55 protein-coding genes (2 of these 55 only partly in view) are annotated in these 55,785 nt (G+C 67.3%); 32 read left to right on the top strand and 23 right to left on the bottom strand.

The features are described from left to right. The 8 genes from HTS88_RS10330 to HTS88_RS10295 all read right to left on the bottom strand — a co-directional run. Positions 1 to 463, bottom strand: the 5' portion of a protein-coding gene (locus tag HTS88_RS10330; protein WP_174178022.1) for a hypothetical protein. The gene continues 11 nt to the left of window position 1, outside the view; the window shows 463 of its 474 coding nt (coding positions 1-463); it begins with the start codon at positions 461 to 463; the stop codon falls past the left edge of the window. 57 nt (positions 464 to 520) lie between these two features. Continuing rightward, the gene (locus tag HTS88_RS10325) at positions 521 to 1,852 is read right to left on the bottom strand and encodes a DUF2254 family protein (protein WP_174178020.1); all 1,332 of its coding nucleotides are present in this window, start codon (positions 1,850 to 1,852) and stop codon (positions 521 to 523) included. Beyond that, on the bottom strand, positions 1,853 to 3,049 hold the full coding sequence (locus tag HTS88_RS10320) for an AI-2E family transporter (protein WP_174178018.1): 1,197 nt from the start codon (positions 3,047 to 3,049) through the stop codon (positions 1,853 to 1,855). A 186-nt stretch (positions 3,050 to 3,235) separates the two neighbouring features. Continuing rightward, entirely contained in the window at positions 3,236 to 3,412 is a 177-nt protein-coding gene (locus tag HTS88_RS10315) for a CsbD family protein (protein ID WP_174178016.1), read from the bottom strand. 129 nt (positions 3,413 to 3,541) lie between these two features. Continuing rightward, positions 3,542 to 3,919, bottom strand: a complete 378-nt coding sequence (locus HTS88_RS10310) for an ArsR/SmtB family transcription factor (RefSeq protein WP_251422904.1) — start codon at positions 3,917 to 3,919, stop codon at positions 3,542 to 3,544. After that, a complete protein-coding gene (locus tag HTS88_RS10305; RefSeq protein WP_174178014.1) occupies positions 3,879 to 5,162 on the bottom strand; it encodes an MFS transporter in 1,284 nt (427 codons plus the stop codon). Before HTS88_RS10305 ends, HTS88_RS10310 begins: the two co-directional genes overlap by 41 nt. A gap of 176 nt (positions 5,163 to 5,338) precedes the next feature. After that, positions 5,339 to 6,379 (bottom strand): hemolysin family protein, encoded by a 1,041-nt coding sequence (locus tag HTS88_RS10300; RefSeq protein WP_174178012.1) that lies wholly within the window; start codon positions 6,377 to 6,379, stop codon positions 5,339 to 5,341. Further along, the gene (locus HTS88_RS10295; protein ID WP_174178010.1) at positions 6,372 to 7,733 is read right to left on the bottom strand and encodes a hemolysin family protein; all 1,362 of its coding nucleotides are present in this window, start codon (positions 7,731 to 7,733) and stop codon (positions 6,372 to 6,374) included. The genes HTS88_RS10300 and HTS88_RS10295 overlap by 8 nt, the downstream gene beginning before the upstream one ends. Before the next feature lie 340 nt (positions 7,734 to 8,073). Here HTS88_RS10295 and HTS88_RS10290 point away from each other — a divergent pair, with 340 nt between their 5' ends. The 5 genes from HTS88_RS10290 (at position 8,074) to HTS88_RS10270 (ending at position 10,265) form a co-directional block, all read left to right on the top strand. Next, positions 8,074 to 8,331 carry a hypothetical protein gene (locus HTS88_RS10290; protein ID WP_174178008.1) on the top strand — a complete coding sequence of 86 codons (258 nt, stop codon included), beginning with the start codon at positions 8,074 to 8,076 and terminating at the stop codon, positions 8,329 to 8,331. A gap of 91 nt (positions 8,332 to 8,422) precedes the next feature. After that, on the top strand, positions 8,423 to 9,160 hold the full coding sequence (locus HTS88_RS10285; RefSeq protein ID WP_174178006.1) for a GAF and ANTAR domain-containing protein: 738 nt from the start codon (positions 8,423 to 8,425) through the stop codon (positions 9,158 to 9,160). A gap of 10 nt (positions 9,161 to 9,170) precedes the next feature. Then, positions 9,171 to 9,527 (top strand): hypothetical protein, encoded by a 357-nt coding sequence (locus HTS88_RS10280; RefSeq protein WP_343044924.1) that lies wholly within the window; start codon positions 9,171 to 9,173, stop codon positions 9,525 to 9,527. Between the two features lie 104 nt (positions 9,528 to 9,631). Next, positions 9,632 to 9,856, top strand: coding sequence for a hypothetical protein (locus HTS88_RS10275; protein WP_174178004.1), 225 nt, complete (start codon positions 9,632 to 9,634; stop codon positions 9,854 to 9,856). Positions 9,857 to 10,001: 145 nt separating this feature from the next. After that, entirely contained in the window at positions 10,002 to 10,265 is a 264-nt protein-coding gene (locus HTS88_RS10270) for a GlsB/YeaQ/YmgE family stress response membrane protein (protein WP_174178002.1), read from the top strand. A 92-nt stretch (positions 10,266 to 10,357) separates the two neighbouring features. Here the strand turns inward: HTS88_RS10270 and nhaA are convergent, their stop codons facing one another. Next, positions 10,358 to 11,710 carry a Na+/H+ antiporter NhaA gene (nhaA, locus tag HTS88_RS10265; RefSeq protein ID WP_174178000.1) on the bottom strand — a complete coding sequence of 451 codons (1,353 nt, stop codon included), beginning with the start codon at positions 11,708 to 11,710 and terminating at the stop codon, positions 10,358 to 10,360. A gap of 232 nt (positions 11,711 to 11,942) precedes the next feature. On the opposite strand from nhaA, the gene HTS88_RS10260 reads away from it, so the two are divergent. The 3 genes from HTS88_RS10260 (at position 11,943) to HTS88_RS10250 (ending at position 14,139) form a co-directional block, all read left to right on the top strand. Further along, complete coding sequence (locus tag HTS88_RS10260; protein WP_174177998.1) at positions 11,943 to 12,713, top strand: hypothetical protein; 771 nt, start codon at positions 11,943 to 11,945, stop codon at positions 12,711 to 12,713. 33 nt (positions 12,714 to 12,746) lie between these two features. Then, a complete protein-coding gene (locus HTS88_RS10255) occupies positions 12,747 to 13,427 on the top strand; it encodes a class F sortase (RefSeq protein WP_217432469.1) in 681 nt (226 codons plus the stop codon). A gap of 82 nt (positions 13,428 to 13,509) precedes the next feature. Beyond that, complete coding sequence (locus HTS88_RS10250) at positions 13,510 to 14,139, top strand: hypothetical protein (RefSeq protein WP_174177993.1); 630 nt, start codon at positions 13,510 to 13,512, stop codon at positions 14,137 to 14,139. A gap of 6 nt (positions 14,140 to 14,145) precedes the next feature. Here HTS88_RS10250 and HTS88_RS10245 read toward each other — a convergent pair whose 3' ends face one another. Further along, positions 14,146 to 14,817 carry a PAS and ANTAR domain-containing protein gene (locus HTS88_RS10245; RefSeq protein WP_174177991.1) on the bottom strand — a complete coding sequence of 224 codons (672 nt, stop codon included), beginning with the start codon at positions 14,815 to 14,817 and terminating at the stop codon, positions 14,146 to 14,148. Between the two features lie 288 nt (positions 14,818 to 15,105). On the opposite strand from HTS88_RS10245, the gene HTS88_RS10240 reads away from it, so the two are divergent. The 4 genes from HTS88_RS10240 (at position 15,106) to HTS88_RS10225 (ending at position 18,919) form a co-directional block, all read left to right on the top strand. Continuing rightward, positions 15,106 to 15,441: a heavy-metal-associated domain-containing protein gene (locus HTS88_RS10240; RefSeq protein WP_174177989.1), complete on the top strand. Its 336-nt coding sequence runs from the start codon at positions 15,106 to 15,108 to the stop codon at positions 15,439 to 15,441. A 54-nt stretch (positions 15,442 to 15,495) separates the two neighbouring features. Further along, positions 15,496 to 17,634 carry a heavy metal translocating P-type ATPase gene (locus tag HTS88_RS10235; RefSeq protein WP_174177987.1) on the top strand — a complete coding sequence of 713 codons (2,139 nt, stop codon included), beginning with the start codon at positions 15,496 to 15,498 and terminating at the stop codon, positions 17,632 to 17,634. Between the two features lie 78 nt (positions 17,635 to 17,712). After that, positions 17,713 to 18,225 (top strand): hypothetical protein, encoded by a 513-nt coding sequence (locus tag HTS88_RS10230; protein ID WP_174177985.1) that lies wholly within the window; start codon positions 17,713 to 17,715, stop codon positions 18,223 to 18,225. Positions 18,226 to 18,298: 73 nt separating this feature from the next. Next, positions 18,299 to 18,919, top strand: coding sequence for a DUF305 domain-containing protein (locus tag HTS88_RS10225; protein ID WP_174177984.1), 621 nt, complete (start codon positions 18,299 to 18,301; stop codon positions 18,917 to 18,919). 193 nt (positions 18,920 to 19,112) lie between these two features. Here HTS88_RS10225 and HTS88_RS10220 read toward each other — a convergent pair whose 3' ends face one another. Continuing rightward, positions 19,113 to 20,381, bottom strand: coding sequence for an FAD-dependent oxidoreductase (locus HTS88_RS10220; protein ID WP_174177982.1), 1,269 nt, complete (start codon positions 20,379 to 20,381; stop codon positions 19,113 to 19,115). A 237-nt stretch (positions 20,382 to 20,618) separates the two neighbouring features. On the opposite strand from HTS88_RS10220, the gene HTS88_RS10215 reads away from it, so the two are divergent. The 4 genes from HTS88_RS10215 (at position 20,619) to HTS88_RS10200 (ending at position 25,624) form a co-directional block, all read left to right on the top strand. Then, positions 20,619 to 21,257: an arsenate reductase/protein-tyrosine-phosphatase family protein gene (locus HTS88_RS10215; protein ID WP_174177980.1), complete on the top strand. Its 639-nt coding sequence runs from the start codon at positions 20,619 to 20,621 to the stop codon at positions 21,255 to 21,257. Positions 21,258 to 21,357: 100 nt separating this feature from the next. Further along, positions 21,358 to 22,512 carry an LCP family protein gene (locus tag HTS88_RS10210; protein WP_174177978.1) on the top strand — a complete coding sequence of 385 codons (1,155 nt, stop codon included), beginning with the start codon at positions 21,358 to 21,360 and terminating at the stop codon, positions 22,510 to 22,512. Between the two features lie 165 nt (positions 22,513 to 22,677). Then, positions 22,678 to 23,733, top strand: coding sequence for an LCP family protein (locus HTS88_RS10205; protein ID WP_343044923.1), 1,056 nt, complete (start codon positions 22,678 to 22,680; stop codon positions 23,731 to 23,733). A 187-nt stretch (positions 23,734 to 23,920) separates the two neighbouring features. After that, entirely contained in the window at positions 23,921 to 25,624 is a 1,704-nt protein-coding gene (locus tag HTS88_RS10200; protein ID WP_174177977.1) for an alkaline phosphatase D family protein, read from the top strand. Positions 25,625 to 25,664: 40 nt separating this feature from the next. Here HTS88_RS10200 and HTS88_RS10195 read toward each other — a convergent pair whose 3' ends face one another. Further along, complete coding sequence (locus HTS88_RS10195; RefSeq protein ID WP_174177975.1) at positions 25,665 to 26,051, bottom strand: HAAS signaling domain-containing protein; 387 nt, start codon at positions 26,049 to 26,051, stop codon at positions 25,665 to 25,667. Further along, positions 26,052 to 26,396, bottom strand: a complete 345-nt coding sequence (locus HTS88_RS10190) for a PadR family transcriptional regulator (RefSeq protein WP_174177973.1) — start codon at positions 26,394 to 26,396, stop codon at positions 26,052 to 26,054. Positions 26,397 to 26,562: 166 nt separating this feature from the next. Here HTS88_RS10190 and HTS88_RS10185 point away from each other — a divergent pair, with 166 nt between their 5' ends. Both HTS88_RS10185 and HTS88_RS10180 read left to right on the top strand, forming a co-directional pair. Beyond that, the gene (locus tag HTS88_RS10185) at positions 26,563 to 27,339 is read left to right on the top strand and encodes a histidine phosphatase family protein (protein ID WP_174177971.1); all 777 of its coding nucleotides are present in this window, start codon (positions 26,563 to 26,565) and stop codon (positions 27,337 to 27,339) included. Beyond that, positions 27,323 to 28,249, top strand: a complete 927-nt coding sequence (locus HTS88_RS10180) for an NAD(P)H-hydrate dehydratase (RefSeq protein ID WP_343044922.1) — start codon at positions 27,323 to 27,325, stop codon at positions 28,247 to 28,249. The genes HTS88_RS10185 and HTS88_RS10180 overlap by 17 nt, the downstream gene beginning before the upstream one ends. 165 nt (positions 28,250 to 28,414) lie before the next feature. Here HTS88_RS10180 and HTS88_RS10175 read toward each other — a convergent pair whose 3' ends face one another. Together HTS88_RS10175 and HTS88_RS10170 are read right to left on the bottom strand one after the other, a co-directional pair. Next, the gene (locus HTS88_RS10175; protein ID WP_174177967.1) at positions 28,415 to 28,837 is read right to left on the bottom strand and encodes an Hsp20/alpha crystallin family protein; all 423 of its coding nucleotides are present in this window, start codon (positions 28,835 to 28,837) and stop codon (positions 28,415 to 28,417) included. A gap of 242 nt (positions 28,838 to 29,079) precedes the next feature. Next, the gene (locus tag HTS88_RS10170) at positions 29,080 to 29,271 is read right to left on the bottom strand and encodes a hypothetical protein (protein WP_104184607.1); all 192 of its coding nucleotides are present in this window, start codon (positions 29,269 to 29,271) and stop codon (positions 29,080 to 29,082) included. A 246-nt stretch (positions 29,272 to 29,517) separates the two neighbouring features. Here HTS88_RS10170 and HTS88_RS10165 point away from each other — a divergent pair, with 246 nt between their 5' ends. Beyond that, entirely contained in the window at positions 29,518 to 31,749 is a 2,232-nt protein-coding gene (locus tag HTS88_RS10165) for a S9 family peptidase (protein WP_174177965.1), read from the top strand. A gap of 90 nt (positions 31,750 to 31,839) precedes the next feature. On the opposite strand, the gene HTS88_RS10160 is transcribed toward HTS88_RS10165, so the two are convergent. Continuing rightward, positions 31,840 to 32,292: an SRPBCC family protein gene (locus tag HTS88_RS10160; RefSeq protein WP_174177963.1), complete on the bottom strand. Its 453-nt coding sequence runs from the start codon at positions 32,290 to 32,292 to the stop codon at positions 31,840 to 31,842. A gap of 284 nt (positions 32,293 to 32,576) precedes the next feature. Here HTS88_RS10160 and HTS88_RS10155 point away from each other — a divergent pair, with 284 nt between their 5' ends. The 5 genes from HTS88_RS10155 to HTS88_RS10135 all read left to right on the top strand — a co-directional run bounded on the left by HTS88_RS10155 (position 32,577) and on the right by HTS88_RS10135 (position 39,967). Then, positions 32,577 to 33,311 (top strand): peptidoglycan-binding protein, encoded by a 735-nt coding sequence (locus tag HTS88_RS10155; protein ID WP_174178063.1) that lies wholly within the window; start codon positions 32,577 to 32,579, stop codon positions 33,309 to 33,311. A 6-nt stretch (positions 33,312 to 33,317) separates the two neighbouring features. Next, positions 33,318 to 35,729: a M50 family metallopeptidase gene (locus tag HTS88_RS10150; protein WP_174177961.1), complete on the top strand. Its 2,412-nt coding sequence runs from the start codon at positions 33,318 to 33,320 to the stop codon at positions 35,727 to 35,729. Positions 35,730 to 35,811: 82 nt separating this feature from the next. Next, on the top strand, positions 35,812 to 38,412 hold the full coding sequence (locus HTS88_RS10145; protein WP_174177959.1) for an AMP-binding protein: 2,601 nt from the start codon (positions 35,812 to 35,814) through the stop codon (positions 38,410 to 38,412). A gap of 146 nt (positions 38,413 to 38,558) precedes the next feature. Continuing rightward, the gene (locus HTS88_RS10140) at positions 38,559 to 38,765 is read left to right on the top strand and encodes a hypervirulence associated TUDOR domain-containing protein (RefSeq protein ID WP_104184611.1); all 207 of its coding nucleotides are present in this window, start codon (positions 38,559 to 38,561) and stop codon (positions 38,763 to 38,765) included. Between the two features lie 5 nt (positions 38,766 to 38,770). Continuing rightward, on the top strand, positions 38,771 to 39,967 hold the full coding sequence (locus HTS88_RS10135) for an FAD-dependent oxidoreductase (protein WP_174177957.1): 1,197 nt from the start codon (positions 38,771 to 38,773) through the stop codon (positions 39,965 to 39,967). A 68-nt stretch (positions 39,968 to 40,035) separates the two neighbouring features. On the opposite strand, the gene HTS88_RS10130 is transcribed toward HTS88_RS10135, so the two are convergent. Continuing rightward, on the bottom strand, positions 40,036 to 41,202 hold the full coding sequence (locus tag HTS88_RS10130; protein ID WP_174177955.1) for an acetate kinase: 1,167 nt from the start codon (positions 41,200 to 41,202) through the stop codon (positions 40,036 to 40,038). 135 nt (positions 41,203 to 41,337) lie between these two features. Between HTS88_RS10130 and HTS88_RS10125 the strand changes: the two genes are divergently transcribed. Beyond that, entirely contained in the window at positions 41,338 to 41,643 is a 306-nt protein-coding gene (locus HTS88_RS10125; protein WP_174177953.1) for a hypothetical protein, read from the top strand. Between the two features lie 100 nt (positions 41,644 to 41,743). Here HTS88_RS10125 and pta read toward each other — a convergent pair whose 3' ends face one another. Then, on the bottom strand, positions 41,744 to 43,822 hold the full coding sequence (gene pta / locus HTS88_RS10120; RefSeq protein ID WP_174177951.1) for a phosphate acetyltransferase: 2,079 nt from the start codon (positions 43,820 to 43,822) through the stop codon (positions 41,744 to 41,746). A gap of 353 nt (positions 43,823 to 44,175) precedes the next feature. Here pta and HTS88_RS10115 point away from each other — a divergent pair, with 353 nt between their 5' ends. The 5 genes from HTS88_RS10115 to HTS88_RS10095 all read left to right on the top strand — a co-directional run bounded on the left by HTS88_RS10115 (position 44,176) and on the right by HTS88_RS10095 (position 48,276). After that, entirely contained in the window at positions 44,176 to 44,706 is a 531-nt protein-coding gene (locus tag HTS88_RS10115; protein WP_174177949.1) for a hotdog fold thioesterase, read from the top strand. 6 nt (positions 44,707 to 44,712) lie between these two features. After that, positions 44,713 to 46,080, top strand: a complete 1,368-nt coding sequence (gene paaK, locus HTS88_RS10110; RefSeq protein WP_174177947.1) for a phenylacetate--CoA ligase PaaK — start codon at positions 44,713 to 44,715, stop codon at positions 46,078 to 46,080. A 67-nt stretch (positions 46,081 to 46,147) separates the two neighbouring features. Beyond that, positions 46,148 to 46,765 (top strand): TetR/AcrR family transcriptional regulator, encoded by a 618-nt coding sequence (locus HTS88_RS10105; protein ID WP_174177945.1) that lies wholly within the window; start codon positions 46,148 to 46,150, stop codon positions 46,763 to 46,765. A gap of 83 nt (positions 46,766 to 46,848) precedes the next feature. Continuing rightward, positions 46,849 to 47,958 carry a S1C family serine protease gene (locus HTS88_RS10100; RefSeq protein WP_174177943.1) on the top strand — a complete coding sequence of 370 codons (1,110 nt, stop codon included), beginning with the start codon at positions 46,849 to 46,851 and terminating at the stop codon, positions 47,956 to 47,958. Positions 47,959 to 47,970: 12 nt separating this feature from the next. Then, positions 47,971 to 48,276: a hypothetical protein gene (locus HTS88_RS10095; RefSeq protein WP_174177942.1), complete on the top strand. Its 306-nt coding sequence runs from the start codon at positions 47,971 to 47,973 to the stop codon at positions 48,274 to 48,276. Between the two features lie 107 nt (positions 48,277 to 48,383). Here HTS88_RS10095 and HTS88_RS10090 read toward each other — a convergent pair whose 3' ends face one another. Together HTS88_RS10090 and paaZ are read right to left on the bottom strand one after the other, a co-directional pair. Continuing rightward, positions 48,384 to 48,779, bottom strand: a complete 396-nt coding sequence (locus HTS88_RS10090) for a VOC family protein (RefSeq protein ID WP_229675165.1) — start codon at positions 48,777 to 48,779, stop codon at positions 48,384 to 48,386. Positions 48,780 to 49,063: 284 nt separating this feature from the next. Further along, positions 49,064 to 51,175 (bottom strand): phenylacetic acid degradation bifunctional protein PaaZ, encoded by a 2,112-nt coding sequence (gene paaZ, locus HTS88_RS10085; protein WP_174177937.1) that lies wholly within the window; start codon positions 51,173 to 51,175, stop codon positions 49,064 to 49,066. 145 nt (positions 51,176 to 51,320) lie between these two features. Here paaZ and HTS88_RS10080 point away from each other — a divergent pair, with 145 nt between their 5' ends. Beyond that, complete coding sequence (locus HTS88_RS10080; RefSeq protein ID WP_246256158.1) at positions 51,321 to 51,782, top strand: PaaI family thioesterase; 462 nt, start codon at positions 51,321 to 51,323, stop codon at positions 51,780 to 51,782. Between the two features lie 8 nt (positions 51,783 to 51,790). On the opposite strand, the gene HTS88_RS10075 is transcribed toward HTS88_RS10080, so the two are convergent. Beyond that, entirely contained in the window at positions 51,791 to 53,848 is a 2,058-nt protein-coding gene (locus tag HTS88_RS10075; RefSeq protein ID WP_174177934.1) for a S1 family peptidase, read from the bottom strand. Next, positions 53,845 to 54,564, bottom strand: a complete 720-nt coding sequence (locus HTS88_RS10070) for a tyrosine-protein phosphatase (RefSeq protein ID WP_246256156.1) — start codon at positions 54,562 to 54,564, stop codon at positions 53,845 to 53,847. Before HTS88_RS10070 ends, HTS88_RS10075 begins: the two co-directional genes overlap by 4 nt. Before the next feature lie 97 nt (positions 54,565 to 54,661). On the opposite strand from HTS88_RS10070, the gene HTS88_RS10065 reads away from it, so the two are divergent. After that, positions 54,662 to 55,492, top strand: a complete 831-nt coding sequence (locus tag HTS88_RS10065; protein ID WP_174177932.1) for an SGNH/GDSL hydrolase family protein — start codon at positions 54,662 to 54,664, stop codon at positions 55,490 to 55,492. Between the two features lie 10 nt (positions 55,493 to 55,502). Here HTS88_RS10065 and HTS88_RS10060 read toward each other — a convergent pair whose 3' ends face one another. Then, a protein-coding gene (locus tag HTS88_RS10060) for a GNAT family N-acetyltransferase (protein ID WP_174177930.1) crosses the window boundary here: on the bottom strand, positions 55,503 to 55,785 show its end. The gene runs 326 nt beyond the window's last position; the window shows 283 of its 609 coding nt (coding positions 327-609); its start codon lies beyond the right edge, outside the window; its stop codon occupies positions 55,503 to 55,505.

Here is a 55,785-nt window from a genome sequence, read left to right as displayed (position 1 = left end):
TGATGGAAAGCTCCACCACCGTGAGTGCCGGCAGTTCCGGCTCAGGCGGTACGTCATGGGAGTGGAGGCTGCCGCCGGGCAGCCGCTGGATTAATGACGGCGGATCCACCGCACCGGTCCGCACCGGGACGGGTTCACCGCGGGGCGCCTTGATCCGCTCGCCCTCGTTCTCGAGTCCCGCAGGCTCAGCGGACGGGCCGGCCTCGGGGACAACGCGGACGGACTGCGCCGCGGAGGCTGAAGGCGCTGCCGGATCGGCGTCTGCTATTGCCTGAAGCGGCACGTCGCCAGCGGCTTGTCCGCCCTGCACCGGGCTGTGCCCGGGAACCAGGGCGTACCGGCTGCCGGACGTATAGGAAGCAGCACCGGCAATCAGCAGGACCAGGAGCAGCCATACGAAAACGCCCCGCAGCGCGACAAGGCAGCGAAGCAGTCCAAGCGCAGGCGAACCCAGTGTGGCCATCACCACTTCCTGTAGAGGGCTTTTACTAAGCCTAGCTTCGTATTCCTGTTCCGCAGATCACATGAGTATTACTTTTGCGATGGAATCAGCCAGGTCCATCAGGTCCTTACGCTCCGGCGCCGAATAGTGTGCGGAGCCGATGGCGTTGCGCATCCGGCCAAGGTGGTCCACGATCTCCGCCCGGTACTGGCCCTTCCGGTCGCACCACGCAAGCTCATGGAGGAGCCGGAGGAGGCGGGCCGCAACGGCAGGGTCCGACGCGCCGTACTGCCGGGGCTGGTCCATCGCCAGGCTGAGGAAGTCCTGCAGTCCGGGAAGGGACAGCACCACCCTGACCCGCCCGTCGTCGTCGACCGAACTCTCGGGCCCGGGGTTACGCTCCGCCAGCGTGCAGAGAAGCGCGGAGAGGTGCCCGATGACGTGCACCGCCGTGGTGGGATCGTTGATACCCGGGGAGAGCGCCCGCGCGGCAACATCCACCAGCTGGCGGAACCCGAATCCGACGTCCTGGACGTTGGTGCGTTCATACCCGGTTGCCACGGCGGCGTTGATGTCTTTTGTGAGCTTCTCCCGGACGTCCGCAGTGAACGTCGCTCCCGGCGCCACGGGCCAGGCGGTGGCAAACGGGACGCCTTGGACCAGCGAGCTGCCGGGTTCCCGGTCTATGCGGAGAACGGCGCCGGCATCTTTCGCCGCCTGCAGGAGTGCGCCCTGGTCATATGAAGTCAGGAAGCCGGAGGAACTGGAGCGGATAGGGAAGCTCCCCTCTGCCGGAAACGGCTGGGGCGGGGGCGCGGGCCGGTCCCGCGGAAAAACGCGGTCGATCGTTTCCTGGGTTTCCACGTTGACCCTGCGCATCATGGTTTCCACCCGGATTTCCCGCGTGAGGTGCGCGAGGAAGAGCACCAGTCCGACGACGCTGGCCATGGCGAGCGCATAGGCCACGGTGACGGAAATTTCAGGTACGAAGGCGGTATTGCCGTTACCCTCGTCCCGCACACTGCGGAGGACTGTGAGTGAGAAGGCGAAGGCGGCCAGGAAGAGCGCCAGCGTTCCGTGCACAAACCGGTCCGAGGTGAAGGTCCTCAGCAGCCGGGGAGAGAACTGGCTGCTGGCCAACTGCAGGGTTACCACTGTGAGTGAGAAGGTCAGCGAGGTCACCGTGATGAGCGAACCTGAGATGGCCTGCAGGACGGCCCGGGCAGCCTCCGGCCCTCCGCTGAAGAGGAAAACCGTGACGCTGTCCGGCAGCTCGCCGTCGACGGCCGAGTCCAGCGCGGGCAGTGCCATGCCCAGGACGACCGCCAAGGCAACAGCCAGGGCCGGAAGCGGCCAGAGCCGGGTGCGCAGGGCATCGAGCCAGTGTGCGCTGCGTGTAGTGGTGTTCACTTATTCCTCGCTTCCCTGTCCCGCGCCGCCGTGGGATGCCGGTTCCCGCGAAGGGTGGTCCGTTGCCGCAGCGGCGGACAGCCGGCCGTGTGCGTCCCGGGAGGTCTCCTGCTCGGCTATTGAAACATCCTCCGCCGTGATTTGGGCGTCTGTTTTTTCGTTCCATGCTTTGATTGCGGCCCAGATGACGGCCGCCAGGGGAACGGAGAGGATGGCGCCGATGATGCCCGCCAGGATGGTTCCGGCTGTGAGTGCCAGCAGGATGACGAGGGCGTGCACGCTGAGAGTGCGCCCCATGACCACCGGCTGCAGGAAGTTGCCTTCGAGCTGGTTGACAACAATGACGACGATGATCACGATCAGGGCCGTGACAGGCCCGTTGGCCACCAGGGCCACGAGGGCTGCCAGCACGCCGGCGAGGGTGGCTCCCACCAGGGGGATAAAGGCGCCGATGAACACGATGGCAGCCAGCGGCAGGGCGAGCGGAACTCCGAGGACAACCAGGGCCAACCCGATGAAGAACGCGTCAACGATGGCCACGATGGCCGTTCCCCGGACGTACCCGCCAAGTACCGCGAGGCTGTCCTGCCCCACGCGCCTTGCCTTCACCAGCCGCGTGCCCTTGAAGGCGCGCAGGATGAACGCCCAGATGCGCTCTCCGTCCTTGAGGAAGAAGAAGAGGATTACGGCCATGAGCAGGGCGCCGGTGATGAAGGTCCCTGCCGCGCTGAGGCCGGTGACAACACCGGCGCCCGCGGTGCTGCTGGTGACGAAGTCCAGCACGGCGTCACGTGCCTGCTGGATCTGTTGGTCATCGACCGGAATGGGGCCGGTCCGGACAAAGGCGTAGACCTGGTCGAATCCCGCCGTGGCGCTGCGGGCAAGTTCGCCCGACTGGCCGATCACGGCGAAAACAATGGCCGTGACCAGTCCACCCAGGGCCAGCAGGAGCAGCAGGAAGGAGAAGCCGGTGGCCGCCGCACTGGGCCAGCCTTTCCTTCTGAGCCAGTTCACCAGCGGTGCGATGGCAGCGGCCAGGATCAGCGCCAGCAGCAGGGGAATGACCACCAGCCGCACCTGGATGAGCCCGTAGATGAGGACGGCGGTAAGGGCCAGGAGCATCAGCAGCTGGCCTGCCCTGATGCTCACCCGGCCAAGACCGTCCTGCCACGGGTTTGCCCGGTTTTGAGTCTGCATTCAGTTGTCTCCCTGGTTCAGCAAGCGCTGGTGCTGCGAAAAGTGGCATCGGCGACGCCGCGCAGGCTACCTAAACCTCTCACGGACTGTCCTGGCTGAAACAACGGACGGCAGCTGCCCGGCCCTTCAGTTAAAAGCAAGGGGTGCGGCTCCAGCGGAACCGCACCCCTTGCTGGTAGACCGGAATCAGTCCTTCTTGAAAGCGTCCTTGACCTTTTCGCCGGCCTGCTTCAGGTCGCCCTTGGCCTGGTCGGTCTGGCCTTCGGCCTTCAGGCGGTCGTCACCGGTTGCTTCTCCGGCGGCCTCTTTACCCTTGCCGCCAAGCTTCTCGGCTGCGTTACCAATCTTGTCGTCCAAACCCATGGTGTTTCTCCCTACGGTCGGCTCCCGCCGGCGTCCTGCCAGCGGCTTACGTTCCCATCGTAACCACAAATCACTAAGGGTGCTGATCAATTTGCGCGGTGAGCTGCGGCACACCCCCTTTTCAAAGCGTCAGCCGTGGGTGGGTTCGCCGGTGATGCGGTGGTCCGCGTGGTTGATGGTTTCGCGGATGAGCCGCACCAGGTGCCCGTCGCGCAGGGAATAGATCACGTGGCGGCCGTCCTTGCGCGTGTCCACCAACCCGCTGAAACGGAGTTTTGCCAGGTGCTGGCTTGCCACCGTGCGGGGCACCCCGACGGCGGCCGTCAGCTCGGTCACGGTCTTGGGGCCCTGCGACAACTGCCAGAGCAGGTGGAGGCGCGTGGGCTCGGCCAGCATCCGGAGGGTGGCGGACGCCGCCTCCAGCAGCTCCGGACCCGGGGTTACCTGGTGGACCAGGGACGGGACGTCAGCGGCGGGCGCGGCTTCGCTGCGGGGCTGGCTGGCCACTGTCCTGCTCCTCCCCTGCACGGTCCCCGGTCCCTGCGGCATCATGCCGGGGCCAGGACAGGAATGCTCCTGCACTGCCTATCATCGCAACAATTGTCAGCCCCGCCGCAGCCCAGCCCAAACCGGCCACTGCTCCCACCCAGCCGGCCAGCGGATAGGCCAGGATGTAGCAGGCGTGCGAGAGCGAGAACTGCGCCGTGAAGACATACGCCCGGGTGTCCTCGGTGGAGGCTTCCCGCAGCAGTCTCGACGACGGCGTGAGGATGGTGGAGTTGGCCGCGCCCATGATGAACCACACGGTGAGCAGCAGCCACCATCCGCTGCGGGGTGCGGTCCAGGAAATGGCGACGGCGCCGGCCAGGACAAGGGGAACGACGGCGGCCCCGGTGAGCATCACCGTCCGGTCACCCAGGCGTTCCAGCAGCGGCGGGGCGGACAATGCAACGGCCATGGAGCCCACGCCGAAGCAGGCCAGGGCAAGGGCAAGGTCCGTGTCCGGCCGCTGCAGGACATCGCGGACATAGACCACCGTGTTCACCAGCACCAGGGTTGTGGGGGCCGCGACCACCAGGTTCAGTGCCAGCAGCGACCTGAGCCGCCGGCTCCGCCAGAAGATCCTGGCGCCGAGCGTGGTCCTGTGCCAGAGCGAGGCCTGCGGCGCCTCCGCGGCGGAGACCCGTGGCAGGACGGACATGGCCACCATGGCGGCGGAGAACAGGAACCCTGCCACGGTGCCCAGGAACAGGTTGTTGTAGCTCATGACGGTGAGCAGCACCGCGGCCAGCGCCGGGCTGGCCAGCGCCTCCATGTCGTAGGCCAGCCGGGACAGCGACAACGCCCGCGTATAGTCCCGCTCGTCCGGAAGGACGGTGGGGATCAGCGACTGGAAGGCCGGGGTGAACGTGGCAGAGGCAGACTGCAGCAGGAAAATCACCACGTAGATCTGCCAGGCTTCGGTGATGAACGGCAGGGACAGGGCCATTGCGGCGCGCACTAGGTCGGCGCCGACCAGGACCGGTTTCTTCGGCCAGCGGGCCAGCAGCGCATTGATCACCGGCGCCAGGCCCACGTATGCAAGCATCTTGATGGTCAGTGCTGTACCGAGCACCGCGCCGGCATTGCCCCCAGCCAGGTCGTAGGCCAGCAGCCCCAGCGCGACCGTCAGCAGGCCCGTGCCGATCAGCGCCACGATTTGGGCGGCGAAAAGCCTCCGGTACGTTGCGTTCCGCAGAACCGAAAACATCCAGCCCACTCCTTGAGTGCATATGTGCACGTATATGCACTCATCATAAGCCTGGCCTGCCATTGTGTCCTGCGCCGTTGGCCGGCCCTGTTAACGATGGAAGACGCCGCTCCGTGACGGAGCGGCGCCTTCGTGGCTGTGGTGCTGCGGTGCTGCGGCCGTGACGCCTCGGCGACTCAGGCGCTGGTGGCGTCCTGGACCTCGCCCACCAGTTCCTCGATGATGTCCTCCAGGAACAGGACACCGGTGGTGTTGCCCTTCGCATCGAAGACCCGTGCAACGTGGGCACCGGTACGGCGCATGGTGGCCAGCGCGTCCTCAAGCTCGCTGCCGCTGAAGGCGGACGCCAGGCGCCGTATGCGCTTGGCCGGCACACGCTGGGTGAACTTCTCCTGCGTGGTCAGGTCCATGACGTCCTTGAGGTGCAGGTACCCGGAGGGCTCGCCGTCGTCATTGGTGAGGATATACCGGGAGAATCCGTGCCCGGCCACGGCGCGCTGGATGTCAGCGGGCGTGGCGGACTCCGGCAGCAGCACCATCTCGGAGATGGGAACCTCCACGTCCGCCACAGTCTTGGCCGTGAATTCGAACGCGGCACTCAGCGTTCCGGTGGTGTCCGTCAGCATGCCGTCGCGGGTGGACTGCTCCACGATGTTCGCCACCTCATCCAGCGTGTAGGCGCTGGTGGCCTCGTCCTTCGGCTCCACCTTGAACAGGCGCAGGATGGAGTTGGCGATGCCGTTCAGCGTCCAGATCACCGGCTTGAAGATGCGCGCCACCATCACCAGCGGCGGGGCCAGGATCAGGGCTGCCCTTGTTGGAACGGAGAAGGAGATGTTTTTGGGGACCATCTCTCCGAGCACCACGTGCAGGAAGGTGACCAGCAACAGAGCGGTGACGAAGGCAATGATGCTGATTGCCTCGTAAGACAGGGACGTCAGGCCCAGCGGGATTTCCAGCAGGTGGTGGATGGCAGGTTCGGAGACGTTGAGGATCACCAGGGAACAGACAGTAATACCCAGCTGGCTGGTGGCCAGCATCAGCGTGGCATGCTCCATGGCCCACAGCGTGGTCTTGGCGGCCTTGCTGCCGGCTTCTGCCTTGGGCTCGATCTGCGAGCGGCGTGCCGATATGACGGCAAACTCAGCCCCGACGAAGAACGCGTTGACCACAAGGAGCACCACCAGCCAGATAATGCCGGGAAGGTATTCACTCATGGGTCAGCTCCTGCGTGAGGTCATCAATGATGCGGTCGTGGGCGCTCCGGGGCGCGTCCTGTGAGGCGTCAGGGGTGAAGCGGATCCGCTCCACGTGCGTACCCAGGACGCGCTCCACCCGGAGGGTCCCGCCGTCGATCTCTACTTCATCACCCAGTTCCGGAATCCGGTCCAGCTGGTCCGTGACAAACCCGGCCAGGGTGTCGTATTCCTCCCCGTCAGGGACGGTAATCCCCGTCCGGTCCAAGAGTTCGTCAGGCCGCAGGGACGCGTCAAAGGTGATGGACCGTCCCGTCCGCACCACGCCGGTGCGGGCGCGGTCGTGCTCGTCTTCAAGCTCCCCGACAATCTCTTCCACCAGGTCCTCCAGCGTCACGATGCCGGCGGTTCCGCCGTGTTCATCGGAGACGATGGCCACCTGCAGGCCCTGCCGGCGCAGCAGGACCAGGAGCGTATCCACGCCCATGGATTCCGGCACCCGCAGCGGCTCGATCATCAGTTCAGACGCGATCACGCGGGACCGGTCCGCGAGGTCCACGGCGAACGCCTGCTTCACGTGGAGCACGCCCTGCACGTCGTCGCGGTCCTCTCCGATGACCGGGAAGCGGGAGTAGCCGGTGGTCGTGGCAAGGGCGACGATGTCCTCTGCGGTGTCATCGGCGTTGACTGCTGTCATCCGGACGCGGGGGGTCATGACGTCCGCGGCGGAGTGCTCGGAGAACCGGAGCGTCCGGTGCAGCAGTACCGCATGGTCCTGGTCAAGCACGCCTTCCATGGCGGACCGGCGCACCAGCGAGCTCAGCTCCTCGGCGCTCCGGGCACCGGACAGCTCTTCCTTTGGCTCGATTCCGAAGGACCGGATGATTTTGTTGGCGGTGTTGTTGAACAGCAGGATCACGGGCTTGAACACCGCGGTGAAGACGGCTTGGAAAGGGACCACCACTTTGGCTGTGGCCAGCGGGAGGGCCAAGGCGAAGTTCTTGGGAACCAGTTCGCCGATCACCATGGAGAAAACCGTGGCAATGAAGATACCTATCACCGCTCCAACGCCGGGAACCACGGCCTCCGGAATACCGGCGGACTGCAGGGGGCCGCTGAGCATGGAGCTGATCGCGGGCTCGAACGTGTAACCGGTAAGGAGCGTGGTCAGGGTGATGCCCAGCTGCGCGCCGGAAAGGTGCGTCGAGGTGATCTTGAGGGCATTGATGGTGGTGCCCAGCCGCTTTTCCCCGCGGGCCTGGCGGGCTTCGAGGTCATTGCGGTCCAGATTGACCAGCGCGAACTCGGAGGCAACAAAGAAACCGGTACCGACCGTCAGGACGAGGCCGATACCGAGCATGATCCATTCATACATTCAGGCGCCCCTCTCCCGTGGTGGCCGGCGAACCGGTCAGAAGGCGGAGGGGCTTGGGCATATGTGAAGGAGGGTCATCCATAATGCACTCCATCCTACCGGCACGGCTCCTCCGGACCGGGCCTGTATGCCCACAGCAGAGAAGCCCTGCACCCGCTCCGTACCGGCATGGGCACCTGCGCAGGTGGTCCGGCCCCTGTACTTACCCCGTAGGCGCGCGTACATTCGGAGGTGTGACGGTAATCATTTCCCGTCCCCTCCCGGGCCTCCTGCACAGGCCCCGGAGAAGCTGCTGTAGCCACGCGGCGGCGCAGGATGCAGAACCTGAAAAGGCCACACAATGGCAATCTCGCACTTCCAGCAGTTCCTTGACCAGGCAACGGTTTTCGATCCTTCCAACGACGGCGGCCTCGGGCCCGACTGCCTCTACGGCCTCTACGTCAGCTGGGCCGTGCTCAGGGGGCTGGAGCCCAAGCCAGACCAGGCCTTCCGGGCGGGGATGCACCGCTGCGGCATTGACCTGACTAACAGCAAACTTCGGATGACCGGCCCGGCCGCGGCTGACTACATTCTCTACAGCTATCCGGCTGTGGCTTGATGCCCCTCTCTCCGGAGATCACCGGTGCTGCGCGCGAGGCCGCCATGGTCCTGTATGGCTGCGAATCCGTACTGGAAGGTCCGGCGAGGGTATGAACTACACGGCCGGGGGACCCAGCAAACTGCCCGTGGACGAGCTGGCCCTCGCCGTAGCCCGCATCAAAGGCATGCTGCTGACCCGGGACAAGGCGGGCAACGCCGTCCACCTGCTGGCCCGCGGCATCAAGGACTCAACACCCGGTGCCGGGGGAACCGGCGTTTCCCTGATCAGCCAAGGCGGCGAGGGAACCAGCAGCGGTTTCACCGACCCTGTGGTGGAGCAGGCGGACGCCGCCCAGTACGGCCTCCGCGAGGGCCCGTGCTTCACCGCCTGGGCCAGTGAACGGGTGGTGATTGTCGACGACATCGGGACAGACGGACGATGGCCAGCCTGGCAGTCCGCGGTAGCCGACCTGCCGATCCGATCCGTGGTCAGCGCCCCGCTGCTGTTTGGAAACGAAGGGATCGGAACCTTGAAAATCTATGCGGCCCTTCCGGCGCAGTTTGACGAGGACAGCGGCCGGGTCCTGTCCCTGTTCGCCGGAACCGCCGCCACGCTGCTGGCGCACATCCAGGGTGATGACACCCTGCTGAGGATCAACGGAAATCTCCAGGCGGCCTTGGCCAGCCGGGACACCATCAACCGTGCCTGCGGGGCGCTCATGGAACGCGAGGGCCTCAGCAAGGACGACGCGATGAAGCAACTTGTCAGAAAAGCCCGGGAATCCGGTCTCCCCTTGATTGAGGTCAGTGAAGAGCTGCTCGCCAAGGTGCCTCCGGAAGCACGCTGAGAGGTGAGACGTGGGCTTCGATCCTCATGAACCGGAACAACGCAATCAGCTTAATGATGCACTGAAGGCCGCCGACATCAGCATGGGGGAACTCTGGCTGAGGTACTTCAGTATTTGCGGCTCCGCGGGCGAGTACGAGGTTCAGGCCTACTCGCAGGGCCTCATCTCCTTACCCGTCTTCCAGCGCGACCTCCTGGCCATGGCCGCAAATGAGCTTATCGACGAGAGGCCACCGCTCCATGCCCCCTACTCGGACCAGCTCAACGGATCCGGAACCAACGGCGCCGGCAACGGTTCCGGCCCAACCGGAACCGCGGGGACGCTGGACCGCCACCTTGGTGACATCGGCAAAGACACCTCACGCTGAGCCGGCGCCAGCATAGTCACAGAAAAAACACCGCATTGAAACATTTCAGCAACGTGGCCACGGCATGCTGTCTCTTACGGGGATACAACTGCAGGAGGCGCATCATGGAGGCACAGGGAGTTCTCACCGGCCAGCTCAGGGTCGGCGACGAAATCGAGGCATGGCATAACGGCAAACTTTTCCACCGGGGGCGGGTGATGGACGTGGTGCCGGCCCTGGAACTGTTCTGGATCCTGGACGCGAGGACCGGCACGCGGAAGCTGCTGGACCCTGAGGCGCTGGAGATCCGGCATGTGGAGGAACAGGCCAAGCCCCTGGCCACGGCCTGATTCCCGCCGGCACGGGGACCATCACCTGCAGGGGCCCTTTGCGCACAGCGGGGGCAGCCCGGGGCGTGCATAGAATGAATCCATTGCGGCACCGCTGCGGCAGTACGGGCGTTTTCCGCCCGCAACCACCACTAAGGAGCACACCGTGATTGGATTCATCGTTGCCGGCCTGGTCATTGGCGCACTTGCCCGCCTCATCAAGCCGGGCAAGCAGAACCTGGGCCTGCTGGCCACCCTCCTGCTGGGCCTTGTTGGCTCGGTCATCGGCGGGGTGGTCGCATCATTGCTGGGCACCGGAGACATCTTCGAGCTGAACTTCCTGGGCTTCATCGTGGCTGTCATCGCCGCGGTGCTGCTGGTAGGAACAGCCGAGGCCGTTGTGGGACGCCGGAGGTCGGTGAACCGCTAGGCACGAGCTACACCAAACGCGGGGCCGCTCCGCGCCCATTCCGGGGATTCCGGAAGGGTGCGCAGCGGCCCCGCGTTGCTGTTGTAGGAGCGTCAGTTCCGTTCCTGGTAGACGTCCGGGATCCCGTCCTGGTCCGCGTCCACCTTCTCCAGCGCCTCGGCTTCCCGGTACTGCCGGTTCCTGGTCTTCAGCACGGCGGTGGCCAGCAGCGCAGCAAGCACTGAGGCGCCCAGGATGCCCACCTTGGCGTGGTCATCGTGCAGGCTCCCCTGCCCGAAGCTGAGCTCGGCCACCAGCAGGGACACCGTGAACCCGATGCCGGCCAGGAGGGCCACGCCGAACACGTCGATCCACTTGAAGGACTTGTCCAGCTCCGCCCGGGTGGCCTTGGTCAGCAGCCAGGTGACACCCAGGATGCCGATCGGCTTGCCCACCACCAGGCCCACGATGATGCCCAGTGCCACCGGGTCCGCAAGGGCTGAACCCAGCCCCTCCCAGCCGCCGACGGCCACTCCGGCGGAGAAGAACGCGAAGATGGGAACTGCTATGCCCGCGGAGATGGGCCGGAAGCGGTGTTCGAAGATTTCCGCCAGGCCGGGCCCGGCGTCCGGACCGCCGGCGGCCTGGGAGCGGATGACGGGGACGGCGAAGCCCAGCAGCACGCCGGCCACCGTGGCGTGGATGCCGGACGCGTGGACAAGGGCCCAGGTGACGACGCCGAGCGGCAGCAGGATGACCCAGGCAGCAGAGGCTTTCATGCCGAAGAAGTGGCGGTACTTGTGGGCCAGGAAGGCGTAGATCCCCAGCGGAATGAGGGCCAGGAGCAGCGGCGTGACGTCAAGGTCGCTGGTGTAGAAGAACGCGATAATGGTGATCGCGATGAGGTCGTCCACCACGGCGAGCGTCAGCAGGAAGATCCGCAGGGCGCTGGGAAGGTGGGATCCAATGATGGCCAGGACTGCCACGGCGAAGGCGATGTCCGTGGCAGTGGGGATGGCCCAGCCGCGCAGGGTCTCGGGGCTGGTGAGGTTGATCGCAACGTAGATCAGCGCCGGCACCACCACGCCGCCCGCGGCGGCGGCCACGGGCACGATCGATTTGCTGATCTGGCGAAGGTCCCCTGCGACGAACTCGCGTTTGAGTTCCAGGCCTACCAGGAAGAAGAAGATGGCCAGCAGCCCGTCTGCCGCCCAGGCGCCAAGGCTGAGCTCAAGGTGCCAGGGCTCGTAGCCGATCTTGAAGTCCCGGAGGGCAAAGTAGCTGTCCGACGCCGGGGAGTTGGCCCAGATAAGGGCGATGACCGCAGCCGCCACCAGCAGGGCGCCGCCCACGGTTTCCTTGCGGAGAATTTCCCCGATCCGCAGGGCCTCGGCATAACTGCCCCTGGAGAGAACGGTGGATTTTCCCTTCCCGGGCGGGGGTGTTGAGGGCGTGGTCTGGTTCATGGAGTCTCCTGGCATCTGGGGTCTACAAAACTATTGCCGACCAGACTTCCCGGCGCACCTTCGTTCCATCCTACAGGGGCTGACTCCCTTCTTTCCTGCGGGTTGCGGTGTCGCTGTCATCAAAGCTGTGGCTTATTTCACTTTTTTCCCATCCGTAACAGCAGCGGCGCCGAAGTACCTTTGTCCCTCATCTGGGACGACCACGTCACTTGTATGAGGAGACTGCTTTCCGATGAACAAGACACTCCGCTTTTTAGCTGTACCAACCCTTGCACTGGGCGCCCTTGCGCTCTCCGGCAGCCCCGCGATGGCCGCTGACCAGTCCTACCAGTCCACGTTGGGCCAGATCAACGGCAGCTCGGCCTCCGGCACCATCACTGTGGATGTCACGGGCAACCAGGCCCACGCCGTCCTCAAGGTCTCCGGCCTGGCCGCGACCTTCATGGACGCTCCCTACCCCCACGTCCAGCACATCCACGGCGGCGCCCAGGGTGTATGCCCGGCACCGTCCGCTGACAAGGACGGTGACCAGGTTGTGTCCACCACCGAGGGCGCACCGGGCTACGGCGGCATTGTCACCACCCTGTCCACCAGCGGCGATACCAGCCCTGCCGCCGGGCTGGACCTCAAGGTCGCCGGCCAGGGTGCCAGCTACACCGTGGACCGCACCTTTGAACTGAACGCAGAAACGAAGGCCGCCCTGGAAGCAGGAACCGCCGTGGTTGTTGTCCACGGCCTTGACCCGGCAACGTTGAGCGCAGCGGGCCAGGCAGCCAAGAGCGACCTTGTTCCCGAACTCCCGCTGGCCGCCACCTCCCCCGCCCTGTGTGGGACCTTGACCGCCGGACAGATGAAGATGCCCGCAGGCGGTGCTGACACCGGCGTTAGCCAGGAAACCGGAACCGACACCGGCGCCCTGGCTCTGGGTGGCGGCCTTGCCCTGGCTGCCCTCGCCGGCGGCGCCTACGTTGTTCGCCGCCGCAGCGCGGGATCCGCGGCCTAAGCCTGGGCTGACTGGATCATCACTGTGACAACCATGAATTCCGGCCGCCGCGGGGGCCTCCGGGCCACCACGGCGGCCGGGCTTCTGCTCCTGCTGGCTTTGGGCGGCTGCGGCACCGCAGAGACCGGAACGCCCGACGCCGGTGCCCCACCTTCCGCTTCGGCCGCGGCTTCCTCGGCGCCCGCCCCGGCTGCGGCCAGTCCTGCGATGCCGGCACCGGCCGCTCCCGCGCCTGCGGCGCCAGGGCCTGCAGCCCTGCCCCGGTCCGAGCCGGTGGTCCTTGAAATTCCCGCCATCGGCGTGCGGACCGATCTCCTCAAGCTCGGCCTGCGGGAGAACGGATCGCTCGAAGTGCCGCAGGACACCGGCAGTGGTGCGCCGGCCAGCTGGTACAACGGATCCCCAACCCCCGGTGAACGCGGACCGTCCGTCATGCTGGGCCACGTCAACTCTCCCAGCGGCCGCGGCGGTGTGTTCGCGGACCTCCGCCAGCTCACCCCGGGAACCGAAATCAACGTCTCACGAACCGACGGCAGCATCGCCGTGTTCACCGTCGACCGCGGAGCCCTCTACAGCAAGAACGACTTCCCCACCCTGGAGGTCTACGGGAACACGGCAGGCCCCGAACTCCGGCTGATCACCTGTGACGGCTATGACCCCGACACAGGGCTCTTTGATGACAACTACGTCATCTACGCCAAGCTCAAAGCCTGACCTGGCGCACCGCCAAGCCCAACCCCGCAGGAACCGAACAAACGGCGCAACCCGGAGAGGGTGCGGCAAGGACGGAAGAGACATGACATACCGCACGCCACTGCTTGCCTCGCTGGCTGTTTCCGCCGTGCTGCTCTCCGGCTGCGCCGCGGCGGCGGGGTCCGTGGGAGCTGCCCAGGCGCCGTCGTCGGATGCCTCCGCTGCGGCACCCTCAGCGCAGGGCGGCCACGCGGGACATCACGGCGGCGGCTCACCTTCCCAGCGCACTGCCGTCAGTGAACCCAGCGAAGCAGCGAAGATGGTGTGCGGTGACCAGCCGATGGACAGGCTCACGGCGATCCTTGACCTGGACCAGGACCCTCACACCGTCAACAGCTGGGCGGACAGCACCTTCACCTGCACGTACCACCTGGACGAGGGTGCGCTTGATATCTCCGTCCGGGAAGCACCGGACAAGGCTGCAGCGCTGACGTACTTTGACGCCATGCAGGCGCTGGCTGAGGACGCGACGCCGATCGAGGGACTCGCCAGCCTCGGCTTTCCCGCCTACGAAACCGCGGACGGATCGGCAGTGTTCCAGAAGGACAGCTTTGTGCTGCAGGTTGACGCCTCGGGTTTGCCGGAGACCTTGGGCCCGGATGGCATCACCCGCAATGCGCTGGCCTACCAGTTGTCCACCACCATCCTGGCGTGCTGGGTGGAGCACCACTAACTGGCCCTAGACAGCCCGCTTCCGCTGCGCCGCGTTCCCCCGGCCATCCATCTCGATGGCCTTGACAGCAGCTTCCAGGTACTTGCGCGACTCCGCCGAGTTGGCCAGCTGCACCAGTTCGGCGGCCACCACCACCAGCTTGACATTGCGGTGGCTGCTGGTGCTCACCAGCATCTGGAAGGCATCGTCAGACCCCATTTTCAGCTGGCCCATGAGGATGCCGCGGGCCTGGTCGATGACGGTCCTGGTGGAGGTGGCCCCGATGACCGCGTCACGGGCGGTTTGCTCGGTTTCACGCTGGAGCGTTGAGGTGAGATCGAGCATGATGCCCTCCAGCGCGGTGACGCGGCCGCCGTCCACGATGGCGTCACCGGTTGTCAGGACGCGCCGGGTCCTCCCCTGGGCATCGATGATCCGGTGGTACATGCAGAAATAGCCGCCGGTCCGGACAACCTGCGCCACAATTTCCTCGCATTTGGGCCGGTCCTCCGGATGCTTGTGCGAGAAGAGCAAGTCCAGGGTGGGCACAACCTCGCCCCGCCGGTATCCGTGCAGCTGGAACATGGCATCCGACCAGTGGATCTTCCATGTTTCGATGTCCACGCGGAACGTCCCGGCCACGCACTGGTTGTCCCCCAGCGCGCTGGAATAGGTATAAGGGCCGGTCAGCTCTGACACAGGGCCACCTCCATGTAGCGTCCAACACGTCCCCGGCCGTTGGCACAGTCCGCACTCCTCCCATTATGGCCGGGCAAGACCCCCGGGGTAAGGGCTTACGGCCACTTCCGCAGCAATCCGGAATTTGGATGACGGGGAAGCCTTGACGCTCATACCCCCTGGGGGTATATTCAAGGTGTTGTCAGTGAAGTGGTATGTCCAGGCCGGTGCCCCGCACCGCCGTCACAGCCGTTCAACCCCAGCACCTGCCCAGCAAGGAATTGTCCTTCACCAAGGAATGGAACTGACATGTTTGATAGCGCGAACCGCACCGAGCTTCCCCTGGCCTCCAGCACCGGCTGCAGCTGCTGCTCTCCCGCAGGCCACGCGCAGAAGGCGCCCGCCGCCGTCGTAAATTCCGACGCCGCTGCCCCCTCCCGGCGCACCTTCTCCGTCGAGGGCCTCACCTGCGGGCACTGCGTCCGGACGGTGGAGAAGGCCGTCTCCGCCCTTGACGGCGTCGAGTCGGCCTCCGTGGACCTGGTGGCCGGCGGCCGTTCCGGCCTGACCGTTGCCGGCTCCGTTTCAGACGCGGCGGTCCGCCAGGCCGTCACCTCGGCCGGGTACTCCCTGGCTGCCAACTGATTTTCCGCACCGGGGCTGCTGCCCCGGGTTGCGGTGCCCTCCAAGGAGGAACCGATGCAGGACCACCAGCACCACCATCACGACGACGACCGCCCCTTAGGCGGCACCCTCACCGAACCGTCGGCTGCTTCAGGCAGCGGGCACGGGCACCAGAACCACGGCCACACCGCGGGGCGGGATGACGACCATGCCGTCCACACGCACGGGCAGCACGCCGGACACAGCACGGCCATGTTCAAGAACAGGTTCTGGCTGACGCTGGCGCTCTCCATCCCCGTGGTCTATTTCAGCCCCATGGTGGGGCACATCCTGGGCTACATGGCCCCCATGTTTCCCGGCTCAACCTGGATCCCGCCCGTCCTGGGCACGGTGATCTTCCTCTACGGCGGCCAGCCATTCCTCAAGGGCGGCCTGCAGGAGCTGAAGGACCGCCGGCCGGGCATGATGCTGCTGATCGCTATGGCCATCACCGTGGCGTTCGCCGCGTCCTGGGTCACCAGCCTTGGCCTGGGAGGCTTCGACCTAGACTTCTGGTGGGAGCTCGCGCTGCTGGTGGCCATCATGCTGCTGGGCCACTGGATCGAAATGCGGGCCCTCGGTTCAGCACAGGGCGCCCTGGATGCCCTCGCGGCACTGCTGCCTGATGAGGCCGAACGCATTACGGACACCGGCACGGAAACCGTTCCCGTCTCCGAACTCCGGCCAGACGACCTGGTCCTGGTCCGTTCCGGCGCCCGGATGCCTGCGGACGGAACGGTGGTGGAGGGGCAGGCGGAAGTCGACGAGTCGATGATCACGGGAGAATCCAAAACCGTGCCGCGCGGCCCGGGCGACACCGTGGTGGCCGGAACCGTGGCCACGGACACCAGCGTCCGCGTCCGCGTGACGGCAGTGGGCGACGACACCGCCCTGGCCGGCATCCAGCGGCTGGTGGCCGAGGCACAGTCGTCCTCCTCCCGGGCCCAGGCCCTGGCCGACCGCGCCGCGGCCTTCCTGTTCTACTTCGCCGCAGGGGCGGGTGTCCTCACCTTCATCGCCTGGACCCTGCTGGGCAGTATCCCGGAAGCCGTCACCCGCACCGTGACCGTCCTGGTCATCGCCTGCCCCCACGCCCTGGGCCTGGCCATCCCGCTGGTCATCGCCATCTCCACCGAACAGGCCGCCCGGGCCGGGGTGCTGATCAAGAACCGGATGGCGCTGGAACGCATGCGCACCATCGATGTGGTCCTCTTCGACAAGACCGGCACGCTCACCACGGGCGCACCCGAACTGAAGGACGTGGCCGCCGCCGAGGGCGTGGACGCCGACGAGCTGCTGGCCCTTGCCGCCGCGGTTGAATCGGACAGCGAGCACCCCGTGGCCCGGGCCATCGTCCGCGCGGCACGGGAACGCAACCTCACCCTTCCTGCCGTCACGGATTTCGGCTCCCTGACCGGCCGGGGCGTGCGGGCCTCCGTGGACGGACGAACCGTGCACGTGGGCGGGCCCGCGCTCCTGCGCGAGCTGGGCGCCGTCGAACCTTCCGCCCTGGCCCGGTCCACCCGGGCGTGGATGGACCGCGGCGCTGCCGTCCTGCACGTGATTGACGACGACGGCCGCGTGCTGGGGGCGGTCAGCCTGGAGGACGCGGTGCGGGCGGAGTCGCGCCAGGCCGTCGCGGCCCTGCAGAACCGCGGCGTGAAGGTGGGCATGATCACCGGCGATGCCCGGCAGGTGGCACAGGCCGTGGCGAAGGACCTGAACATTGATGAAGTGTTCGCCGAGGTGCTGCCTGCGGACAAGGACAAGAAGGTTGCCGAACTGCAGGCGCGCGGCCTGAAGGTGGCCATGGTGGGCGACGGCGTCAACGATTCGCCGGCGCTGGCCCGCGCTGAGGTGGGCATCGCCATCGGGGCCGGCACGGACGTGGCCATGGAGTCCGCCGGGGTGGTGCTCGCCGGAAATGATCCGCGCGCGGTGCTGTCCATGGTGGACCTCTCCCGGGCGAGCTACCGGAAGATGTGGCAGAACCTGGTGTGGGCCACCGGCTACAACATCCTGTCCGTTCCGTTGGCCGCCGGTGTCCTGGCGTTCGCCGGGGTGGCGCTCTCCCCCGCAGCCGCGGCGGTCCTGATGTCCGCGTCCACTATTGTGGTGGCCCTGAACGCCCAGCTGCTGCGGCGGGTGAAACTCAGCCCGTCCGAGGTACGTTGAAGGTACTGAACCCGGCCCGTCCCGCCCAGTCCGATCCAATCCAGTCCCGCCCCGTCCACTGAAGGAGGAGGAACCAGCATGACCGCACGCGCCAGCGTCCTGCCGGCAGCCCTCCTCCGCGCGGGGCTGCTGGCTGCGGTTATGGCCATCGTGGCCGGAATCTTCGGCATGCACGTCATGACCGCGGACCATTACTCGCACGCAGCCCACGCGGGCGCCGCCGTCGCGGCCGGGGACGCCGCCGTCGGGCACGCTCCCGCTGGGCACACCGCGGCGGAACATGCCGCCGTGGACCATTCAGCCGGGCACACCGCCGTCGAACATTCCGATGCCGGGCACGCAGCGGTCCTGGCGGACGCTGTGGGCGCGGCCTTTACCGCCTCCGAATCATGCAGCGCAGGCTGCCCGGACGTGCGGGAAGGCGGCGCGTCCTGCACCCCGCTGGCCAAGACCGGATCGCTCGCAGCCGTCCCGCCCCCGGCCAACCCCACTGCGCTTTTGGCCCCGGCGTCAGGCGCTCACGGAAGCACCGGCTACTCCTTCGTCCCGCCCAGCAAAACGCCCTGCGAACTGTCCATCAGCCGAACGTAAACGGACTGCGCTGCGTGGCCATCCACGCCTCCACAGGCCCAGTTCACCTACGTTCCTGAAGGACCAACACACAATGAACAGCAAGATCAAAGCCCTGTCCGTCGCCGCTGCGCTGGCAGCCTCACTTGGCCTGGCCGGGTGCGCTGCCGACTCCGAAAGCTCCGGCGGAAGCACCATGCCCATGAACCACGGCAGCTCCGGCCCCGCGTCCACCATGATGCCCGATGCCAGTGCCGGCCATAACCCTGCGGACATCGCCTTTTCCCAGATGATGATCCCGCACCACGCGCAGGCCGTGGAGATGAGCGACATGATCCTGGCCAAACCGGACATGCCCGCGGACGTCACCGCCCTGGCCACCAAGATCAAGGACGCGCAGGCGCCGGAGATCGACACCATGACCGGGTGGCTCAAGGACTGGAACGTGCCCACCATGATGTCGGACCACTCCGGGCACGGCATGACCGGCATGGTTGATTCTGAGGGCATGGAGAAGCTCAAGGACGCCCAGGGAACGGACGCCGTCCGGCTCTTCCTGGAGCACATGATCGGACACCATGAAGGCGCGATCGACATGGCGCAGCAGGAAATCGCCGCAGGCAAGCACCCCGAAAGCATCCAGCTGGCCCGCGACATCGCCACGTCCCAGGAAGCCGAGATCGCCGAGATGAAGGAGATGCTCGCCGGGCTCTAACCCTCCCTCACGACGCTCTCTCACTTAATGCCCCAAATAGGCCAACGCTCTATCACCTACCTCGCGAGCATGAACGAGCGTCCGTCCGGGGACTGCGTCAAGTGAGAGAGCGTCTGTCCGGGGACTGCGTCAAGTGAGAGAGCGTCCGTCCGGGAACCGCGTTAAGTGAGAGAGCGTCCGTCCGGGGACTGCGTCAAGTGAGAGAGCGTCCGCCCGGCTGGCGGCGCCTGGATCGCCTGGATCCAGCCGCCGCCGGTTTCACATGCTCGGGGCGGATTCCGACGCCTATAAACCGTGCGGTGAAGCGGCGCAGCAGCGGTGAGGCGATACGGATTACCGCGACCACCCAGCGCGGCGCGAAGCGGCGGCCCGTGGCTGCCCTGGAGATGGCCTTGTGCCCGTTGCGCTGGATCAGCTGCATGACTTTCACCGGCATCTCGCGGCGCCGCTGCACAGCCGCGAGCTTCTCCACCGGGGCCGTTCCGGCAGCCAGGTCCCCCGAAATGGCGTTGAACAGCGCCACGGCGTCCTGGATGGCGAAGTTCACGCCGACGCCGAACACCGGGGACATTGCGTGGGCGGCATCGCCGATAGCCATGAAGCCCGGCCGGTACCAGCGCCGGAGCCGGTTGATCTGGACGGAGAGGAGTTTGACCTGCTCCCAGTCCTGCAGGGTGCCAACCACCGGCTGCAGCACAGGAGCCGCGCGAGTGAGCCGTTCACGGAGTGCGCCCAGACCTGCAGCCCGGAGCTCATCGAGTCCGCCTTTCTGGATGGCCATGCCCGACTGGTACCTGTCGCCCCGGTCAAGGGTGAGGACCATCCCGCGGGAGGAGATATACCCGAGGGTCACTGGCGGCGGCGAGGGCGGTTTGGGAAGGTTGAACCACAGCACGTCGATGGGCACGCCGAACTCATCCGGTACCAGCCCCGCCGCCGAGCGCAGCACGGACGCCCGCCCGTCCGCGGCCACGGTCAGCGTCGCACGGATCTCGCGTCCGCCGTCGGGCGTTTCAACCCGCACGCCACGCACCTGGTCCTGCTCCATGATCAGTCCGCCGGCCTCCGTGTTCATCAGCAGCTCGAAGGTGGGGAAAGCTGCCGCCTCGCGGGCCAGGAAGTTCAGGAAGTCCCACTGCGGGGCCAGGACCAGGAAGTTGTCGGGGCCCCGGAGGGTGCGGAAGTCGGCCATGGTGATGCGCTGCCCTTCCACAACGGCATCCAGGGTGGGCAGCCGGGTGAGGGGCAGCTGGAGGAATTTCTCCCGCAGCCCGAGCTCGCCGAGCAGGGTGACGGTGGAAGGATGCACGGTGTCGCCACGGAAGTCACGCAGGAAGTCCGCATGCTTCTCCAGCACCGTGACTTTCAGGCCGGCGCCCGCGAGCAGGTAGCCGAGCACCATGCCGGCCGGGCCACCGCCAGCGATCACGCAGTCGCGTTCCGGCTGGTCCTGTGGACTCATCGTGCCCCTCCTCCGCATCGGTGCCTGCATCCATGGTGGGCGCAGAGCCGCCGGATTGGTAGTGACGCGTGGCGGTGCCGTTGGGTCAGGTGAGAGAGCGTGCGGCCAAAAGCTGCGTCAAGTGAGAGAGCGTGCGGCCAAAAGCTGCATCAAGTGAGAGAGCGTGCGGGTGTTGCGTGTTAAGTTGAAACGTGCGGGCCGGACGGTCCGCGCACCGGCTGGAAAGAGAAAATCCCCTTGGACACATCCGCACCAGTACGAATCCTCACCGTCTGCACCGGCAACATCTGCCGCTCTCCGGTGGCCGAGCGGCTGCTGCAGGCAGGCCTCAACCAGGCGGTGCCGGGCGGTTTCGTGGTCACCAGCGCGGGGACGCGCGCCATGGTGGGCGAGCCCATGCAGCCCATCTCCGCGGACATCGTGCGCACCTTCGGCGGGGACCCGGACAACTTCGCGGCCCGCCAGCTGACCCCGGCGATCCTGCGCGGCGTGGACCTGGTTCTCACCATGACCACCGGGCACCGCGGCGAAGTGCTCCAGCTGGACGCCTCGCTCCTCAAACGCACCTTCACCATCCGCGAATTCGCCCGCATGCTCGACGTCCTGGACCAGCGCGCGGCAGCATCGGGCGGGGGCACGCCTCCTGCAGGAACGGCCGACGACGGCGACCGGCTGGCTGCCAACACCGCCTTCTGGAAGAGCCTGGCAGCGAGGGCAGCGGGGGTCCGGCATTTGTCCCTGCCGCCGAATGCAGGGGACAACGACATCATCGACCCGTACCGGCGCTCGCCCGAGGTTTACCGGCAGATGGAGGACGAGCTGGCTCCGGCCATCGTCTCCATCCTCCGCCACGCACGCCTGAACGTTCCCGCCTGAGCCGGCCTCCGCCGTCGTCGTTTCAACCTGTGGTTATCTCTGCGGTTTTTCTGCGGATTCCCCCGATGTAATGGATTTTTGCCGGTGCTAATTTTCCCAAATGGGCATCCAGCTGCACGATCCAAGCACCCAGCCAACAGACGCACCCGAGCCGGCCAAACGCCGCAGGCGCCGCCCGTTGCGGACCATCCTGCTGGTACTCCTTGCCGTGGCAATCATCGTTCCTGCCTCCCTCGGGGCCTACCTGTACAGCCTGGGACAGATCTACGAGTCCGAGATCACCACCATCGACTCTCCCTGGCCGGCGGAATCCCTCCGGCCCCAGCGCCAGCAGGCGGGCGCTGCCGCGGGAGAGCCGGCACCCGGTGAAGCCGCCGGGCCGGACGGAAACCAGCCCGGCGCCGGAACAGCGGAAGGCTCCCAGAACGCCGTGGCCGACGGCATGCTGAACATCCTGGTGATGGGCAGCGACAGCCGCGGCGCCACCACGGAAGAGGCCCTGTCCGGCGGCAACTCCAACCAGCGCGCCGACACCCTGATGCTGGTGCACGTCCCCGCGGACAGGTCCAAGATCTTCACCGTCTCCCTGATGCGGGACACGTGGGTCGACATTCCGGGCCACGGCCAGGCGAAGATCAACGCAGCCCTCGCCTACGGCGGCGTCCCGCTGATGGTGCAGACGGTCGAATCCCTGTTCAACCAGCGGATCGACCATGTGGCCATGATCGACTTCGAAGGGTTCGTGGGCATGACCGACGCCCTGGGCGGGGTGGAAGTGAACGTCACCCAGCCGTTCGTCTCGCCGCACAGCAGCAAGAAGTACGCCAAGGGGCCCACGGTCCTGGACGGCAAGGGAGCCCTGGACTTCGTCCGCGAACGGTATGCCTATGCCGACGGCGACTACCAGCGGGTGCGCAACCAGCAGGCCTTCCTGCAGGCGCTGCTGGCGAAGAACCTCAGCCGGGACACGCTCCTCAACCCCGTGAAGATCCACAACGTCATCAGCGCCATGGCACCCTTTGTCAGCGCGGACAGCGGCCTCAACGCCGGTACGCTGGCGCGGCTGGGGCTGGAGCTCCGGAACGTCCGCTCCGACGACATGGACATGTTCACCCTCCCAACGCTCGGAACGGGAACGTCGGCAGACGGCCAGTCCATCGTGATCCCGGACCGCAACGCCATTGCGGGGCTCTCAAGGGCCCTGGCAGATGACAGTTTGGACAAGTTTGTAGCCAGCAGGGGCCTCGCGGGCTGACACTGATCCCACCTACCCACAATGAGGTGAGACATCGTGAGCATGCCTGGCGGTCCTGATTCATCCGGTCCCTCTGGTCCTGGTTCGTCCGGGCCCGGTTCATCCGGGCCCGGAGGCAACGGGCCAACCGATCCATCCGGGCCCGGCCCGCACGGCGGCAGCTGGGTGGCACACGGCCGCCGGCGGTGGATCGCGGCGCTGCTGGCGCTTGCGCTGGTGGCTGTGGCCGTCGTCGCCGTCATCAGCCTCAACCGTCCCGCCCCCGAGGCCCAGCCCGCGGCGACGCAGAGCGAGTCGCCGTCGCCGTCGCCATCCGAGACACCGTCCCCCTCGGAAACCCCTTCTGAGGCACCTCCGCCTGCCCCTGCTCCCCCGCCGCCTCCGGAACCCATCCCGGACCTGCCGGCCGTGCCCATGAATGTGCTGGTGATCGGCAGTGACATGCGCGGCGTTGCCAAGGACGCGGCGGCACACACGGCGGCGACCGGCGAAGCGATGGACCACCGTTCGGATACCCTGATGCTCGTCCACGTCCCGGCCGACCGCAGGACCCTGTACATCGTGTCCATCAACCGGGATACCTGGGTGGACATCCCGGGCTTCGGCGGGGCGAAGATCAACGCCGGGCTGCAGTACGGCGGCATCGACATGACCACACAGACGGTGCAGCAACTGCTCGGAATCACCATCGACCACACCCTGATGCTGGACTTTGGCGGCCTCAAGGTCCTCGTGGACGGGCTGGGCGGCATCGACGTCAACGTCCCCATTCCCTTCCAGTCCACGCACGACACCGGGCACGTCTTCGGCCCCGGAGTCAACCACCTGGACGGCCAGGCGGCGCTCGAGTTTTCCCGCGAGCGGTACGCCTTCTCAGACGGCGACTTCCAGCGGGTCCGCAACCAGCAGATCCTGCTCAAGGCCATCCTGTCCCGGCTGACCGCGGGTGGCGTCCTCAACGATGTCAACGCCGTCCGCAGCTTGGTGGGCTTCGCTTCCTGCTGCCTCACCGTGGACAAGGGCTTCGACCCGGTCCAGGCCGCCATCCTCGCCTACAGCCTGCGGAACCTGGACGTCAACGCCATCGGCACCATGACCCTGCCCACGGCCGGAGCCGGGTTCGTGGCCGGCCAGTCCGTGCTGTTTCCCGATTACGGCGCCATCAATGGCGTGGGGGCAGCGCTGCGGGAGGGCCGGATCGGCGAATTCGCCGTTCCATAGGGGATGTGGGGCCGGGGCAGTGCCGCCCGCCCGATGAACGGCCCGGCCCCGCACGGTGCTGGGCAGCACCGCGCGGGCGGCCCAAGGCCGTTCCTGCCGGAGGGTGTTCCCGGCTGTTCAAGCACCCGGCACCCCGCGTTCATCCGAGGGCCAGAGTCCGTGCGCCCGGCGGCGGCAGCGTGGGGGCATGACTTCGATTTCACCGGCCGCCGTGCCACGCCGCACCATCGTCAAGGGATCCGTCCTCGCCGCCGCGCTGGCCGCCGTGCCTGCGTCCGCCCACGCCGGCACCGTCCGGGCCGCCCCGCGCCAGAGTCCCGCCGGCATCGCACTGGTGCGGAAACGGCTCACGCTGCCCAGCGGCATTGCCACCGGAGATGTTACGTCGGACTCGGCAGTGCTGTGGTCGCGGGCGTCGGGGCCAGGGCGGATGACGGCTGTCCTGCGGGCCGTTGACGACGGCGGCGAGGTACTGCGCGGCCGGGGCGCCTTCGAGCGCGTCATGAGGGGGCCCCGGGCCACCCAGGCGTGCGACTTCACCGCCAAGATCCACGCCGGCAACCTGCCGTCCAACACCCGCTTCGCGCTGGACATCAGTTTCGAGGACGACGGCGGCGCGGCCGGTGAGAGCGTGCGCGGCACCTTCCGCACGGCTCCGGACGCCGGGACGTACAACGGCCGGGGCCGCAACGGCGACTCGAACAACGGAGGCGACGCACCGTCGTCGTCCGCCCAAAGCTTTGTGTGGACCGGCGACACTGCCGGCCAGGGCTGGGGCATCAACGAGGAGATCGGCGGCATGCGCGGCTACCGGGCCATGCACCAGACCCGGCCGGACTTCTTTATCCACTCCGGCGACACCGTGTACGCGGACGGGCCGCTGGCCGAAACCGTGGTGGAGAAGGACGGGCAGGTATGGCGGAACCTGGTCACCGAGGAGGTGTCCAAAGTAGCTGAAACCCTCACCGAGTTCCGCGGCCGGCACCGGTACAACTCCATGGATGCCAATATGCGCGCCATGTTCGCCGACGTCCCGGTGATCGCCAACTGGGACGACCACGAGACCACGAACAACTGGTACCCCGGCGAGATCCTGGACGATCCCCGCTACACCGTCCGCGACGTCAACACCCTTGCCGCCCGCGGCCGCCAGGCATGGCAGGAGAACATGCCCATCGCCGATTCCGCAGCGCTCTGGCGGCCGGGAACGTTCGACGACGCCGGCCAGTACCAGCCCGCCCGCATTTACCGGAAAATCAGCCGCGGCCCGCAGCTGGACATCTTCTGCCTGGACATGCGCACCTTCAAGTCCCCCAACACGGACGGCAAGGAAGCCTACGCAACGTCCATCCTGGGCCAGGAGCAGGTGGACTGGCTGATCCGGGAGGTCTCGAAGTCGAAGGCGACCTGGAAGGTGATCGCCGCGGACCTGCCGCTGGGGATTATCGTGCCCGACGGCGCCGTGAACCAGGAGAGCCTGGCCAACCGTGATCCCGGCGCACCTTTGGGCCGCGAGCTGGAGATCGCCGGGGTGCTGGGCGCCTTCAAGCGGAACCGGGTGAAGAACATCGTCTGGCTGACCGCCGACGTGCACTACTGCGCCGCGCACCACTACTCCCCGGAGCGTGCCGCGTTCACCGACTTCGATCCATTCTGGGAGTTCGTGGCCGGCCCCATCGCCGCAGGCTCGTTCGGCCCGAACGCCATGGACGGCACGTTCGGGCCCGAGGTGGTGTTCTCCAAGGCGGGCAAATTCGCCGGGGAGTCACCGCGCGACGGCGAGAACCAGTTCTTCGGGCACGTCCAGCTGGACTCCGACACCTTCACGGTGAGCCTGCGGAACGCCAACGGCGCCACGGTGTTCTCGAAGGTGCTGACGCCGCAGCGGTAGGGCGGTGCGGTGTGATGCAACTGCCATGGCAGGCCCGGCGTTACCGCGGGTCCGGGAGGTGCCGATCCATCCGCTGGCCGGCCACGATCAGGGCAGCCGTGACAGCCACCACCGCACTAAAATACGCGAGCGTGCCGGAGATGCCGAAGCTGACGTCGAGCGTCCCCCGCAGCACCAGGTACGCAGCGAGCGTCGCGATCACAACCAGCCCGGCAAGGTTTCCCACCCGCGCGCCCCTCGAGGTGGTTGTGCCTGCGGGGAATGAAGCCGCGTAGTCTTTTGGCTGCCCGAAGGCTGCTTCGCCGCTTTCGCCGCTCTCGGCCAAGTGGCTGCTGACCTCCTGCAGCCTGCTGCTGACCATGTCTTCGTTGAGTTTCCGCTGGCGCAGTTCATAAGCCAGGGCCTTCAGGTATTCCTGTGACGACATTTAGTGTGCCTTCTTTTCCTCTAGCAGGTCCTTGATGAGCGCAGAAAACCGATTCCAGTCCCGGGCCGACTCCTCAAGCCGCTGCCGGCCTTTAGGGGTCAGGGAGTAAAACTTCTTTCCCGGGCCAGCGTCCCCCTGACGCCATTCGGAGCTGACAAAACCGTCCGTCTCCAGCCGGTTCAGCGCCGGGTAGAGCGTCCCGCCGCTGAGCCCGTCAAACCCGGCAGCCTTCAGCGCCTGGATGATCTGGTATCCGTAGGCCTCGCTCCCGGCGACGGCCTGCAAGATGCAGGTGGGGAGCACAGCCCGCACCCAGTCACTGGGCCATCGCTTGTCGGGGGTCATGGCTAGATAGTGTCACAGACTAGGTTGTTACACAACCCAATGCGGTGCCGGGAGTGACCCCGCACTGCCCGGCCGGCCGCCGTCGTCCGTTATTTTCCCGGCGCCGTGGGTACGCCGCTGGTAGTGTTCCTGCATTCGGCAGGGCACGCGGACGGGGTGATTCTTTGTGAAGGACGACGGACTGACAGAGGCTGTGCAGGAAGCCGGGGCGGTGGAGCTTCTGCTGATCCGCCACGGCGAAAGCGAAGGCAACGTGGCCGCCACCGATGCCCGGATGGCAGGGGCGGAAGTCATTGCTGTGCCTGCCCGGGACGCAGACGTGAACCTCTCGGGCACCGGCCAGGAACAGGCCAAGGCACTCGGCGCGGCGCTGGCCCGCATCGCCGAGGAATTCCGGCCGGACGCCGTGGTCTCCTCCCCCTACGCGCGGGCCTTCCAGACGGCCGAAATCGCAGTGGAGGCTGCGGGCTGGCCGGTGAAGGTCCAGCTGGATGAGCGGCTGCGGGACCGCGAACTGGGCATCCTGGACAGGCTGACCCGGCTCGGCGTGGAGAAGCGCTACCCGGAGGAGGCCGAACGCCGCGAGTGGCTGGGGAAGATGTACTACCGGCCGCCGGGCGGTGAATCCTGGGCGGACGTGGCGCTCCGGCTGCGCTCCGTCCTGGACGAACTGAACAACCTCGGCAGCGGGCACCGGGTAATGCTCGTCTGCCACGACGCCCTGATCATGCTGTTCCGCTACGTGCTGGAGGGAATGACGGAGAAGGAACTCCTGGACCTGGCGGCCAGCACCTCGGTACTGAATGCCTCCATCACCCGGTTTGTGCGGCCTGCAGGCGAGGGCCCCTGGACGCTGGAGAGCTTCAACGTTGCTGACCACCTGACCGAACATGGCGTCACCGTCACCGAACACGCAGGGGATTCCAGTGTCCACCCACAGTGATACCGCCCCGCCAACCCTCGTCACGCCGTCGCTGCTCCGCGACTGGCCGCTGCCGGCGCCGGGAGAGGACAAGTATTCGCGCGGCTCCGTCCTGGTGATCGGAGGCGCGCGGGCAACGCCGGGGGCGGCGCTGCTCGCCGGCGCGGCCGCACTGCGTGCCGGTGCTGGGAAGCTCACCCTGGCCGTGGCGGAATCCGTGGCCGTCCAGGTGGGCGTGGCGCTGCCTGAGTGCGGGGCCACGGGGCTGCCCGAAACCGCCAGCGGGTCCGTCACGGGTGAGGGACTGGACCTGATTTCGTCATACCTTGACAGCGCTGACGCCATCCTGGTCGGCCCGGGCCTGGACGATCCGGACCTCGCCGAGGACCTGCTCCGGGCCCTCCTGGAGCGGGAGGCCGCCGCCGGGGACAAGAACGACGGCGGAGGGCCCGCCGTCGTTCTCGATGCCTTCGCTTTGGGTGCTTTGGTGAACGTTCAGGACCGGTGTGACCCGTGGAAGGGCCGGCTGATCCTGACGCCCAACCCCAAGGAGGCGGAGATCCTGCTGGAGCGGGACCTGAAGGACCTGCCGGCGGATGTTGCGGAAATCGCCGACAGGTACCAGGCCGTAGTGAGCTGCCAGGGGCTCATTGCCCGCCCGTCCGGCCCGGACGCCCCGGAGGAGTCGGAGCTGTGGAAGATCACCACCGGTTACGGCGGGCTGGGCACATCCGGCAGCGGCGACGTCCTGGCTGGAGCCATCGCCGGCCTCCGCGCCCGGGGAACCACGGGACCGCAGGCCGCCTGCTGGGGAACACACCTCCACGCGGCCGCCGCGGACCGGCTGGCCAGCAGGCTCGGCCCCCTGGGATTCCTGGCCCGCGAACTGGCCGACGAACTGCCCGCCCTGATGCTGGAGCTCAACACCTGAGTCCGGGCATGGGACGACCCCCGGCCGAAACCGGGGGCCACCGTATCGGGAAGTTCAGGCGCAACCTGCCGATGCGCTGGAAGCGCTGTGGCGTGCTCAGAATGGCCATCCGCCCTGAAGAGGCAGTACACAATCAGTGCCCGACGTCCCGATCCTGTGTTGAAACTAGGCGGCGATTTCCTGCTTTGCCCCCTTCGTCTCAATTTCGATCTTCCGCGGCTTGGCCTTTTCGGTGACAGGAATCCGCAGTGTCAGGACACCGGCGTCGTACGTAGCCTTCACATTTTCAGCATCCAGGGTGTCCCCGAGGATCAGCTGGCGGCTGAACACGCCGCGCGGCCGCTCGGAGGCGATCAGCTCGGTGTCCTTGCCCGCAGGATCAGGCCGCTCGGCCTTGACCGTGAGGACATTCCGTTCCACATCCAGATCCACTGAATCCACATCGACGCCGGGCAGATCAAAGGCGACTACAAATTCCTGGTCCTCACGCCATGCGTCCATCGGCATGGCTGCCGGACGCGCTGCGGTGCCGAGGACCTGCTGGGCCAGCCTGTCCAGCTCGCGGAACGGATCGGTTCGCATCAACATGGCTTCCCTCCTCGTAAGAGACGGTCCAACACTTTTGGTATCAGCCGATCTGTATTGGCTGATATAGATTTTTTATCACTGGCGAGGCAGGTCCGCAAGCGTCACGCCAAAGATTTTTAGGACTTTTTTTGGGTGCCGGAATCCGCGTCGGAAGGCGGAAAAAGGGGCCTTCCGCATGGTGCGGAAGGCCCCTTTTCCGGCTGCTCCTGGGTTGGGATGTGGCGGTGTTCGCCGGTGCCGGCTCAGTCCCGGGTGGGGTCCGGCCGCAGTGGTGCGGGACCGGGGTCCGGTACGGGCAGCGGCCCTGGCGGCTCGGGTGCAGGGAAGGGATTGGGGGCCGGCGGGCCGGGATGCCCGGGGTGTGCCGGATCCGGCTGGGTGGGGCCCGGTTCCGGCGGGAACGGCTCGGGCTCGTGCACTGGCGGGATGGTCATAAACTTCCCCTCTCACGCTGGGCGGATGTGCCTTGGCGTGAACAGGATACGCCTGCCACCTCAAGCCGACCAGCGTCCTCGGGTGAGAGAGCGTCCGGGGAAAACCGGCGTCAAGTGAGAGAGCGTTTGGGGAAAACGAGCGTCAAGTGAGAGAGCGTCCGGGGTGGGAGGAGAGGGGTTTGGCGGTGTTATCCCCCGGTAGCGAACGGCGGCAAAATTGTCGGGGCGGCTCTATATATTGAAGGCATGACCCAGACTCCGCTGCAGGACTCCTCCGCCACCGCCGTTCCCACCCCGCCGGCAGCCAAGAAAATTCCGTCCGAACGCCTCCACCACGGGGACACCTTCGTGGACAACTACGAGTGGCTGCGGGACAAGGAATCCGCCGAGGTTGTGGAGCACCTGAAGGCCGAGAATGCCTACCAGGAAGCAGTCACCGCCCACCAGGAGCCGCTGCGGGAGGCCATCTTCCAGGAAATCAAGGGCCGCACCCAGGAAACGGACCTTTCCGTGCCGCACCGGAAGGACGGCTGGTGGTATTTCAGCCGCTCGGCCGAGGGCAAGGAGTACGGCATCCAGTGCCGAGTCCGGGCCGCGGACACCGATGACAAGATTGCCGACTGGACACCGCCCGCTGTCCAGCCGGGCGTCGAAATCCCCGGCGAGGAAGTCCTGCTTGACGGCAACGTGGAGGCGGAGGGCAAGCCGTTCTTCTCGGTGGGAGGTTCGGCCGTAACGGTCGACGGCAACCTCTACGCCTATGCGGTGGACAACTCGGGGGATGAACGTTTCACCCTCCGCATCAAGGACCTCCGCACCGGAGAACTGCTGCCTGACGTCATCGAGAACATCTTCTACGGCGTCGCCTTCTCGCCGGACGGCACCCAAATTTTCTACACCGTGGTGGACGACTCCTGGCGCCCCTACCAGGTGAAGGCGCACACCCTGGGAACGCCCGTGGCCGAGGACGTCGTCATCTACCAGGAGGACGACGCCGCCATGTGGCTGGGCTTCGAGCTGTCCTCCGACCGCCGGTACCTGGTGCTGGGCATCGGATGCTCGGAGTACAGCGAGACCCGCCTGCTCCGTTTTGACGACCCCGCCCAGGAACTGACCACCGTTATCTCCCGCAACGAGCGGGTGCTCTACGAGGCGGAGCCGTTCCTCCTCACCGGCCCGGACGGCAACGCCAGCGAACGCATCTTGCTCACGCACAACCGCGGCGCGATCAACTCCATGGTGTCCCTGGCGGACCCGGCCGAGCTCGCCAGGCCGCTGTCCGGGCAGGACTGGGTCACCGTCGTCGGGCATTCGGACGACGTCCGCGTCAACGGGGCCGGCGTCACCTCCACGCACCTCATCGTGTCCATCCGCAAGGACACCATTGAACGGGTACAGGTCATCGGGCTGGACGGGCTGGGTACTCCGGTGCAGGAGGCCCCGGTTGAGCCCGCTTTCGACGAAGAGCTGTACACCGCGGGAGTGGGCGGCTCCGACTACGAGGCACCCGTGATCCGGCTGGGCTACACGTCCTACTTCACGCCGTCGCGCATCTATGACTTTGTCCTGCCCACCCTTGAGATGCCGGCAGGCGAACTGCTCCTGCGGAAGGAAAGCCCGGTCCTGGGCGGCTATGACGGCAACGACTACGTGGCCACCCGCGAATGGGCCACCGCTGCCGACGGCACCCGGATCCCGCTGTCAGTGCTGCGGCACAAGGCCGTGAAACAGGATTCGACGGCGGCGGGCCTGGTGTACGGCTACGGCTCCTACGAGATGAGCATGGACCCGGGCTTCGGCATTGCGCGGCTCTCGCTGCTGGACCGCGGCGTGGTGTTCGTGATCGCCCACATCCGCGGCGGCGGGGAGCTTGGCCGGCACTGGTACGAGAACGGCAAGAAGCTCACCAAGAAAAACACGTTCACCGACTTCGTGGACGCCACCGACTGGCTGGCGGCCTCGGGCTGGGTGGACCCGTCACGGATCGCCGCCCTGGGCGGTTCGGCCGGAGGCCTGCTGATGGGTGCCGTGGCGAACATGGCACCCGAGAAGTACGCCGCCATCGTGGCCCAGGTGCCGTTCGTGGACCCGCTGACCAGCATCCTGGATCCGGAGCTGCCGCTGTCCGCCCTGGAGTGGGAGGAGTGGGGCAACCCCATCACGGATCCCGGTGTCTACGAGTACATGAAGTCCTACTCCCCCTACGAGAACGTGCGCCCGGCCGCCTACCCCAAGATTGCCGCCGTCACATCCTTCAACGACACCCGGGTCCTCTACGTTGAGCCGGCCAAGTGGGTGCAGGAGCTGCGGAACAAGACCACCGGTACCGAGCCGATCGTCATGAAGATCGAGATGGACGGCGGACACGGGGGCGCCTCCGGCCGGTACGTACAGTGGCGCGAGCGGGCCTGGGACTACGCGTTCATCGCCGATTCCCTCGGAGCCACGGAGCTGCTGCCGGGGGCCGGCCTGAAGTAGGCCGGGCGTACGCCATCGATTGCTCCGATACTGCCGTTGAGGGCCCCCAGAACGGCGTTTTCGGAGCAATCGATGGGGAAACCAGGCAGCTCAGGCCTCCGGGTGCGCTGCCAGCCACTCCGCCAGGGTTTCGAGGTTGGCGCGGACCGTGCGGCCCTGGGCCCGTTCAACGAGCGGGTCGGCCAGCTTGCCGAACACGCCGCCCAGTCCGGTGGCGGCGTCGATCCGCTGGGTAAGGCGGGTGCCGCCGTCGGCCGGTTCAAGGGTGAAGGTGATGGTGAAGTCCAGCTTGCCCTCGACGGAACGGGACACCATGCGCCGGGGCGGATCGAACTCGGTGACCTCGACGGTCCAGTCGAACTGCCTGCCCATCACTTTGCTGGTGCCGCGCCCGCGGGTGCCGACGCCCAGGGGGCCGTCCCCCACCTGTTCCGAGGACGTGACGGAGGAATCGAAGACCGCGACGTTCTGGAACTTCGACACGAAGTCAAAAACCTCCTGCGGCGGCCGGGCAACAACAACACTTTCTTCTACAACAGGCATGGGAGCCTCCTTCACAGGGCACCTGATGCCGGCTCGGCTCTGCCGGCACGATAGGCAGGCACAGCGCCAGAGTGGACCTTCGGCAGGCCGGTGTCAATGCCATGCCGGAAGGGCCGGCAACGCCGGCGAATGAAGCCACGCGCGTGCGGTCCCACAGGCCTGACCAGCGGTAACGTTCAGGACGCCCCCGGTACCCATAAATGCTAATCAGGCTTACTATTGTCTGGCTGGCTGCCCGCTGGGGGCAGGACAACCAGCGCCGCATGTGGAGGTTTTGCGTGAGCATGGAACAGGAAATGCGTCCCCTGACCGACGACGAACTGATGTCAGAGCAGGCAACGGCCCTGCCGGACAAGGAAGTCGCCTCTGTCCTGGACTTGAATGCCGACCTGGACCTGGGCATCGACGCGGCAGCGCCCATCGACCTTGCTGTGGCAGCGAACGCCAACGTCGCAGCACCGATTGACGCCGCAGCCTCCGCCAACATTCTTTCCTACGGCTCGGACGCCCAGGCACTGGCCGATCAGGGCGTCGTGATTGAGCAGGGCATCGTGGCGGATGCGAATGCCGAGTCCACCCAGGACAGCACCATCGACCAGGGCAATGACACGGTGGACGGCGGAACACCGGTTGCGGGAACCACCGCAGGAACGGCCGACGGCGGCGCCCTCCTCCCCGATGGCACGCTTCCGGACGGCACCCTGACCGACGGAACCCTGCCCGATGGATCCCTGCCCGATGTCGGCGCGGTGCCTGTGGATCCCGCAGCGGCTCTGGACGGCGACCTGCTCAACGTCAACGTGGACCTTGCTGCGGACGCGGACATCGCGGCGCCGATCAACGGTGCCGTGGCCGCCAATGCGAACGTCGCGGCCCCCATCGACGCGGCTGTGGCCGCGAACATCGGTTCCATCGACAGCCAGGCCTACGCCGTGGCCGAGCAGGATGCCATCATCAGCCAGCACATTGAGGGCCAGGCCAACGCCTCTGCCGACCAGCAGTCCAACCTCGAACAGTAAGCACAGATGACCCAAACCAGCGGCGGGCCGCGCCCCCAGGCGGGCCCGCCGTCGTCCTCTGCCCTGGAGACTGAGCCCCACCTGCGGGTTCCCCGCCTGGCCGACGGCGTCCAACTGATCGGCGAGTCAGAAGGATCAGGCTACCGGGAGCCGCCTTCCCTGGTCCGCCGCGCCGACGGACAAACCCTCCAGCTGACACCGCTGCTCTATTTTGTGCTGGAAGCCGTGAACGGTACCCGCAGCCTATCCGAGATTGCGGAGCATGCCAGCGCCGGCTCCGGCAGGCTCATCAGCACTGACAACGTGCGCACCCTGATTGATTCGCAACTGCTGCCGCTTGGCCTGCTCCGGCTGGCCGACGGGTCCCAGCCCGAAGTCAGGAAGGCAGATCCGCTGCTGGGCATGCGCTTCCGCTACACGGTGACGGATCCGGTGCGGACGGGCAAACTCACGGCCCCGTTCGCCGCACTTTTCAACCCCCTGATCGTCGCGGCGGTTACTGTGGCCTTCCTGGCGGCGTGCTGGTGGGTGCTGATGGTGAAGGGACTCGGATCAGCCACCCACGAAGCTTTCGAAAACCCCCTCCTGCTCCTGCTGATCTTCGCCATCACCATCCTGTCTGCAGGCTTCCACGAATTCGGTCACGCCGCCGCAGCACGGAAAGGAGGCGCCATCCCCGGCTCGATGGGCGCGGGCCTCTACCTGGTCTGGCCGGCATTCTTCACAGATGTGACCGACTCCTACAGGCTGGGCCGCGGCGGCCGGCTCCGGACGGACCTCGGCGGCCTCTACTTCAACGCCATCGTTGCCGTGGCAATCATGGGACTCTGGTGGGCCACCGGCTTCGACGCACTGCTGCTGGTTGTGGTGACGCAGATCCTGCAAATGGTCCGGCAGCTGCTGCCCCTGGTCAGGTTCGACGGCTACCACATCCTGGCGGACGCCACCGGCGTGCCCGACCTTTTCCAGCGCATCAAACCCGTCCTGCTGGGCATGCTTCCATGGCGCTGGGGGCGGCCTGAAAATAAGGTCCTCAAACCATGGGCGCGCGCCGTTGTGACGCTTTGGGTCCTGGTCACCGTGCCCCTGCTGCTGTTCAGCCTGGCCATGATGGTGATTTCGCTGCCACGGCTGCTGGCCACCGCATGGAGCAGGGCCGCCCGGCAGCAGGGCCTGCTGGCAGAAAGCCTTTCGGCCGGAGACCTGGCCGGGGCCGCGGTACGCTTCCTCGCCATTGTTGCCGTGGCACTGCCCATGCTGGGCATGCTGTACATCCTGCTGCGCCTGGTTCGCCAGCTGCTCACCGCGCTCTGGCAGAAGACCCGCGGCAACGCTGTGCAACGTACCGCTGCATTGACAGTGGTGGGTGCCCTTCTTGCCGGCCTCGCCTGGGCATGGTGGCCAGACGGCGCAACCTACCGGCCCGTCCAGCCCTACGAACGCGGCACCCTCGCGGATGCGACCACATCGATCCTCCCGGCCGGCGATACCGCCTTGAAAGAAGGGCGCGGCGGACGCACAGTGGCCCTCTGGCCTGCGGGCACCCCGACGCCCACGCGCGAGAATCCCCAACTGAGCATGGTGCTTGTTCCCGTTGCAGGCCCGTCCGGTACCGGGCCTGCCGCATCCACGGCCGCGGACGCTTCCGCCGCGCCGTCCTGGGTATTCCCGTTCGATCGGCCCGCCGCCCCGGAGCCGGACGGCAACCAGGCCCTTGCCATCAATACCAGCGACGGCTCAGTCACCTACAGCGTGGCATTCGCGCTGGTATGGGCTGAGGACGGCGAACCGGTGGACGCACGTAACGAGGCATACGCCTTGGCCAGCTGTACAGGCTGCGCGGCGGTGGCGGTCGGTTTCCAGGTGGTTCTTGTTGTGGGGCAGGCGGACGTCATCGTCCCCGAGAACCTGTCAGCTGCCGCAAACTACAACTGCCTGGACTGCCTTACCTATGCGCTGGCCAGCCAGCTCGTGCTCACCCTCGACGGTCCGCTTGAAGGGGACAGCATGGCCCGACTGACAGCCATGTGGGAAGAAATTGCCGCGTACGGCAGGAACATCCACAACGTCCCGCTTTCGGAGATCCAGGCCGCGCTCGCATCCTACAAGGAACAAATCGTAGCCATCATCAGGGCAGATCCCGGCGCCTCGGCAGGTCAGCCCGCCAGCCGGACGGCCTCGCCCAGCCCAACCTCGGCCACCGCACCGGCGGACCCGGCTTCGGCGGCCCCCGCCACCGAGCCACCTGCTCCTGCTCCGGCTCCGGCTCCTGCAGGATCCGGGGCAGCAACCGCGGCCCCGACCGGCGGAGCCAGCCCGGCGCCGTCGTCCACTCCGGTTCAGACCGCACAGCCGACGGCTGTCACGGGTCCCACTGCTCCAGCCGCGGAACCGCTCCCCACAACGGACGCAGGCTAGGACGGTAACCGATTATTTCTCCACCGGATGGTCTATAACAGTGGTTTTTACTTAGGTGAGGCTTAGCTAATACCATCGTCGGATGACCACGCAGCTTGATTTCGCGCGGGTACCTTTCGCTGCCGATCTTTCGAGCTACGGAAACAGGCCTGCCATCATCACCGACGGACTGACCCTCACCTACGGGGACCTTGCCGACCGGGTGGACAGCTTCGCCCGAAGGCTTGGCACCGAACGCCGCCTGATCGCGCTCGCTGCCTCCAACGACGTCGAATCCGTTGTTGCCTACCTGGCAGCCCTCGCCTCCGGCCACCCGCTGATCCTCCTTCCGGAGGACAAGCCGGCGGCCCTCGAGTCCCTGGTGGCCGCCTACGATCCCGACGTCGTGGTGCGCTCGGCCGACGGGCAGTGCGTCCTGGACGAACGCCGGCCCGGCACGCGGCACACCCTGCATCCGGACCTCGCCCTGCTCCTCAGCACCTCCGGGTCCACGGGCTCCCCCAAACTGGTGAGGCTTTCCCACGCCAACCTCCAGGCCAACGCCGAATCCATCGCCACCTACCTGCAGATCACCCGGGACGACCGCGCCGCCACCACGCTGCCCATGTCCTACTGCTACGGGCTCTCCGTCATCAACAGCCACCTCCTGCGCGGCGCAGGCCTGGTCCTCACCGGGCTGTCCGTGGTGGATCCGTGCTTCTGGGAGCTGTTCCGGCGGGAGGGCGCCACCGCCTTCGCCGCTGTTCCCTACACCTTCGAACTGCTGGAGCGCGTGGGCTTCGCGGACATGGACCTGCCCGCCCTGCGCTATGTCACCCAAGCCGGCGGCCGGCTTGCCCCGGACTCGGTGCGGCAGTATGCCGAACTGGGCCGGGAGCGGGGCTGGGACCTGTTCGTCATGTACGGCCAGACGGAGGCCACCGCACGCATGGCCTACCTGCCGCCGGACCTGGCAACCGACCATCCCGGCGCAATCGGTGTTCCCGTTCCCGGCGGAACCTTCCGGATCGAGCCCGTCCCGGGACTTGCCGACGGCGAACTCGTGTACAGCGGCCCGAACGTGATGCTGGGCTATGCAGAGAGCCCTGGCGACCTTGCGCTGGGCCGCACTGTCACCGAACTGCGCACCGGCGACCTCGCCCGGAAGAACAGCGCCGGCCTCTACGAGGTGTGCGGGCGCCGCAGCCGGTTCGTCAAGATCGTTGGGCTGCGGGTGGACCTGGGCCAGGTGGAACGCCTCCTGGCGGATCTCGGCGTGGTAGCGGCGAGCGCCGGGACGGACCAGCGGCTCGTCGTCGCCGTCGAAGGGGACCACGACACCCACCTGCTCACCAAGGTCCTGGCCCAGGGGCTGGGACTGCCGCGGGCCGCCGTCGACCTCCATGCCGTGGAGGAGCTCCCCCGCCTAGGGACGGGCAAAGTGGACTATCCGGCCGTGGCTGCCCTGCCGCCGGCACACCCCTCCCGTCCGGCCGCAGCCGCTGAGTCCGCGGGGGACGCATCCGGCGCCGCAGCCCGGCCCGGCAGCACCACGCAGCCGGACACGGTCAGGCGGATCTTCGAGGACACGCTGGAACTGACGGACATTTCCGACGACGACACGTTCGTTTCGCTCGGCGGCGACTCCCTGTCCTTCGTGGCCGCCTCAGTCCGGCTCGAGCAGGTGCTGGGGCACCTGCCGCCGGACTGGCACGTGACGCCGGTCCGGAACCTCAAACCGCGGCCGGACAGGAACAGGAACGGGCACCCGGACATGCCTGCGGACGGGCGCCAAGGTGAGAAGCCGGTACGCCCGTGGACCGCCCGCCTCCTGGCCCCGATGGACACCAGCCTCGTCCTCCGCGCCGTCGGGATTTTCCTGATTGCCAGTACCCACATCGGCCTCTTCAGCTGGCAGGGCATGGCTCACGTGCTGTTCGCCGCGGCGGGATTCAATTTCGCCCGCTTCCAGCTCTCCGGCGAGGGGCTTCCCCGCCTGCGGCGCCAGCTCACCAGCGTGGCCCGGATCGCGGTGCCCAGCATGGTGTTCATTGCCTTCGCCTACCTGGCCACGGACCGGTACGGCCTGGTGAACATCGTGCTCCTGAACGCCGTCCTCGGCCCCGAGCAGGTGACCACGCAGTGGCACTTCTGGTTCATCGAGGTGATGGTCTACATCCTGCTGGCGATGACGGCCCTGCTCGCCCTCCCCTGGCTCCACCGCGCCGAACGCCTGTTCCCGTTCGTCTTTCCGCTGGTCCTGTTCGGCGGCGGACTGCTCACCCGCTTTGAGCTCATAGAGCCCGGCGTGCCCCACACCGTCCCTGCCTTCTGGCTGTTCGCCCTGGGGTGGGTGGTGGCCCGCTCCCGCACCCTCGCCCAGCGCTGCACCGTCACCGCCCTGACGCTCCTCACCGTCCCGGGATTCTTCGAGAACCCTTACCGGGACCTCACCGTGATGGCCGGAATCCTCATGCTCGCCTGGCTGCCCACCCTCCCGGTGCCGCGCGCCCTGAGCCGGCTGGTAGTCCTGCTGGCCAGCGCCTCCATGCACATCTACCTTGTCCACTGGCTGGTCTACCCCCTGCTGACCGGCATCAGCGTGCCGCTGGCGGTAGCCGGCTCACTGGCCGCGGGAGTGGCCTACTGGGCCCTGTGCAACAGGGCGGCCGGGGCAGCAACCCGCTACCTGGCACGGCGGTGAGGTGACGACGGCGGCCGCCTCCCGCCGTCGTCACCCCACCTTCTAGCCGCGGCAGTACCCGGAGAAGCTAACCGTGCTTACTATTGTGGAGCACCCGTATTCCAACCGGAGACCGCCACGTCCCGGACCCCACCAAAGGAGCAGGCATGCCGCTACGCAAGGGAACGTCCGTCGAATGGAACACGTCGCAGGGCATGACCCACGGAAAGATCGTTGAGAAGAAGACCAGCGACTTTGAGCTGGACGGACACACGCACCGTGCCAGCGAGGACGAGCCGCAGTACGTGGTGGAATCCGCCAAGACCGGAGCCCGGGCCGCGCACAAGGCTTCTGCCCTGACCGAAAAGAAGTAGCGCCCGTGGCCACGCAGCATGAAGTGGTGATCATCGGCGGGGGCAACGCAGGCGTTTCCCTGGCAGCCCGCCTGGAACGCTACGGGGTCAGGGACGTGGCCGTCATCGAGCCCAAGGACCACCACCTTTACCAGCCGCTGTTCTCCCACATTGCCGGCGGCCGCGCCCAGGCCCAGGAGGCCGTCCGCTCCCAGGAATCGGTGATGCCCCAGGGCGTCACCTGGATCCGGGACGGCGCCGTGGGGGTGGACACGGACACCAATACCGTCAGCCTGGCCTCGGGCTCGACCGTGTCCTACGGGCAGCTGGTGGTGTGCCCCGGCCTGCAGTACGACTGGGACGAGGTGCCGGGCCTTGCCGAGGCCGTGCATTCACTGCACGGGGCGTCGCACTACGAGTTCGAGCTGGCACCAAAAGCCTGGACCCTGCTGAGCGGGCTCACGTCAGGAACGGCCGTCTTCACCATGCCGGCCGGGCCCATCAAATGCGGCGGCGCCAGCCAAAAGCCCATGTACCTTGCCTGCGACTACTGGCGGGAACAGGGCGTGCTGGACCAGATCCGCGTGGTGATGGTCCAGCCCTACCCCACAGTGTTCGGGGTACCCGAGATTGACCGGGAACTGGACCGCAAGATCGCGGAGTACGGCATTGAACTGCGGACCAACAGCGAACTGGTTTCCGTGGACCCGGCCGGCCGGAACGCCGTCATTCGGGACATCTCCACCGCGGCAGAGGAAAGCATCCACTACGACGTACTGAACGCCGTTCCGCCGCAGTCGGCACCGGACTGGCTCAAGGCCACGGACCTGCCTGCTGCCGGGGACACTGGCGGGTTCGTGGAGGTGGACCGCCAGACGCTCCGCCACATCCGGTTCCCGAACGTATGGTCCCTGGGGGACGCGGCCGCGACCACCAACTCAAAATCCGGCGGCGCCCTCCGGAAGCAGACCAAGGTGCTGGCCAAGAACCTGGTCGCCGCCAGGAAGGGGAAGCCGCTGCGCGCAAAGTACAACGGCTACTCCGTATGCCCGTTCACGGTGTCGCGGGACACGGTGGTGTTCGCGGAGTTCGACGACCGCTACCGGCCCATGCCCACCATTCCCCGGGTGCCCACCTGGAACGAGAGCAAGCTGTCCTGGGTGGTGGATCGGGACATCTTCCCCCAGGTCTACTGGAACCTGATCCTCAAGGGCCGGGCGTAGGGGACAGTGCGTCCCGGGAACCCCATCGAGTGCTCCAATAATGCCGTTTTGGGCGCCGCAAACGGCACTTACGGAGCACCCGATGAGGAGACGACGGCGGCCGTCGCCTCCGCGATGGCGCGCTCCTCGTCGGTGGGAACCACCAGGACGGGGATGGCGGACCCGGCCGTGGAAATGACGCGCGGATCCCTGGACCGCTCGGCGTTCAGGCCGGCGTCGAGCTCTACGCCCAGGGCGCCCAGCCGGTCTGCCACCAGCGCACGGAACTGGTGGGAGTTCTCGCCGATGCCGGCCGTGAACACCAGGGCTTTCGCCCCGCCCACGGCCACGTGGTACCCGCCGATGTACTTGGCCAGCCGGTAGGACGTGACGGCGAGCGCCGTGGCAGCCTTGGCATCGCCGGACTCGGAGGCCTCCACCACCGAGCGCATGTCATTGTTGCCGGCCAGGCCCTTCAGCCCGGATTCGCGGTTGAGCATGGTGTCCAGGTCCTCCGGGGTCCAGCCTGCGCGGCCCAGGAACACCAGGATGGACGGGTCCAGGTCGCCCGAGCGGGTTCCCATCACCAGGCCCTCGAGCGGCGTGAAGCCCATGGACGTGTCCACGGAGTTGCCGCCGCGGATGGCCGTAACGGAGGCGCCGTTGCCCAGGTGGGCGATGACGCCGTCGAACTCTTCAACGGGCAGGTCCAGCAGCGCGGCGGCGCGGCGGGTCACATACTCGTGCGAGGTGCCGTGGAAGCCGTAGCGGCGGATGCCGTGGTTGGTGTAGAGCTCGTCCGGGACGGCGTAGCGCCAGGCGTGCTCGGGCAGGGTGCGGTGGAACGCGGTGTCGAACACGGCGACCTGGGGCATGTCCGGCCACTTCCTGGTGATGGCCCGGATCCCCAGGACGTTGGCGGGGTTGTGCAGCGGCGCCAGCGGGTTCAGGCGCTCGATGGCGCGGGTGATCTCGTTGTCTATCAGCACGGGCTCCGCGAAGCGCTCCCCGCCGTGCACCACCCGGTGCCCCACCGCGGCCAGCTCCAGGCCGCCGAGTTCCTGGTGGATGGCGGCATCCACCTGTTCCAGCGCCTCGGCGTGGTCCCGCGGGCCCTCGATCTCGCCATCCCCGTCACCACCGTTGCCCATGCCGATCTTCTCGATCAGCCCCTCGGTCAGGACGGTCCCGGCGGCGACGTCGCGCACCTGGTACTTGAGCGAGGACGAGCCGGAGTTGATGACGAGCACGAGCATGTGGGGCCTCCTGAGCCTTGCTTCTGCGGTTCAAACCCCACTATAGGCGGGCCGCAGTGGAGGTTTCTTGCGGACAGGCGAGGCGGGGGCCTAGAGTCGGCACACGAGCTGGACCACGCCCGAGAGGACACTTCCATGACGAACGAGCCGAATTCGATCGACGAGAACGACCCCACCAACACGGGATCCAGCAGCACCGCGCCTTTGAATCCGCAGGCGGATTCGGACACCGCTTCCGGTTCCGGCAAGAAGGACCCCACAGTGGTGGAAGGCGCCAACCCTGCCCTGGACGACACGGGCGCCCTGAAAGCTGAGGAAACCGGTGAGGCACCCGAAGCCCCGGAGAACACCGAGGACCTGGACCTCACCCCGCAGGGCCTGTCCGATGAGCCCGCCAAGCAGGAGGACCCGGCCAGCCTGGCGAAGCCGGACAACAGCTGACGCGGCGCTAAGAACCTCAAGACAAAGTACGACGGCGGCACCCACGGAGGGTGCCGCCGTCGCCCTTTGTGTCGGCTGGGTTGTGTCCCGGGACGCCGGCCTAGGAGGCTGGGGCCTGGGCCTGGATGGCGGTGATGGCCACGGTGTTCACGATGTCCTCCACGGTACAGCCGCGGGAGAGGTCGTTGACCGGCTTCCGCAGCCCCTGCAGGACGGGCCCGACGGCCACGGCCCCGGAGCTCTGCTGCACCGCCTTGTAGGTGTTGTTGCCGGTGTTGAGGTCCGGGAAGATGAACACTGTAGCCTGCCCGGCAACCGAGGAGCCCGGCATTTTGGACTCCGCGATGGAGGCGTCCACGGCGGCGTCGTACTGGATGGGGCCCTCGACGGCGAGGTCCGGGCGGCGCTGGCGGACCAGTTCGGTGGCCTGCCGCACCGCGTCCACCGCTTCACCCGAGCCGGAACCGCCGGTGGAGTAGGAGAGCATGGCCACCCGCGGCTCCACGCCGAACTGCGCCGCGGTTTCCGCCGACGCCAGCGCAATGTCCGCCAGCTGCTCCACGTTGGGGTCCGGGTTCACGGCGCAGTCGCCGTACACCAGCACCCGGTCCGGCATCAGCATCAGGAACACCGAGGACACGATCTTCACGCCCTCGCGCGTCTTCACGAACTCCAGGGCGGGCCGGATGGTGTGGGCGGTGGTGTGGGCCGCGCCGGACACCATGCCGTCCACCACGCCGAGCTGGACCATCATGGTGCCGAAGTAGCTCACGTCCTGCATGATCTCCAGGGCCTTGGGCAGGTCAACGCCCTTGTGCGCCCGCAGTTCCGCATACTTCTCCGCGAACTTCTGGCGCAGGTCCGAGGTGGCCGGGTCAACGATGTTGATGCCGGACAGGTCGATGCCGCGGGCGGCCGCCAGTTCGCGGACCTCCGATTCGGGGCCGAGCACGGTGAGGTCGCAGACGTCGCGCCGGTGCAGGATCTCCGCCGCGCGCAGGATCCTCACGTCCGTTCCCTCCGGCAGGACCACGTGCCGGCGCTGCGAGCGGGCGCGCTCTATAAGGTCGTGCAGGAAGCGCAGCGGCGTCATCCGCTCGGCCCGGGGCAGGTGCAGGCGTTCCACCAGTTCGGCCTCGTCCACCCGGCGGGACCAGAGGCCCAGGGCGGACGCCACCTTGCGGCGATGCCCGGACCAGATCTCGCTGCGGACCTCAGAAACCCGGCGGGCGGTGGTGTAGGTGTCCTCCCGCGCCGCGAAGACAGGGAACGGGGCCTGCGCCAGGAGCGGATAGATGTTGGCGTCCGGCGCGAGCCCGCCGGTGAGGATGAGCGCGGAGGCCACCGGGAACTCCGGCGAGAAGGACGCAGCCAGGCACGCCACCATCACGTCCGCTCGGTCGCCGGGGACGATCACCAGGGCTCCCTCGTCCAGCACGTTCAGGAAGTTGCCCACGTTCATGGCGGCCACCTTGATGTCCTTGACGTCGCGTTCCATGTCCGGCCGCCCGGCGATCTGGCGGACGCCCAGCGCCGCTGCAACCTCGCCGGTGGTGGGCCGCGCGATGGCCTCCAGTTCGGGCAGGATGTACACGGGCCGCCTGGAGGCGCCGGGCTTCACGGCAGCGGCGATCGCATCCAGGTCCGCCGGGTCCGCCCGGTTCACCATGATGGCCAGCAGGGAGCACCGTTCCGCGGCAAGTTCCTTCCGGGCAACCTCGACGGCGGCCGCGGCCTCGGCGACGGTCCGCCCCTTGGCTCCCACCACCGCCACGATGGGGGCGGCCAGGTTGTTGGCCAGGCGGGCGTTGAGGTCGAATTCGACGGCGGAGTCCTGGCCCACCAGGTCCGTTCCCTCCACGATCACCACATCGCAGTGCCGCGAGATGTCGGCGAAGATTTCCACGCAGCGGGCGTCGATCTCGGCCCGGTTTCCCTCGGCCAGCAGGGTCCGGACTTCCTCGTGGGTGAGGCCGCCGCGGCAGCGCTCGTCCTCCAGCGCGAATCGGGATTTCATCAGTGCGACCATCGGATCGGCCGCGGCGTCCGGGCCATGGACCACGGGCTTGAAGAAGCCGATCCTGTCCGCATGCCGGTGAAGGGTGTCCGCCAGGCCCAGGGCCACGAGTGACTTGCCCGATCCGGGAGTGGTTGCGCTGACGTAGATGCCTTTGGCCATGGTCCGCCCTTTGCTGTGCTGGTGCCGGTTACTCCATCCTTGCACTTCGTGACGGGCTTTCGGCAGCGTGTGAGCCTGCCGGGCCTGTGGTGATGGGCACGGCGGCGGTGACACTGCACATCCGCCGGGCCGGCGGCGGCCGGTGCGTGCCGCCGTCGTATGTTCCAGCCCGGTTGCTTCTCCGCACCCCCTCCGGCGCGCCGGGCACGACGGCGTGTCCCGGCTCCGGCGCACAGTCCCGCCGGAGCAAGTGGGCAGGAACGGCCCGGCCGTGACGCCCGGCCCTTGACACCGGACCCCTCCATGGGATTACCTAATGAACATTCGGTAAATAAAGCTGGAGGCAATGACGCATGGCTGAAACCACCCTTTCCGGGCCCACACACCAGATCCTGGAGAACGACTATGCCTCCGAGTGGATGGGCATTGAAGTCCTCGCCATCAGCGACGGCCACGCAACCATCCGGATGACCCTCCGGCAGGAAATGCTCAACGGCTTCGGCATGGCCCACGGCGGAATGATCTTCGCCTTCGGTGATACCGCGTTCGCCCTCGCCTGCAACCCCGCCGTCCAGGCACCCGGCGAGGAAAACAGCATCACCGTGGCCTCCGGCGTCGACATCAATTTCCTCAAGCCGGCCTTCCGCGGCCAGGTGCTGACCGCGGTGGCGGACCGCCGCTCCAGCGCCGGACGCAGCGGGCTGTACGACATCCAGATTTTCGCCACGGATGCACAGCCTGACGCTGCACCCTCCCCCGCGGGCCAGCCCACCCCGGCCCAGCCGGGTTCAGCCCAGCCCAGTTCAATACCGCCCCGTTCAGCCCAGCCCGGCGAGCTCATTGCCGAGTTCCGCGGACGCAGCCGCACCATCCCCAAGAAGTAGGAAACCATGACCCTGCATGCCCCCGAAACCCCCGCCGCTGCCGCTGCAACGGCCGCAGGCACTAACGTCATCCTGGACCGCGAGGAGACCATGTCCCGCGACGAGCTCGAGGCCCTGCAGCTCAGCCGCCTGCAGCACACCGTTGCCTACGCCTACGAGCGCGTGCCCCTGTACAAGCGCAAGTTCGACGACGCCGGCATCCACCCGAACGACCTCCGGGAACTCAGCGACCTGGGCAACTTCCCCTTCACCACCAAGGACGACCTGCGCGAGGAATACCCGTTCGGCATGTTCGCCGTCCCGCAAAACCAGGTTGCCCGCGTGCACGCCAGCTCAGGCACCACGGGCCGGCCCACGGTGGTCGGGTACACCAAAAAGGACCTGGCGGACTGGGCAAAGCTGGTGGCCCGCAGCTTCCGCGCCTCCGGCATCCGCCCGGGCATGAAGGTCCACAACGCCTACGGGTATGGCCTGTTCACCGGCGGCCTGGGCGCCCACGCCGGCGCCGAAGCCCTCGGCTGCACCGTCATCCCCATCTCCGGCGGGCAGACCGAACGCCAGATCCAGCTGATCCAGGACTTCAAGCCGGACGCCATCCTGGCCACCCCCACGTACCTGCTCACCATCGCGGACGCCATGGCGCACATGGGCATCGACCCCGCCTCCACCTCGCTGAAGTACGCGGTGCTGGGCGCCGAGCCGTGGACCGAGGAGATGCGGCACGAACTTGAGGTCACCATGAACATCAAGGCCTGCGACATCTACGGGCTCTCCGAGGTCATGGGACCCGGTGTGGCCGGCGAGGCCGTGGAGACCCAGGACGGCAGCCACATCTGGGAGGACCACTTCCGCCCCGAAATCATCGACGCCTTCAACCCGGAGGTGGGCAAGGAGAACGTCCTGCGCGACGGCGAGCACGGCGAACTGGTGTTCACGTCCCTCACCAAGGAAGCGCTGCCCATCATCCGGTACCGCACCAAGGACCTCACCCGCCTGCTCCCCGGCACGGCCCGCCCCGCGCACCGCCGGATGGGACGCATCACCGGCCGCAGCGACGACATGATCATCCTCCGTGGCGTGAATGTGTTCCCGTCCCAGATCGAGGAGATTGCGCTCCGCATCCCCGAGCTCAGCCCGCACTTCCAGCTGGAGCTCACCCGGCCCGAGGGCCAGCGGATGGACCAGATGACGGTGAAGATCGAGCGCCGGGAAAGCGTCACCGTTGAGCAGTGCACGACGGCGGCGCGCGCCTTGAAGGAGCAGATCAAGATCCACGTGGGTTCTTCGTGCGCAGTCGACGTAGTGGAGCCGGGCTCGCTGGAGCGTTCCAACGGCAAGCTGCGGCGCATCTACGACCTGCGCCCTAAGGCGTAGTCATCCAGCGGTGGCGCAGGCTCCGGGCTGCGCCACCCGACCGACCGTTCATGAGAAACTAGCCACTATGCCCAGCAGCACTGATACAGCCAGCACAGCCAAGCGCGGCCGCCCCGGATACGACCAGCAGTCGGTGCTGCGCATCGCCGTCGACGTCTTCAACCGTCATGGCTACGACGCAACGTCCATGGGCATCCTTGCGGACAACCTGGGCATCTCCAAGTCCGCCATCTACCACCACGTGCCGTCCAAGGGCGACCTCCTGAAGCTCGCCCTGGAGCACGCCCTCGGCGGACTTGAGGCCATCCTGGAAGAGCCTGCCGCCACGTCCGGCGCGGCCGATGCCCGCCTGGAGTTCGTGCTCCGGCAGACCGTGGCCGTCCTGGTGGACCGGCTGCCGTTCGTCACGCTGCTCCTGCGGCTGCGCGGGAACACGGAGATCGAGCGGGACGCCCTGGAGCGTCGGCGCACTTTCGACCACAAGGTGGCCGCACTGATCTCCGCAGCCCGCGACGAAGGCTCGCTGCGCCAGGACATCGATCCGCGGACCGTCACCAGGCTGCTGTTCGGCATGATCAACTCGATCGTGGAATGGTACAAGCCGGGCGGCTCCCTCTCCCCCGAACGGCTCGCCGACGACGTGATCACCATGGCGTTCGACGGGCTGCACTCCACCCAGCACTGAGATAGATACTAAGGGTGCTTGGTATTTTCTCCGATCCCCGGCTACGGTGGTAGAAACCAGCCAGGACCCGGAGGAGGCCGTCCATGAATACCGTCACCCGCCGGGCGCTGCCACGTCCGGACCGCTTCCGGACCGCCGCGGGGGCAGCACTGCTCACGGTATCCCTGGCCCTCACCGGCTGCACCGGCTCCACGCCTCCCCCGGCCCCCAGCGGCTCCTCCAGCCCCGGGCCGACGTCCACGGCCACGCCTGACGGCACAGCGGCGCCGGCCCCCGCGCCGGCTGCGGAGGGCGATATCCCCCAGCTGGTGGAGAACCTCGCACCGTCCGTGGTCACCATCTTCACGGACGGCGGCCTGGGCAGCGGCGTGGTCTACTCCGAGGACGGCCTGATCCTGACGAACGAGCATGTGGTCCGGGGCAACACCCGCGTTGAGGTGGCCTTTGCGGACGGCCAGCGGGTGGAGGGAACCGTCAGGGCAACCGACCCCGTCACGGACCTCGCACTGGTCCAGGCCAACCGAACCGGCCTGCCCAAACCCGTCTACCAGACCAACCTCCCGCGCGTCGGCGAGGGCGCCGTGGTGCTCGGCTCCCCGCTCGGCTTCGAGAACACCGCCACCGCCGGGATCATCTCCGGACTGCACCGGTCCATTCCCGGTTCCGCCTCCAACAGCCTCTCCCTGGTGGACCTGATCCAGACCGACGCCCCCATCAGCCCGGGCAACTCCGGCGGAGCGGTCATCAATATGCGCGGTGAAATCATCGGCATCAGCGAGGCCTACATTCCCCCGTCAGCCGGGGCCGTGGCCCTCGGGTTCGCGATCCCGGCCGCCACGGCCGTGGAGGTCGCCGAGGAACTGCTGGCGGACGGCACTGCCGAGCACGCCTACCTGGGCCTCACCCCGGGGGAACTGACCCCGCAGATCGCCGGCCAATTGGGCATCGACGCACGCACCGGCGTCGTGGTCCTGGCAGTGGACGACGACGGCCCGGCGGCACGCGCGGGCATCCGCCCGGGTGACGTCCTCGAGTCCCTGGAGGGCGTGGACCTCACCGCTCCGGAGAAGCTCCTGGCGGAACTCCGGAACCGCAACCCCGGCGATACCGTAGGCTTCAAGGTCAAGCGGCAGGACCAGAGCCTTGACCTCAAGGCGGACCTCATCGCGCGGCCCACAAGTAACACCCGATAGGAAGGTAAGAAAATGAGCCACCCCAAAGACGAAGCAGACGCCGGATACATCATTCCGGACCCCTCGAAGGTCCGTGAGGACGTTCCCGGCGACGCCGGCGATGAGGCCAACGTGATCCGCTTCAGCGAAGAGCAGGCACTGATCGAGGAACAGTCCCACGGCATCCGCCCGGACACCTACAGCGTCCCCTCCGGCGGCCCCACCATGGCTGAGGCCCGGGGCAACATGGACCTCTCGGACCAGAGCGAAAGCGGGCACGGCACCGGCCGTGAGGATGACAGCAGCGACGACAGCCTGCACGGCGGCGCCGAGTCCTGATTTCACGGCCGGCGGGCAGGCAGGCTGCTAACACAGCAGGCGGCCAGCACGGCGAAAGGGGCGTCCCGGAATTCCGGGGCGCCCCTTCATGTGTTTCATCGGTGTGGCTAGAGTTCGTATTCTGCCTGGACCCCGAGCTTCTCGTGGACACACAGGATGTTGTGTTCGGTGTCCATGAACCACGCGCATTTCTCCGAGTCGGTGGTGCAGATGTGGTTCTGTGTCTTCAGGTTGGGCAGATCGTAGTCCTGGAACGCGACCCCCCTGGCTTCCATGTCGCGGACCGTTTTTTCGATATCCGTGACCTCGAAGCTCAGGGCTGTGTGCTCGGAGTGCTTGCCGTCCGAGACCGGCATCAGCTGCAGCATGGGGCCGCCGTCGCTGCCGAGCAATTCGCTTCCGTCGTCTGTCATGCCGCGGTGCGGGAGTCCGAGCTTTTCGGTGTAGAACCTTCGGGCGCGCGCTGCATCATCGACTGGCAGGACGGTTGTGGCTGTGTTCATTCTTAGGTTCATGTGGCCACCTCCTACGGGCAAAATTTTACGCCTCCGCCCGCCAAAAAGAACCGGCCGCCTCCTTGCCCGGTCCAGCCTCAAACGCTCTCTCACTTGATGCCGCAAATCCCCAAACGCTCTCTCACTTGATGCTGATAAATCGCCAACGCTCTATCACCTACTAGGGGCGAGTGATAGAGCGTTGGCGAAAAACCGGCATTAGGTGAGAGAGCGTCACGATAAAACCGGCATTAAGTGAGAGAGCGTGCCAGGTGGGTGACTTGGCTGCGGGGCTACTTGGCGACGAGGGTAAGGACGTCGTAGGTGGCCACGATCTCGTCGTTCTGGTTGGTGAGCACCGCGTCCCAGGCCACTTCGCCGTACTCGTCGGTTTCGCGCGGGGTGATCTTCTTGGCGGTGAGCGTCACCCGGATGGAGTCGCCCGCCGCCACGGGGGTGATGAACCGCAGGTTTTCCAGCCCGTAGTTGGCCAGCACGGGACCCGGAGCCGGCTCCACGAACAGGCCGGCACCCCAGGCCAGCAGGAGGTAGCCGTGCGCCACGATACCGGGGAAGAACGGGTTGGCTTCCGCGGCCTCGTGGTTGGTGTGGGCGTAGAACGTGTCGCCGGTGGAGTTGGCGAACGCGGTGATGTCCTCCAGGGTGACCTGGCGCAGGTCGGAGCGGACGGCGTCGCCAATCCTCAGGGTCTCCAGCGACTTCCGGAACGGGTGGGTACCCTCCGTCTCGACGGTGAAGTTGCGGTCCGCGCCCGCGTGCCACACACCCGTGACGGCGGTGAGCATGTTCGGCGAGCCCTGGATGGCGGTGCGCTGCATGTGGTGCATGACCGACCGGATGCCGCCCAGTTCCTCACCGCCGCCGGCACGTCCGGGCCCGCCGTGGACCAGGTGCGGCACGGGCGAACCGTGGCCCGTTGACGAACGGGCGTCCTCGCGGTTGAGCATCAGTACACGGCCGTGGTGCGCGGCGATGCCGGTGACCAATTCCCGGGCCACCGCGGGATCGTTGGTGCAGACCGAGGCGACCAGGGAGCCGCCGCCGCGGGCGGCGAGGCGGACGGCGTCGGGAAGGTCCTTGTACCCGATCACCGAGGACACGGGACCGAACGCCTCCAGGGAATGGACTTCCTCCGCCTCGGGGTCCTGCCAGTTCAGCAGGACAGGAGCCATGAACGCGCCGCCGTCCACCACGCCCGTGGATCCGTCCGCGGACGTGACCGACGGCGAATCGAGCGTCCCGTAGGCCAGCTCACCGCCGTTGTCCAGCATCGTCTGGACGGCCGCCCGGACATCCTTGAGCTGCTCCACCGAGGCGAGCGCGCCCATGGTGACGCCGTCCGCGCGCGGGTCGCCGAGGACCACACGCTCCTGGATGCGCTTGCCGATGGCGGCAGACACGGCCGGAACCATCTCCTGCGGCACGATGGCGCGGCGGATGGCGGTGCATTTCTGGCCCGCCTTTGCCGTCATCTCCGTGACCACGGACTTCACGAACGCGTCGAATTCCGGGGTTCCCTCCACGGCATCCGGCCCGAGGATGGCGGCGTTGAGGGAGTCGGTCTCGGACGTGAACCGGACCCCGCCCTGCACCACGTTGGGGTGCGACTTCAGGGAAAGCGCGGTGGATGCGGAGCCGGTGAAGGCCACCAGGTCCCGGTAGTCCAGGACGTCCAGCAGCCCTCGGACGGAGCCGGAGATCAGCTGCAGCGAGCCCTTGGGCAGGATGTTCGACTCGACGATGGCCTTGACCACGGCGGCGGCAACGTACCCGGTGGGGGTGGCGGGCTTGACGATGGTGGGGACGCCTGCGAGGAAGGCCGGGGCGAACTTCTCCAGCATGCCCCAGACGGGGAAGTTGAAGGCGTTGATTTGCACGGCCACACCGGGGATGCGGGTGTAGATGTGTTCACCGGCGAAGGAACCGTCCTTGGACAGCACCTCCATGGGCCCGTCCACCACCACCTGGGAGTTGGGCAGCTCGCGGCGGCCCTTGGACCCGAACGTGAACAGGACACCGATGCCGCCGTCGATGTCGATCATCGAGTCCACCTTGGTGGCGCCGGTCTGGGCGGAGAAGGCGTAGAAGTGCTCGCGCCGGGCGTTGAGGTACTGCGCCAGCTCCTTGAGCTTCAGGGCGCGCTGGTGGAAGGTGAACTCGCCGAGTTCCTTCTGGCCGGTGGTGCGGCCATAGTCAACGACGGCGGCCAGGTCCAGCCCCTCGGTGCTCACCTTGGCCAGGACCTCCCCTGTGCTCGCATCCCGGACCGGCGTTGCGGAAGCTGCCGCTCCGGCGTCGGGCGTCCACCACGCATCCATGATGAAGCTGGGCACTGTCTCCACGGTGTCGACCGTGGCCTGGGGAGCTGTGGCTGTGGTGGTCATCGTTGACGGGTCCTTCCAACAAAGGGGCAGGCAAACAGGACGAGTCATTACTGACCGTCCGTTCGGTAATATATTCACCATACATGAAGTGCCGTGCTGCACACTAGGAGGCCAGGACGGTATTCGGCCACCAAAAGGAGAACTTATGAGCGCCCCATCACCCATGGATGCTGCCGAGAGCAACCCTTCGGCGCACGAGCTGTGGAAGATCACCCTCGGCGAACTGGACGAGAAGATGGGCGTCAAGATTATTGAGGAGTCCGTCCAGCGCGTGGTGGCCACCATGCCGGTGGAGGGGAACCGGCAGTCATTCGGGCTGCTCCACGGCGGGGCGTCGCTGGCCGTGGGCGAAGCGGTGGGTTCCTGGGCGGCCGTGATCCATGCGAGCACCCTGGGCAAGACGGCGGTGGGCGTGGATGTTTCGGCAACCCACCACCGCTCCGCGCGGGAAGGGCAGATCACCATTACGGCCACGCCCATCCACCTGGGCGGCACGCTCACCACCCACGAGGTGCTGATCACCAACGAGGCGGGGCAGCGGCTCTGCACCCTCCGCATCACCAACCTGCTGATGCGTCGCCACAAGGAGCCTGCCGGCCCCGCCTGATCGCGTCGCTATTCGGGGGTGTGCTGCCTCCGGCGGCGGACGAGTGCCGTCAACAGGGTTCCGACGGCGATCGCCCCCGCGGCAGCGCCCGCCGCGGGGAGTGCGCTGGCACCCGTGTATGCCAGGCCGCCGCCGTCACGGTGGCGCAGGTAGCCTGACGGGTCCGCGGGTGGGGCGGCGGCAGGCGAAGGTGCGACGACGGCGTCATGGCCAGCCGCAGAGGAATCCGCCGGCGCCGGGGCCGGGTCTGCCGGCACAGGTGCCGGGGCGGGCAACGGGCTGGCGGGGGGCTCTTCCGGCTCCGGCTGCACCGGCGGGGCCGGTTCTTCCGGGGCCGGTTCCGGGGCAGCGGCGGCGAACTCGAAGTCCGCAGCACCGGAGGCACTGAACCCGTTGACGGTCTGCGCGGTAAAGCGGAGTGTTCCCTTGCCCTCCGGCGCCGGGAAGCTCCAGGTCCCGTCGGCGTTGACGGGGACCTCGACGGTGTCCTGCTGCTGGATGGTGATCCGGACCTTCGAGCCGGCAGCCACGGCAGAGGCAGGGGCCGCAGGGACGGTGCCGCTGATGACCTGCCCCGGTTCATAGGTGGTGCCGGGCGCGGGAGAGGACACCGAAGGCGTGTTGAGGAAGAGTTCCAGCTGGTAACCGGGCAGCACGGCCAGGCTGTCCGCCAGGGTGGCCCCGACCGCGAAATTCTCCACCACGTTGCCCTGCTCGTCAGGCGTGTCTCCGGCGGCATGAGTGCCCACGGCGTAGTTGCCGCTGACGTACGGGCCGCCGGAATCTCCGCCGCTGGACTGGACGCCGTAGGACAGGAAACCGTTGAACGCCCGCAGGTCGTTGGGGTCCGCCGCGTAGCCCGGCCCGGGAACCACAAAGATCCCCACCGCATCCACCGTGCCGCAGGACCAGGCCGAGGTCCGGCCGGAACGGCACACCGGCATGCCCGCCACGGGATCGGCCGTGCCGATGATCTTGACGTCGGGTTCCGGCTGGGACGCGTCACCCCAGGTGCTCGCTGCCGGCAGGGGGTCCAGGTCCGCACGGAGGGATTCCACCACCGCGATATCTGTTCCCACGTTGCCCGGGTCGTCCGGCTGGAGCGGGTCGTCCACGCTCCCTGGCCGGAGGACCGGGCTGTTGCCGGGGCCGCCGAACTGGCTGAAACCAAATTTTCCGAGCAGCCCTGTTCGGTTGAACTGGAATTCCAGCTCCGCCGTCTCAGCTGCCCCGTCCGAGGCACAGTGGCCGGCCGTGAGGACGGCCGGCAGGCCTGCCGGGTCAAACGCCGAAAAGCCCGTGGAGCAGATCCAGCCGGTGTCGGCGATGTAGCCGAGTCCCCCGGGAACCTCGGCCTCCGGCGCAAGCGGCGTGCCGTCGTCGAGCTCAACGTTGGCGAACCGGGCAACAAACTCCGCCGGCGATTTCCTGCCGGCGTCCGCCGCTTTGGAGCTTCCGGGCCCGGCAGCCGGGGCACCGGTACCGTCCGGGGCCGCTTCCGGCGCGTTGACGCCGCCGGTCCGGATAACGAACTTTCCGCCGGAGGTGACCACCGCCTGCAGTCCCTGCAGCCCCACCTCGGCCACGTACGCGTGGAACAGCTGCTCCGTGCTCAGCGCGAGCTCGGAACCAGGGTTTGGCACGGCAGGCTTTGGCACGGCAGGCATCGCAGCGCCGGCCGGAGCCGCCTCCAGAACAAGGCCCGGGATGCCGGCGCCGAGCGCCGCCACCGCGTCCTGGAGTTCGGCACCTGTTCCGGACACCACGATCTGCCCGTCCTGGAGCCGGGTGCCCGCATAACCGGGAACGGCCCTGAGCTGCCCGGCCGCGGCTGCGGCCCGGACGCCGAGTTCCCCGGCGGCGGCGAACTGTTCCGGGGTGAGGCCGAGGTCCCGCTGCACGGCAACGGCCAGGGCGGCGTCCGAGAGGAACGAACTGCCCGAGCCCGGGACGGCGCCGGCATCCGGGCCCGGAGCAACCACAGCCCAACCCGGCGCAGCCACAACAGCGGAGGATGCGAGGACGCCCGCCGCCGCGCCGAGGAAGAGGACCCGGCGGACGCTCATCGGGACACCCCCGCTCCGCACAAGGCACGGACGGCGTCCAGCTCCGCGGCGCTGAGTCCGTTGTCCAGCAGGAACGCGCGGGTATCGAGGCTGCGCACGAATTGCGCCACGGCCTCTCCGCGCTCTTGGAGCAGCGGGACCAGTTCCGCTTCGCCGAGGTACCGTTCCCGTGCATGGGGCGGGCCGTGGGTGCGGTAGCGCTCGTTGATGCCGCGGGCCGCGCGCCGGTAGCCCTCGGCGATGTCCTGCCCGGAGTCCCCGGCGAGGTCCTGGACCATGGCCGCCACCATGCCGCTGCGGTCACGGCCGGCCGCGCAGTGCAGCACCACGGCGCCGCGGGCCGAAGCTGCCGCAAGCTCGCGGAAGACGCCCACCAGCTTGTCCGGGAACAGCCGCGCGTTCTCGGGATAGTTGGCCGGATCGTTGAGGTAGGGGCCGGTCACGGCGGTAAAGCGCGGATCGCCCGGCTCCTCCGTCGGCGCGGAAACCACCACCATCCCGGACCAGGCGGCCCTGCCCACCACGGGATCGGTGTCCCGGCGCTGCGCCTCCGCCTCGTTGCGGAGGTCAATCACCGTGCGGATGCCGTCGTCGTACGCCTGCCGCCAGCCTGCCTCGGTGAGCCACTCGCGCCTGCCCATGCGGTAGACACCGCCGGCCACATGCCAGGCGTTAACGGCACCATCCCAGTCCATGGACCTGCCCGGTTTCTTCATCCGCACAGCTAATCACACCGGCCACAGGAGGCGCACGTCACAGCCAGGTAGTACGGTGGCTCGTACTTGCCTTCTTCCACCGTTCAAGGAGAGCCACTTGGGGAACATCACCGTACGACGCCGTCGCTCGGCTTTTGCAGCAGGCCTCGCCACCCTTGCCATGGCGGCAGGGCTGGCTACCGTGCCGGCGCAGGCTGCGGACAAGACCAAGTACATTGCCCTGGGAGACTCCTTCGCTGCCGGGCAGGGGGCCGGGCCGTACCTGGATGACTGCTACCGCAGCGGCAACACCTACTCTGAGCTCGCCGACGAGACCAAGGCGATCAAACTGGTTGCCAACGAGGCCTGCAGCGGGAAGACAACCCAGGATGTGGTGGACTCCCAGCTTGGGCGGCTGAACAAGAGCACCGAACTGGTGACCATCACCGCCGGCGGCAACAACCTCGGCTTCGGCGCCATCATTACCTACTGTGGAGTAGCGCTGGCAGGTGCAACCCCGGGCCAGGAGTGTGCTGCTGCCACCGCGTATGCAACCGCCCAGCTCGAGGGCGGGCAACTGTACCGCGACGTGGTCTCGATGATCGAGGGCGTGCAGGCCGCCGCGCCCAACGCCAGGATCGTGGTCACCGGTTACCCCTACCTCCTGGACCCCATCCCGGCCGGGCAGACTAGTGCCGCGGCGCTGTTCATATACCAGGCCACCGGGTTGGCTGATGACCTGAACGGTGCAATCGCCGAGGCCGCGGGCGACACCGGCGCCACCTACGTTGACGTGCGGTCCGCTTTCCTCGGCCATGGCGCTTTGTCGCCGGACCCGTGGATCAACCTTGGCGGCGCGGGCAGCCCGGACAGCTTCCACCCGAACGCCGAGGGCTACGAGGCGTATTACGCCGCCCTGGACGCCGCCGGAGCCTACTCCGCCGGCTAGCCGGGAACAGCTAGCCGCGCCTGGCCAGCCGGTGCTCCAGGCCCGCCCGGACCATGGGCCACTCGTGTTCCAGGATGGAGAACACCACAGTGTCCCTGAGGAGCCCGTCGCGGGTCCTGGAGTGGTTGCGCAGCACGCCGTCCTGCTTGGCGCCCAGCCGGGCGATGGCCTCGCGCGACTGGTGGTTCAGCCAATGCGTCCGGAACTCCACGGCCGGGCAGCCCAGCGTCTCGAACGCGTGCCGCAGCAGCAGGAGCTTGGAATCGGGGTTGGTCCCGGTTCCCTGGACGGAG

The sequence above is a fragment of the Pseudarthrobacter oxydans genome (assembly GCF_013314975.1).
Lineage (GTDB): Bacteria > Actinomycetota > Actinomycetes > Actinomycetales > Micrococcaceae > Arthrobacter > Arthrobacter oxydans.
The sequence above is the reverse complement of the archived record's forward strand: the minus strand, read 5'-3'. Positions and strand labels throughout refer to the sequence as shown.

Excerpts from the sequence above, each read along its gene's own strand:
- HTS88_RS10320 (WP_174178018.1), bottom strand. The coding sequence starts at position 3,049 with ATGCAGACTCAAAACCGGGCAAACCCGTGGCAGGACGGTCTTGGCCGG.
- HTS88_RS10315 (WP_174178016.1), bottom strand. The coding sequence starts at position 3,412 with ATGGGTTTGGACGACAAGATTGGTAACGCAGCCGAGAAGCTTGGCGGC.
- HTS88_RS10305 (WP_174178014.1), bottom strand. The coding sequence starts at position 5,162 with ATGTTTTCGGTTCTGCGGAACGCAACGTACCGGAGGCTTTTCGCCGCC.
- HTS88_RS10300 (WP_174178012.1), bottom strand. The coding sequence starts at position 6,379 with ATGAGTGAATACCTTCCCGGCATTATCTGGCTGGTGGTGCTCCTTGTG.
- HTS88_RS10295 (WP_174178010.1), bottom strand. The coding sequence starts at position 7,733 with ATGTATGAATGGATCATGCTCGGTATCGGCCTCGTCCTGACGGTCGGT.
- HTS88_RS10290 (WP_174178008.1), top strand. The coding sequence starts at position 8,074 with ATGGCAATCTCGCACTTCCAGCAGTTCCTTGACCAGGCAACGGTTTTC.
- HTS88_RS10285 (WP_174178006.1), top strand. The coding sequence starts at position 8,423 with ATGAACTACACGGCCGGGGGACCCAGCAAACTGCCCGTGGACGAGCTG.
- HTS88_RS10275 (WP_174178004.1), top strand. The coding sequence starts at position 9,632 with ATGGAGGCACAGGGAGTTCTCACCGGCCAGCTCAGGGTCGGCGACGAA.
- nhaA (WP_174178000.1), bottom strand. The coding sequence starts at position 11,710 with ATGAACCAGACCACGCCCTCAACACCCCCGCCCGGGAAGGGAAAATCC.
- HTS88_RS10260 (WP_174177998.1), top strand. The coding sequence starts at position 11,943 with ATGAACAAGACACTCCGCTTTTTAGCTGTACCAACCCTTGCACTGGGC.
- HTS88_RS10255 (WP_217432469.1), top strand. The coding sequence starts at position 12,747 with ATGAATTCCGGCCGCCGCGGGGGCCTCCGGGCCACCACGGCGGCCGGG.
- HTS88_RS10250 (WP_174177993.1), top strand. The coding sequence starts at position 13,510 with ATGACATACCGCACGCCACTGCTTGCCTCGCTGGCTGTTTCCGCCGTG.
- HTS88_RS10240 (WP_174177989.1), top strand. The coding sequence starts at position 15,106 with ATGTTTGATAGCGCGAACCGCACCGAGCTTCCCCTGGCCTCCAGCACC.
- HTS88_RS10235 (WP_174177987.1), top strand. The coding sequence starts at position 15,496 with ATGCAGGACCACCAGCACCACCATCACGACGACGACCGCCCCTTAGGC.
- HTS88_RS10230 (WP_174177985.1), top strand. The coding sequence starts at position 17,713 with ATGACCGCACGCGCCAGCGTCCTGCCGGCAGCCCTCCTCCGCGCGGGG.
- HTS88_RS10225 (WP_174177984.1), top strand. The coding sequence starts at position 18,299 with ATGAACAGCAAGATCAAAGCCCTGTCCGTCGCCGCTGCGCTGGCAGCC.
- HTS88_RS10220 (WP_174177982.1), bottom strand. The coding sequence starts at position 20,381 with ATGAGTCCACAGGACCAGCCGGAACGCGACTGCGTGATCGCTGGCGGT.
- HTS88_RS10210 (WP_174177978.1), top strand. The coding sequence starts at position 21,358 with ATGGGCATCCAGCTGCACGATCCAAGCACCCAGCCAACAGACGCACCC.
- HTS88_RS10200 (WP_174177977.1), top strand. The coding sequence starts at position 23,921 with ATGACTTCGATTTCACCGGCCGCCGTGCCACGCCGCACCATCGTCAAG.
- HTS88_RS10195 (WP_174177975.1), bottom strand. The coding sequence starts at position 26,051 with ATGTCGTCACAGGAATACCTGAAGGCCCTGGCTTATGAACTGCGCCAG.
- HTS88_RS10190 (WP_174177973.1), bottom strand. The coding sequence starts at position 26,396 with ATGACCCCCGACAAGCGATGGCCCAGTGACTGGGTGCGGGCTGTGCTC.
- HTS88_RS10175 (WP_174177967.1), bottom strand. The coding sequence starts at position 28,837 with ATGTTGATGCGAACCGATCCGTTCCGCGAGCTGGACAGGCTGGCCCAG.
- HTS88_RS10170 (WP_104184607.1), bottom strand. The coding sequence starts at position 29,271 with ATGACCATCCCGCCAGTGCACGAGCCCGAGCCGTTCCCGCCGGAACCG.
- HTS88_RS10165 (WP_174177965.1), top strand. The coding sequence starts at position 29,518 with ATGACCCAGACTCCGCTGCAGGACTCCTCCGCCACCGCCGTTCCCACC.
- HTS88_RS10160 (WP_174177963.1), bottom strand. The coding sequence starts at position 32,292 with ATGCCTGTTGTAGAAGAAAGTGTTGTTGTTGCCCGGCCGCCGCAGGAG.
- HTS88_RS10155 (WP_174178063.1), top strand. The coding sequence starts at position 32,577 with ATGGAACAGGAAATGCGTCCCCTGACCGACGACGAACTGATGTCAGAG.
- HTS88_RS10150 (WP_174177961.1), top strand. The coding sequence starts at position 33,318 with ATGACCCAAACCAGCGGCGGGCCGCGCCCCCAGGCGGGCCCGCCGTCG.
- HTS88_RS10145 (WP_174177959.1), top strand. The coding sequence starts at position 35,812 with ATGACCACGCAGCTTGATTTCGCGCGGGTACCTTTCGCTGCCGATCTT.
- HTS88_RS10140 (WP_104184611.1), top strand. The coding sequence starts at position 38,559 with ATGCCGCTACGCAAGGGAACGTCCGTCGAATGGAACACGTCGCAGGGC.
- HTS88_RS10130 (WP_174177955.1), bottom strand. The coding sequence starts at position 41,202 with ATGCTCGTGCTCGTCATCAACTCCGGCTCGTCCTCGCTCAAGTACCAG.
- HTS88_RS10125 (WP_174177953.1), top strand. The coding sequence starts at position 41,338 with ATGACGAACGAGCCGAATTCGATCGACGAGAACGACCCCACCAACACG.
- pta (WP_174177951.1), bottom strand. The coding sequence starts at position 43,822 with ATGGCCAAAGGCATCTACGTCAGCGCAACCACTCCCGGATCGGGCAAG.
- HTS88_RS10115 (WP_174177949.1), top strand. The coding sequence starts at position 44,176 with ATGGCTGAAACCACCCTTTCCGGGCCCACACACCAGATCCTGGAGAAC.
- paaK (WP_174177947.1), top strand. The coding sequence starts at position 44,713 with ATGACCCTGCATGCCCCCGAAACCCCCGCCGCTGCCGCTGCAACGGCC.
- HTS88_RS10105 (WP_174177945.1), top strand. The coding sequence starts at position 46,148 with ATGCCCAGCAGCACTGATACAGCCAGCACAGCCAAGCGCGGCCGCCCC.
- HTS88_RS10100 (WP_174177943.1), top strand. The coding sequence starts at position 46,849 with ATGAATACCGTCACCCGCCGGGCGCTGCCACGTCCGGACCGCTTCCGG.
- HTS88_RS10095 (WP_174177942.1), top strand. The coding sequence starts at position 47,971 with ATGAGCCACCCCAAAGACGAAGCAGACGCCGGATACATCATTCCGGAC.
- HTS88_RS10090 (WP_229675165.1), bottom strand. The coding sequence starts at position 48,779 with ATGAACACAGCCACAACCGTCCTGCCAGTCGATGATGCAGCGCGCGCC.
- paaZ (WP_174177937.1), bottom strand. The coding sequence starts at position 51,175 with ATGACCACCACAGCCACAGCTCCCCAGGCCACGGTCGACACCGTGGAG.
- HTS88_RS10080 (WP_246256158.1), top strand. The coding sequence starts at position 51,321 with ATGAGCGCCCCATCACCCATGGATGCTGCCGAGAGCAACCCTTCGGCG.
- HTS88_RS10075 (WP_174177934.1), bottom strand. The coding sequence starts at position 53,848 with ATGAGCGTCCGCCGGGTCCTCTTCCTCGGCGCGGCGGCGGGCGTCCTC.
- HTS88_RS10070 (WP_246256156.1), bottom strand. The coding sequence starts at position 54,564 with ATGAAGAAACCGGGCAGGTCCATGGACTGGGATGGTGCCGTTAACGCC.